At 62.0% G+C, this 55,964-nt stretch carries 56 protein-coding genes and 1 pseudogene (2 of these 57 running past the window's edge); 27 read left to right on the top strand and 30 right to left on the bottom strand.

Annotation, left to right across the window (positions count from 1 at the left end; translation table 11 throughout):
* From DEJ54_RS20950 to DEJ54_RS20975, 6 genes are all read left to right on the top strand, one after another.
* Positions 1-42 carry the 3' portion of a UTRA domain-containing protein gene (locus DEJ54_RS20950; RefSeq protein WP_113156701.1) on the top strand. Its footprint begins 750 nt before the window's first position, so 42 of the gene's 792 nt are visible here — the last part of the coding sequence; the start codon falls outside the window, past its left edge; the stop codon is at positions 40-42.
* A 289-nt stretch (positions 43-331) separates the two neighbouring features.
* Positions 332-1,456 carry an extracellular solute-binding protein gene (locus tag DEJ54_RS20955; RefSeq protein WP_113156702.1) on the top strand — a complete coding sequence of 375 codons (1,125 nt, stop codon included), beginning with the start codon at positions 332-334 and terminating at the stop codon, positions 1,454-1,456.
* Between the two features lie 76 nt (positions 1,457-1,532).
* Positions 1,533-2,594 (top strand): ABC transporter ATP-binding protein, encoded by a 1,062-nt coding sequence (locus DEJ54_RS20960; RefSeq protein ID WP_245447856.1) that lies wholly within the window; start codon positions 1,533-1,535, stop codon positions 2,592-2,594.
* Complete coding sequence (locus tag DEJ54_RS20965) at positions 2,587-3,468, top strand: ABC transporter permease (RefSeq protein WP_113156704.1); 882 nt, start codon at positions 2,587-2,589, stop codon at positions 3,466-3,468. Before DEJ54_RS20960 ends, DEJ54_RS20965 begins: the two co-directional genes overlap by 8 nt.
* Positions 3,469-3,509: 41 nt before the next feature.
* On the top strand, positions 3,510-4,313 hold the full coding sequence (locus DEJ54_RS20970) for an ABC transporter permease (RefSeq protein WP_245447857.1): 804 nt from the start codon (positions 3,510-3,512) through the stop codon (positions 4,311-4,313).
* A 61-nt stretch (positions 4,314-4,374) separates the two neighbouring features.
* Positions 4,375-5,316, top strand: a complete 942-nt coding sequence (locus DEJ54_RS20975) for a sugar phosphate isomerase/epimerase (protein ID WP_162742419.1) — start codon at positions 4,375-4,377, stop codon at positions 5,314-5,316.
* A gap of 358 nt (positions 5,317-5,674) precedes the next feature.
* Here the strand turns inward: DEJ54_RS20975 and DEJ54_RS20985 are convergent, their stop codons facing one another.
* Both DEJ54_RS20985 and DEJ54_RS23785 read right to left on the bottom strand, forming a co-directional pair.
* A complete protein-coding gene (locus DEJ54_RS20985) occupies positions 5,675-5,920 on the bottom strand; it encodes a hypothetical protein (protein ID WP_162742420.1) in 246 nt (81 codons plus the stop codon).
* A gap of 96 nt (positions 5,921-6,016) precedes the next feature.
* The gene (locus DEJ54_RS23785) at positions 6,017-6,229 is read right to left on the bottom strand and encodes a filamentous hemagglutinin N-terminal domain-containing protein (protein ID WP_113156709.1); all 213 of its coding nucleotides are present in this window, start codon (positions 6,227-6,229) and stop codon (positions 6,017-6,019) included.
* 370 nt (positions 6,230-6,599) lie between these two features.
* On the opposite strand from DEJ54_RS23785, the gene DEJ54_RS20995 reads away from it, so the two are divergent.
* On the top strand, positions 6,600-6,863 hold the full coding sequence (locus tag DEJ54_RS20995; protein ID WP_162742421.1) for a glycosyltransferase: 264 nt from the start codon (positions 6,600-6,602) through the stop codon (positions 6,861-6,863).
* A gap of 84 nt (positions 6,864-6,947) precedes the next feature.
* Here the strand turns inward: DEJ54_RS20995 and DEJ54_RS21000 are convergent, their stop codons facing one another.
* The 6 genes from DEJ54_RS21000 to DEJ54_RS21025 all read right to left on the bottom strand — a co-directional run bounded on the left by DEJ54_RS21000 (position 6,948) and on the right by DEJ54_RS21025 (position 13,018).
* On the bottom strand, positions 6,948-8,021 hold the full coding sequence (locus tag DEJ54_RS21000; protein WP_113156711.1) for an ABC transporter ATP-binding protein: 1,074 nt from the start codon (positions 8,019-8,021) through the stop codon (positions 6,948-6,950).
* Positions 8,018-8,953: a carbohydrate kinase family protein gene (locus DEJ54_RS21005; protein ID WP_113156712.1), complete on the bottom strand. Its 936-nt coding sequence runs from the start codon at positions 8,951-8,953 to the stop codon at positions 8,018-8,020. The genes DEJ54_RS21000 and DEJ54_RS21005 overlap by 4 nt, the downstream gene beginning before the upstream one ends.
* Positions 8,953-9,972 (bottom strand): SIS domain-containing protein, encoded by a 1,020-nt coding sequence (locus DEJ54_RS21010; protein ID WP_113156713.1) that lies wholly within the window; start codon positions 9,970-9,972, stop codon positions 8,953-8,955. The genes DEJ54_RS21005 and DEJ54_RS21010 overlap by 1 nt, the downstream gene beginning before the upstream one ends.
* Positions 9,969-10,814 (bottom strand): carbohydrate ABC transporter permease, encoded by an 846-nt coding sequence (locus DEJ54_RS21015; RefSeq protein WP_113156714.1) that lies wholly within the window; start codon positions 10,812-10,814, stop codon positions 9,969-9,971. Before DEJ54_RS21015 ends, DEJ54_RS21010 begins: the two co-directional genes overlap by 4 nt.
* Positions 10,814-11,698 carry a carbohydrate ABC transporter permease gene (locus tag DEJ54_RS21020; protein WP_113156715.1) on the bottom strand — a complete coding sequence of 295 codons (885 nt, stop codon included), beginning with the start codon at positions 11,696-11,698 and terminating at the stop codon, positions 10,814-10,816. The genes DEJ54_RS21015 and DEJ54_RS21020 overlap by 1 nt, the downstream gene beginning before the upstream one ends.
* A 78-nt stretch (positions 11,699-11,776) precedes the next feature.
* Positions 11,777-13,018, bottom strand: coding sequence for an extracellular solute-binding protein (locus DEJ54_RS21025; RefSeq protein ID WP_113156716.1), 1,242 nt, complete (start codon positions 13,016-13,018; stop codon positions 11,777-11,779).
* A gap of 170 nt (positions 13,019-13,188) precedes the next feature.
* Between DEJ54_RS21025 and DEJ54_RS21030 the strand changes: the two genes are divergently transcribed.
* Positions 13,189-14,403, top strand: a complete 1,215-nt coding sequence (locus DEJ54_RS21030) for an ROK family transcriptional regulator (protein ID WP_113156717.1) — start codon at positions 13,189-13,191, stop codon at positions 14,401-14,403.
* 39 nt (positions 14,404-14,442) lie between these two features.
* Here DEJ54_RS21030 and DEJ54_RS21035 read toward each other — a convergent pair whose 3' ends face one another.
* The 4 genes from DEJ54_RS21035 to DEJ54_RS21050 are packed head-to-tail and all read right to left on the bottom strand — an operon-like array spanning position 14,443 to position 17,970.
* Positions 14,443-15,951 (bottom strand): tripartite tricarboxylate transporter permease, encoded by a 1,509-nt coding sequence (locus tag DEJ54_RS21035; RefSeq protein ID WP_113156718.1) that lies wholly within the window; start codon positions 15,949-15,951, stop codon positions 14,443-14,445.
* 4 nt (positions 15,952-15,955) lie between these two features.
* Positions 15,956-16,468 (bottom strand): tripartite tricarboxylate transporter TctB family protein, encoded by a 513-nt coding sequence (locus DEJ54_RS21040; RefSeq protein ID WP_113156719.1) that lies wholly within the window; start codon positions 16,466-16,468, stop codon positions 15,956-15,958.
* Positions 16,469-16,474: 6 nt separating this feature from the next.
* Positions 16,475-17,428 (bottom strand): tripartite tricarboxylate transporter substrate binding protein, encoded by a 954-nt coding sequence (locus DEJ54_RS21045; RefSeq protein WP_113156720.1) that lies wholly within the window; start codon positions 17,426-17,428, stop codon positions 16,475-16,477.
* Between the two features lie 32 nt (positions 17,429-17,460).
* Positions 17,461-17,970: a MarR family winged helix-turn-helix transcriptional regulator gene (locus tag DEJ54_RS21050; RefSeq protein ID WP_162742422.1), complete on the bottom strand. Its 510-nt coding sequence runs from the start codon at positions 17,968-17,970 to the stop codon at positions 17,461-17,463.
* Between the two features lie 98 nt (positions 17,971-18,068).
* Here DEJ54_RS21050 and DEJ54_RS21055 point away from each other — a divergent pair, with 98 nt between their 5' ends.
* The gene (locus tag DEJ54_RS21055; RefSeq protein WP_113156722.1) at positions 18,069-19,715 is read left to right on the top strand and encodes an alkaline phosphatase family protein; all 1,647 of its coding nucleotides are present in this window, start codon (positions 18,069-18,071) and stop codon (positions 19,713-19,715) included.
* Here DEJ54_RS21055 and DEJ54_RS21060 read toward each other — a convergent pair.
* The 3 genes from DEJ54_RS21060 to DEJ54_RS21070 form a co-directional block, all read right to left on the bottom strand.
* A complete protein-coding gene (locus tag DEJ54_RS21060) occupies positions 19,712-21,052 on the bottom strand; it encodes a sensor histidine kinase KdpD (RefSeq protein ID WP_113156723.1) in 1,341 nt (446 codons plus the stop codon). The genes DEJ54_RS21055 and DEJ54_RS21060 overlap by 4 nt on opposite strands.
* A complete protein-coding gene (locus DEJ54_RS21065) occupies positions 21,049-21,636 on the bottom strand; it encodes a molybdopterin-dependent oxidoreductase (protein ID WP_245447859.1) in 588 nt (195 codons plus the stop codon). The genes DEJ54_RS21060 and DEJ54_RS21065 overlap by 4 nt, the downstream gene beginning before the upstream one ends.
* A gap of 211 nt (positions 21,637-21,847) precedes the next feature.
* A complete protein-coding gene (locus DEJ54_RS21070) occupies positions 21,848-22,831 on the bottom strand; it encodes a hypothetical protein (RefSeq protein WP_113156724.1) in 984 nt (327 codons plus the stop codon).
* 222 nt (positions 22,832-23,053) lie between these two features.
* On the opposite strand from DEJ54_RS21070, the gene DEJ54_RS21075 reads away from it, so the two are divergent.
* Entirely contained in the window at positions 23,054-24,139 is a 1,086-nt protein-coding gene (locus tag DEJ54_RS21075; protein WP_162742423.1) for a response regulator, read from the top strand.
* Between the two features lie 242 nt (positions 24,140-24,381).
* On the opposite strand, the gene uxuA is transcribed toward DEJ54_RS21075, so the two are convergent.
* The 11 genes from uxuA to DEJ54_RS21130 form a co-directional block, all read right to left on the bottom strand.
* On the bottom strand, positions 24,382-25,542 hold the full coding sequence (uxuA, locus tag DEJ54_RS21080) for a mannonate dehydratase (protein WP_113156726.1): 1,161 nt from the start codon (positions 25,540-25,542) through the stop codon (positions 24,382-24,384).
* Positions 25,539-26,420 carry a hypothetical protein gene (locus tag DEJ54_RS21085; protein ID WP_371685995.1) on the bottom strand — a complete coding sequence of 294 codons (882 nt, stop codon included), beginning with the start codon at positions 26,418-26,420 and terminating at the stop codon, positions 25,539-25,541. The genes uxuA and DEJ54_RS21085 overlap by 4 nt, the downstream gene beginning before the upstream one ends.
* 3 nt (positions 26,421-26,423) lie before the next feature.
* A complete protein-coding gene (locus DEJ54_RS21090) occupies positions 26,424-27,485 on the bottom strand; it encodes an ABC transporter ATP-binding protein (RefSeq protein WP_113156727.1) in 1,062 nt (353 codons plus the stop codon).
* A 2-nt stretch (positions 27,486-27,487) separates the two neighbouring features.
* On the bottom strand, positions 27,488-28,729 hold the full coding sequence (locus tag DEJ54_RS21095; RefSeq protein WP_113156728.1) for a hypothetical protein: 1,242 nt from the start codon (positions 28,727-28,729) through the stop codon (positions 27,488-27,490).
* Complete coding sequence (locus tag DEJ54_RS21100; RefSeq protein WP_204360926.1) at positions 28,726-29,607, bottom strand: carbohydrate ABC transporter permease; 882 nt, start codon at positions 29,605-29,607, stop codon at positions 28,726-28,728. The genes DEJ54_RS21095 and DEJ54_RS21100 overlap by 4 nt, the downstream gene beginning before the upstream one ends.
* The gene (locus DEJ54_RS21105) at positions 29,604-30,491 is read right to left on the bottom strand and encodes a carbohydrate ABC transporter permease (RefSeq protein WP_113156729.1); all 888 of its coding nucleotides are present in this window, start codon (positions 30,489-30,491) and stop codon (positions 29,604-29,606) included. Before DEJ54_RS21105 ends, DEJ54_RS21100 begins: the two co-directional genes overlap by 4 nt.
* 78 nt (positions 30,492-30,569) lie before the next feature.
* Positions 30,570-31,892, bottom strand: a complete 1,323-nt coding sequence (locus tag DEJ54_RS21110) for an extracellular solute-binding protein (RefSeq protein ID WP_113156730.1) — start codon at positions 31,890-31,892, stop codon at positions 30,570-30,572.
* A 144-nt stretch (positions 31,893-32,036) separates the two neighbouring features.
* On the bottom strand, positions 32,037-33,299 hold the full coding sequence (locus DEJ54_RS21115; RefSeq protein WP_113156731.1) for a neutral/alkaline non-lysosomal ceramidase N-terminal domain-containing protein: 1,263 nt from the start codon (positions 33,297-33,299) through the stop codon (positions 32,037-32,039).
* 2 nt (positions 33,300-33,301) lie between these two features.
* Positions 33,302-34,447, bottom strand: a complete 1,146-nt coding sequence (locus DEJ54_RS21120; RefSeq protein WP_113156732.1) for an N-acetylglucosamine-6-phosphate deacetylase — start codon at positions 34,445-34,447, stop codon at positions 33,302-33,304.
* Positions 34,444-35,214, bottom strand: a complete 771-nt coding sequence (locus tag DEJ54_RS21125) for a sugar isomerase domain-containing protein (protein ID WP_113156733.1) — start codon at positions 35,212-35,214, stop codon at positions 34,444-34,446. Before DEJ54_RS21125 ends, DEJ54_RS21120 begins: the two co-directional genes overlap by 4 nt.
* Positions 35,207-35,905: a 6-phosphogluconolactonase gene (locus DEJ54_RS21130; RefSeq protein ID WP_204360929.1), complete on the bottom strand. Its 699-nt coding sequence runs from the start codon at positions 35,903-35,905 to the stop codon at positions 35,207-35,209. Before DEJ54_RS21130 ends, DEJ54_RS21125 begins: the two co-directional genes overlap by 8 nt.
* A 258-nt stretch (positions 35,906-36,163) precedes the next feature.
* Here DEJ54_RS21130 and DEJ54_RS21135 point away from each other — a divergent pair, with 258 nt between their 5' ends.
* From DEJ54_RS21135 to DEJ54_RS21210, 17 genes and pseudogenes are all read left to right on the top strand, one after another.
* Complete coding sequence (locus DEJ54_RS21135; protein ID WP_113156735.1) at positions 36,164-37,159, top strand: LacI family DNA-binding transcriptional regulator; 996 nt, start codon at positions 36,164-36,166, stop codon at positions 37,157-37,159.
* A gap of 154 nt (positions 37,160-37,313) precedes the next feature.
* The gene (locus DEJ54_RS21140; RefSeq protein WP_113156736.1) at positions 37,314-38,063 is read left to right on the top strand and encodes a GntR family transcriptional regulator; all 750 of its coding nucleotides are present in this window, start codon (positions 37,314-37,316) and stop codon (positions 38,061-38,063) included.
* 72 nt (positions 38,064-38,135) lie between these two features.
* Complete coding sequence (locus DEJ54_RS21145; RefSeq protein WP_113156737.1) at positions 38,136-38,822, top strand: N-acetylmannosamine-6-phosphate 2-epimerase; 687 nt, start codon at positions 38,136-38,138, stop codon at positions 38,820-38,822.
* Between the two features lie 40 nt (positions 38,823-38,862).
* Positions 38,863-39,219, top strand: a pseudogene (locus tag DEJ54_RS23635) (ROK family protein); the annotation flags it as partial.
* A complete protein-coding gene (locus DEJ54_RS21150) occupies positions 39,156-39,701 on the top strand; it encodes an ROK family protein (RefSeq protein WP_256370550.1) in 546 nt (181 codons plus the stop codon). The pseudogene DEJ54_RS23635 and the gene DEJ54_RS21150, both read left to right, overlap by 64 nt.
* A 14-nt stretch (positions 39,702-39,715) precedes the next feature.
* A complete protein-coding gene (locus DEJ54_RS21155) occupies positions 39,716-41,047 on the top strand; it encodes an extracellular solute-binding protein (protein ID WP_113156738.1) in 1,332 nt (443 codons plus the stop codon).
* A 167-nt stretch (positions 41,048-41,214) separates the two neighbouring features.
* On the top strand, positions 41,215-42,081 hold the full coding sequence (locus DEJ54_RS21160) for a carbohydrate ABC transporter permease (RefSeq protein WP_113157129.1): 867 nt from the start codon (positions 41,215-41,217) through the stop codon (positions 42,079-42,081).
* Positions 42,082-42,903 (top strand): carbohydrate ABC transporter permease, encoded by an 822-nt coding sequence (locus tag DEJ54_RS21165; protein ID WP_113156739.1) that lies wholly within the window; start codon positions 42,082-42,084, stop codon positions 42,901-42,903. It begins immediately after the preceding gene.
* 295 nt (positions 42,904-43,198) lie between these two features.
* The gene (locus DEJ54_RS21170) at positions 43,199-44,221 is read left to right on the top strand and encodes a tripartite tricarboxylate transporter substrate binding protein (RefSeq protein ID WP_113156740.1); all 1,023 of its coding nucleotides are present in this window, start codon (positions 43,199-43,201) and stop codon (positions 44,219-44,221) included.
* Positions 44,222-44,346: 125 nt separating this feature from the next.
* Positions 44,347-45,864, top strand: coding sequence for a tripartite tricarboxylate transporter permease (locus DEJ54_RS21175; protein WP_113157130.1), 1,518 nt, complete (start codon positions 44,347-44,349; stop codon positions 45,862-45,864).
* Entirely contained in the window at positions 45,861-46,898 is a 1,038-nt protein-coding gene (locus DEJ54_RS21180) for a Gfo/Idh/MocA family protein (RefSeq protein ID WP_113156741.1), read from the top strand. Before DEJ54_RS21175 ends, DEJ54_RS21180 begins: the two co-directional genes overlap by 4 nt.
* On the top strand, positions 46,895-47,407 hold the full coding sequence (locus DEJ54_RS21185; protein ID WP_113156742.1) for a tripartite tricarboxylate transporter TctB family protein: 513 nt from the start codon (positions 46,895-46,897) through the stop codon (positions 47,405-47,407). The genes DEJ54_RS21180 and DEJ54_RS21185 overlap by 4 nt, the downstream gene beginning before the upstream one ends.
* A 4-nt stretch (positions 47,408-47,411) precedes the next feature.
* Positions 47,412-48,251, top strand: a complete 840-nt coding sequence (locus DEJ54_RS21190; RefSeq protein ID WP_113156743.1) for a sugar phosphate isomerase/epimerase — start codon at positions 47,412-47,414, stop codon at positions 48,249-48,251.
* Positions 48,248-49,726, top strand: a complete 1,479-nt coding sequence (locus DEJ54_RS21195; RefSeq protein ID WP_113156744.1) for a mandelate racemase — start codon at positions 48,248-48,250, stop codon at positions 49,724-49,726. The genes DEJ54_RS21190 and DEJ54_RS21195 overlap by 4 nt, the downstream gene beginning before the upstream one ends.
* A gap of 4 nt (positions 49,727-49,730) precedes the next feature.
* Positions 49,731-50,759: an NAD(P)-dependent oxidoreductase gene (locus tag DEJ54_RS21200; RefSeq protein WP_113157131.1), complete on the top strand. Its 1,029-nt coding sequence runs from the start codon at positions 49,731-49,733 to the stop codon at positions 50,757-50,759.
* Positions 50,746-51,468, top strand: coding sequence for a TetR/AcrR family transcriptional regulator (locus DEJ54_RS21205; RefSeq protein ID WP_113156745.1), 723 nt, complete (start codon positions 50,746-50,748; stop codon positions 51,466-51,468). The genes DEJ54_RS21200 and DEJ54_RS21205 overlap by 14 nt, the downstream gene beginning before the upstream one ends.
* A gap of 16 nt (positions 51,469-51,484) precedes the next feature.
* Positions 51,485-52,537, top strand: coding sequence for a dihydrodipicolinate synthase family protein (locus DEJ54_RS21210; protein ID WP_113156746.1), 1,053 nt, complete (start codon positions 51,485-51,487; stop codon positions 52,535-52,537).
* Positions 52,538-52,564: 27 nt separating this feature from the next.
* On the opposite strand, the gene DEJ54_RS21215 is transcribed toward DEJ54_RS21210, so the two are convergent.
* The 4 genes in view from DEJ54_RS21215 to DEJ54_RS21230 are tightly spaced (at most 1 nt apart) and all read right to left on the bottom strand, a layout consistent with a single transcriptional unit that may run on beyond the window.
* The gene (locus tag DEJ54_RS21215) at positions 52,565-53,518 is read right to left on the bottom strand and encodes an ABC transporter ATP-binding protein (RefSeq protein ID WP_113156747.1); all 954 of its coding nucleotides are present in this window, start codon (positions 53,516-53,518) and stop codon (positions 52,565-52,567) included.
* A complete protein-coding gene (locus DEJ54_RS21220; RefSeq protein WP_113156748.1) occupies positions 53,515-54,498 on the bottom strand; it encodes an ABC transporter ATP-binding protein in 984 nt (327 codons plus the stop codon). The genes DEJ54_RS21215 and DEJ54_RS21220 overlap by 4 nt, the downstream gene beginning before the upstream one ends.
* A 1-nt stretch (position 54,499) precedes the next feature.
* Complete coding sequence (ddpC, locus tag DEJ54_RS21225) at positions 54,500-55,375, bottom strand: D,D-dipeptide ABC transporter permease (RefSeq protein WP_113156749.1); 876 nt, start codon at positions 55,373-55,375, stop codon at positions 54,500-54,502.
* Positions 55,375-55,964, bottom strand: partial view of an ABC transporter permease gene (locus DEJ54_RS21230; protein ID WP_113156750.1) — the 3' portion only. 427 nt of this gene lie beyond the right edge of the window; only the last 590 of its 1,017 coding nucleotides appear in the window; its start codon lies beyond the right edge, outside the window — the gene reads right to left on this strand; it ends in the stop codon at positions 55,375-55,377. The genes ddpC and DEJ54_RS21230 overlap by 1 nt, the downstream gene beginning before the upstream one ends.

The following is a 55,964-nucleotide window of genomic DNA, read 5'->3' on the forward strand; positions in this document are numbered from 1 at the left end:
GACACCGCTCCGCTCACTCTGGCTGGATCACCGGCGTCGTAAGCTGTTTACCTTCAACGTGATCGACACCTTTCGCCGCTTGAGCCAGACACCCGGGAAGTTCCGGTTCGGTGCGATCAAAAGACAGGGGTGGGCCGCTCCTGTCCCGCTTCCCTGTAGAACCTGAAGGAAATAAGCGGATCCTGCCCAGTTTGACTGTCAGCGACACGATCATTGACAGCAAAATTCATCGAACCGTCATCAAAGAATCACGCATCCGTCGTCGAAATCGGAGATGGGGAGCCGGCTATACAAACCTGCTGGTACACGGATAACAACGGAGTTCCCCCAAATGCTTTCTCGCCCCTTGAGCCGCAGAGCGATCCTGCGCGGCGCTTCTTCGGCCGCGCTCGCTGCCCCCTTCATCGCCCGTGGCTCCTGGGCCCGCGCAAGCTCGGGAGAGCTGCGTCTCGCCGCCTGGGCTGGATATATTTCTCCGGAAATGCTGGACGCATTCGAAAAGGCGACGGGCATCAAGACGACCTACACCCCCTACGGCACCAATGAGGAAATCCTCAGCATGATGCGCGTCAACCAGGGCTCCGGTTTTGACGCGATCTGGCCCGCGCTCGATCGGGTGCCGAACTACGTCGAGGATGGCCTGATCCAGCCTATCGATGAAAGTCGAGTGGAGTGGGACCGCTGCATCGACAGCGCCATCAAGAGTTCCGAAACCCTTGGCGCGGTTGTTGATGGCAAGCGGTATCAGGTCCCCACCGACTGGGGCACCGAAGCGCTGACGTTCGACACCGAAAAGCTGCCGCTGGAATATGGCTCTGCATCCTATGCCGACCTTTGGCAGCCGGAGTTGGCCGGCAAAGTTACCGTGCGGGGGCATTCCGCCCTGGTCGGTCTCGCACTGTGGCTGGAGCGGGAAGGAAAGCTGCCGCGTCCCTTCCTCGACAGCTTCAAGGACGCCGACGCGATGCGGGCGAACTACGACGTGATCCTCGCCGAGGCCATCGCACGCAAGGCTACGATCGCCCAGTTCTGGAGCAACCAGAACGAAGCCCAGGGTGCATTCCGCACGAATGGCTGCATTCTGGGCCAGACGTGGGACTCGACCGCCGCAGGCCTCAAGGACGAGGGGCTGCCAATCTCCTATCTCGCACCGCGCGAAGGCGCTCTGTCGTGGATGGAGGGCATCTCGCTCCCGCTCGGCTCTGAGAATGTCGAACAGGCCTACGCCTTTATCAACTGGATGCTGACCCCTGAAGCCGGTGCAATGTACGCCAGCCATGCCCGGGTCAACACCACGGCCAAGGGTGCCGATGCCTTCCTGCCGCAGGAAATGAAGACCTTCTTCCAGAATGCCTACCCCGAAGATGCAATCGACAATCTCTGGTGGTGGCCGGTTCAGGAGAACTGGTTCGTTGAAATCCGGGGCGAGTACCAGGACAAGTTCCTCAGTGCCTGACATGCCAATCGTTGAAAAGTTGGACACTTCGGGCACCCTGCCCGGGGTGTCCACTCCAGCAGCAAGCGCCGTCAGCATGCAGAATGTCGAAATGCGGTTCGGCGGCACCCATGCCGTCAAACCGCTGTCGCTCGATGTCCAGCAGGGTGAGTTCTTCTCGATCTTGGGCCCGTCCGGTTGCGGCAAGACGACATTGCTGCGGCTGATCTCCGGCATTCTCAAGCCGACGGCCGGACGAATATTCATCAATGGCAACGACATGGCTGGTGTCCCGCAAAACATGCGCGAGACAGCGATGATATTCCAGTCGCTTGCGCTTTTCCCGTTCATGACGGTCTGGGAAAACATCGCTTTCGGCCTGGAAGCACGGGGTATCGGAAAGAAGGAACGCCGACGCAGGGCACAGGAGCTTCTCGACCTGATTGCCTTGCCGGATCATGGTGAACGCCTGCCAGGTGAACTGTCCGGTGGTCAGCGTCAACGGGTCGCCATCGCGCGGGCCCTTGCCATTCAGCCCAAAGTGCTTCTGCTCGATGAACCTCTGTCGGCCCTTGATCTGAAGCTGCGCCAGCATATGCGGGCAGAACTACGCTCTCTGCAGAAGAGCACGGGCGTTACCTTCTTCTACATCACCCACGATCAGTCCGAGGCGCTGGCCATGTCGGACCGCGTCGCCGTCATGAACGCCGGAACGCTACAGCAGGTCGGTACCCCGCACGAACTTTACAGCCGACCGAAAACACAGTTCGTCGCCCAGTTTGTAGGAGAGGCGAATGTGCTCTCGGGTCGCGTTTCGCAAATAGAAAGAGGGACTGCTGTTCTCGAATGCCCCGAAGGGTCGTTTGCAGGATGCAGTACGCCCGGTCTGCGCAAGGGCGATCAGGCCCGGCTTTACGTGCGTCCAGAGGCAATCCACATCGGCGGCGGCGTCCGCGATAACGGTCTAACGCTGACCATCGAGCGGTATGACTTCGAGGGCGCATTTGCAACGGCCCATGCCGTGTTGGCCAGCAACCTTTCACGGCGCCCTGTCTCTCTGACAATTTCCCAGCAAAGCCTGTCAGCCGCGCCTGCGCCCGGGAGTTCCTTCCGTGCCGGTTTTTCTGCGCATGATGCGATCATTCTGCCCAATGAGTGAGATCTTCCAGCGCTTCGGCATAACATTGGGTGGCATCTTTCTGGCCCTCGTCCTGCTCTGGCTGGCTGGGCTGGTGCTTGTTCCCGGTATCTACATGGTCAACGCTTCCCTGACCCCGCGTCTGCCACCGGCCCTGCGAGGCGGACCGGAAGATGTGTACGTTCTGGACAACTTCGCCTACCTCCTGAACCATCCGAACCATGGCTGGATCTTCTTCAAGACGATCTGGTCCAGTGCGCTGGTGACCTTCACAACGCTTCTGCTTTGCTACCCCATCGCCTACTGGCTCGCGCATGTGGCCCGGCAATGGCAGATGCGGTTGATGCTGGTGCTGATGCTGGTCCCATATCTGATGAACGAGGTTCTCCGCGGGCTGGCCTGGTACATCATCCTCGCCTTTTCCGGTCCGCTGAATGCTGCCCTGATGTGGCTAGGATTGCTTGATGAGCCGCAGCGCTGGTATGGCGATGGCGGCGTCGTGGCCGGTATGGCCTACGCCTACATCCTGTTCATGCTCTTTCCGATCTACAACGCCATTTGCACACTGGACCGGGATCAGATCAACGCCGCGCGCAATCTGGGCTCGTCCACCTGGCGCATCCACTGGCGGATCGTTCTGCCTCACGCCAAGGTCGGCATCGCAACCGGCTGTGTCTTCGTTTTCATGATGGCCGCCGGCAGCTATGTGGCTCCCGCACTGCTGGGCGCTCCGGGCAGCCGCTGGTTCACCCAGCTCGTCTACGAGTGGTTCTTTGAAATCGGCAACTGGAACCGCGGAGCTGCCTATGGCGTGGCGCTGATGGCAATGTGTCTGACAGTGGTTCTCGGGCTTCTGGCTTTGTTCCGCGTGAACCTGACGAGCGCAATCAAATGACAAATGACGTGACAGTCTCGCCCATACATGCGCAGACGGGAGTGCTCAGGCGTATTCTCACACGGCTTGGCCAAGTAGCATCGCGCCTCTATCTCCTCGCCTTTGCCGGGTTCCTGCTTGGCCCGCTCCTGATTCTCGGGGGTGCCGCCTTCAACGACAGTAACTTTCCGACAGTGAGCCCCTGGCAGGGAGCCACCCTGAAATGGCTTCAGGCGCTCTTTCATGACGGAGAAATCGGCGATGCCCTGATCAGTTCCGGAATCATTGCTGGCGGCGTCATACTGGTTTCGCTGCCGATTGGCATCGCCTCCGCACTGGTTCTCAACAGTCTGCACGGGCGTGCGCGCGGTTTCATCTACGGCCTGATGGTGTCGCCGATGCTCATTCCGGGAATCGTGATCGGGATCTCCACACTCCTGTTCTGGCGACAGATTGGTGTGAACGGGGGATACTTCCTGACCATTCTGGCGCAGGCAAGCTTCATCAGCTCCTTCGTCATGCTGATGATCGCTGCCCAGTTACAGCGGTTCGACCGAACTATGGAAGATGCGGCCCTCGGTCTGGGTGCGTCGCGCCTGATGGTGTTGCGCCGTATCCTGCTTCCGTATTTGCGCCCTGCCATACTGGCTGCCTGTTGCCTCGCCTTCCTGCAGTCCTTCGAGAATTACAACACCACGCTGTTCGTCCGGGGAACGGAAACACCGCTTACGGTTTTCATCGCGACGAAAGTCCGCACGGGGCTGACACCCGTGATCAACGCCCTTGGACTGGTCATGATGCTGGCGGCTCTTCTCGGCGCGGTCCTGTGGGAGCTCAAGCGCATAAAGACCTTCGCGCGCGCATAAGGGGCGGGAGACGCCACGTCCGCTACGCGATACCTCACATCCTGAAAGCAGGGGCTCTAAATTGGAAAAACATCAATTCAATGTCGGCATGTCGAGCCGCACGCGTGACGGCGACCTTTCTGATCTGGGTAAGGAGCTGGACGAGCTTCAGGAACTGGGCGTGGACTTCGTCGAACTATCTGCGTTTGATTTCGACCTGATTGTCGGCGGCAGGATCCGCCGATCGCAAATGAAGACCTTGCTTGATATCTGCGGCGGCCGTGATCTCCCTTATTCAGTGCATGGACCGCTTGCGTTGAACTTCATGGACACGCCCGATCGTCTGCCGTTGCATTTTCAGTTGCTTGAAGCCTCACTCGACATCGCCGCCGAGCTGGGGGCTAAGCACTATGTTCTTCATGCCGGGATGACCATGGAGAGCACTCCAACGCTCTGGCAGAACGCCTATGACCGGCAAAGAGAGTGGCTCTTCCGCGCCGGAGATCTGGCTCGGGAGCGTGATCTGCATATCTGTGTTGAAACGCTGTATGAACATGACGAGTGGAAGCACACGCCGCGCCCCAGCCAGCTCGCCGCCGAACTGGAGGCAATTGCACACCCGAATATCTGCGCCACGCTTGATTTCGGACACAGCTATCTCAAGCTCGACGCAGAAAATCGCAGATCCGATCTCGTCAGCGAGTGCGCGACCCTCGCGCCTCAGACGCGTCATCTGCATCTCCACGACTGTTTCGGGCGACAGGAGGGCATGTGGACCTATACCTTTAGCGAACAACTCGCGCTTGGGCTGGGGGACCTGCATCTGCCTATCGGTTGGGGAGACATCCCTTGGGCAGAACTGATGACACAGTGCGTATACCCAAAGGACGCAATGTTCGTGATTGAACTCAACCCCCGCTACTTCCATGCGGCGAGGGAATGCCTGGCAAGGGCCAGGTCTCTGGCAACCCTCGCGAGTTCGCGAATACAAGAGATAGCGGATACTCCCGATCAAGCGGCCTGATGCGATCCGGACAGAGCTTGCCACGTTCCTGACAGGTCAGGAATGTCTTCCGGGTTTCCCGGTTTTGGAAACGCCATGGCAACATGTGCAGGCGGCCGTTGATGCCGCTTTTGACAAGACAATCGGGTCCTGCTGCTTTTGTTCCAAAGGACAGCAGGCATCGAGCCAAGGGCCGGATATCAGGCGGCGACCGTCTCGAACGGTTCCTTGGGCGGAAGGGCCGGGTTGTAGGCGAAGCGGCCTTGGCTCTTGCGGATACGGATCGTGCACCGCTCGGGACGGGACATCTGCAGCAGAACGCCGGACCTGCAAATGGCCGCTGCGTGGAATGGTAAGGCGATCAGGAGGTTCAGAGAGTTCAGCACCTGCGCGTTGACGCTATAATCACTCTGCCGCCAGCGGTGAGGAATATCCGGCCGCCGAACGTTGATACGCCGGTTGCCTTGACGACATTGTCAGTGTTGCCGGCCAATGCGTAGACATTGCCGCCATTGGCGCGAATCTCGGCATTGGCGGCTGCAATGGTGCCGGAGTTGACAGCTTCTGTGTCAGGGCCGCCGAGCGCCACCGACAAAAGCCCGTCCGCACCCGCGACGTCCTTCAACAGGACCTCGTAGCCGGCAGCAAGCCCGGCGGTGCCATTCGGCGCTTCCAGTCTGCCGCTGTTTTCGACCCGTCGGGCGATCAGGGCGATATCAAACTACTGCGAACGGATCGTGCCGGCATTCACCACTTCCGCCTCGCTTGTGCCGGATAAGGTCAGGCTGCCGTCGTTGAGGAAATCCGCATCCGTGACGTCATGCGTGGAGGCGACGAACGAGCCGCCCGTTGCGACCATGCCGCCGTTGCCCACGACGACGCCTGGCGGATTGATAAGGAAAACACTGCCGTTCGCGGTGACGTTACCGTCGATCCGGCGGAGAAATCACTCCAGTTAATGATGCCGGATTCAGTCGTCTGGCTTATATCCATACGCGAACCGCTTGCCGATATTGTCCCATTGTCGGCAGTGAAATCTCCACCTGAAGGTAGAGCATCACCGGCAATAGCAACGGTGGGAACAAGCGCCGTGGTCAACAATTGGTATGCCGTCAGCGCACAGGTGTAGTGAGCGCCCCTGCTTGAGTCCCCAGTTTTCGTCCGAGCGTCCGGGCCCCAGATACCAGTCATGCCGAATTCGCTCTCAATACACACTGGTTGTATTTCGGAAACCACCTACCAATTCTGATCATTTCTTACGGATTAGAACGACGAATGATCGGACCAATACCGAGTGTTCTCCCATGATCGCTCTGGAGAGCTGGGCCTCGGGTGTGCCTTGTATCGTGGGGCCGGCTGGTGATGTGTATTCCGGCGTGTCTTCGCGCCTGGCTGAATTTCTGGTCGAGCCGCGCGTAGATGATCCCTCTGCAATCAGTGATCGAATTGATCTGGTTTTGGCGCACCGCGATGAAATCTCCGAGCTTCTGGGCAGAAGCCGTGAGGCCTATCAACGGATGTTCAGGGAGAAGCGCGAACAGCTTCTCAGGGCATTATATGAGCAGTGATCGGGAACGTTTGAAGAGAGGTGTGTTCCCGCATCCTGCCGCCGTGGTGGAAATGGCTGTTTCCTGAGCCATAAAACGACACGATCACCCGACCCTGCGCCCGTCCGCATCGAAGATGTGCAGCGCATCCGGCGCGACCTTCAGAGGTAGGAGCGCGCCCGTCGGCGTTTCGAGAGCGGGGGGCAGGGTTGCGACCACCTTGTGTTCGCCAAGCAAGCCGGAGACAACCACTTCCGGGCCTGTCATCTCTGCAATTTCGGTGCGTGGCGCGAGGGTGGCCTCCTCGGCATTTTCCGCCATATGAAGCGCTTCAGGGCGAATGCCGATGATAATGGGCTGGTTTTCTTCCAGAAGGCCGGAAGATGTTGCGGGAAGATCGAAGGCGGTGTCCGTGCCTTCCACAATTGCCCTGTTCCCGGCAACACGGGCAGGAAGCATGTTCATGGGCGGTGAGCCGACGAACTCGGCGACATATCTGGTCGCGGGCGTGTTGTAGATTTCCGCCGGAGTTCCGAACTGCTCGACACGGCCGTTGCGCATCAGGGCAACCTTGGTTGCGAGCGTCATGGCTTCGATCTGGTCATGGGTGACATAGACCACCGTGGTCTTGAGCATGGCGTGCAGCCGCTTCAATTCGGCGCGCATTTCCATGCGCAACTTGGCGTCCAGATTGGAAAGCGGTTCATCGAACAGGAAGACTTTCGGCTTGCGGACAAGCGCGCGCCCGATCGCGACACGCTGGCGCTGACCACCGGAAAGCTGACCGGGTTTCCGGTCCAGCAGGTTTTCGATCTTGAGCAGGCGCGCGGCCTCCTGAACGGCGGCGGCGCGCTCTTCTTTCGCCACACCGCGCATTTCCAGACCGAACCCGATATTGCGCGCGACGGTCAGGTTTGGATAAAGCGCATAGGACTGGAACACCATCGCGATGTCGCGGTTCTTTGGCGCAACGCCCAGAACCGAGCGGTCCTCGATGCGTATGTCGCCGGCAGTCGGATCGGCAAGTCCCGCAATCATGTTGAGCAGGGTGGATTTGCCGCAGCCCGAAGCGCCGAGAAGCACAAGGAAATCACCGCTCTCCAGGCTGATGTCAATGCCCTTCAGGGTCTCCACACTGCCGTAATTCTTGCGGATGTCGACGATTTCGAGTTCGCTCATGGCGAAGTCTCCCTCAAGGCTGTTTCAAGCTGAAAATCATAATGGCGGGGGGCGGTGGAGATCGCCTGCGAAGCGATTGCCACACCAGTTGCGAGGCAGTGCTCCAGCGGCGCGTGCTGTGCGCAGGCGGCCAGAAAACCTGCATTGAAGACATCACCCGCACCGATGGTGTCGATCACCTCAACGCTGGGGGCTGGAACCCTCACGATCCCGTCTTCGGCGCTGAGGCCGAGCGCGCCCAGTGGCCCGAGCTTCACGATCAGCGTCGCGTCGGGCTTCATCATGGCTTTCACGTTGCGCGCGGCATCGTGTTGCCCAGATTTGCCCGAGAGGCTGGCGACCTCGTTTTCGCTGGACAGGATATAGTCGCAGGCACCCAGCCACTGGCGGGCTCTCGCACGGTTTTCCGCAGTCCAGCCGCCCACCGGCCAGCCCGTGTCGAGCGCGACCTGAATGCCGTTTTTCTGCGCGATCTCGAAGAAATGTGCGTAGTCGTCGGTGAGGCAGTTGGTAAGAAAAGAGCCACAAAGGAGAGCGATCCCGCCCTTGAGCGCCTTCATGTCGAGGCTTGCCAGCACGTCCTGTATGGACATGTGGGGCAGGTGCCCGTGTGTGGTGAAGAAGGTGCGCTCATTGTTGGGATGCGTGATGCCGACTGAAAGTGTCGTGCTGCCCTCGCATGTGGGCCAGTCTTTGCCCAACTGGCCGAATGACTTGCGAAGCCAGTCACCATAGTCGTCGGAACCGACGGTTGCGGATATCTGGTGCGGGATCTTGAGCGCCTGCCAGGCGAGACTCGTGTTGCCTGCCGACCCGCCGACCCGAAATTCATCATGGTCGACGAGGATTTCGGTGCCGGCCTGAGGCCATGCGGGCGCGGGGCCAAGGATGAGGTCGACATTCACATTGCCGATGACTGCAAGCGGCAACATTACTCGCTCCTTGTGATCTTCGAAGAGCGAACGGGTGTTCCAGCGTCGCTGACCCGGGCGACTGCGAATTCGAGCATGAATGTCTGGGCGAGCGGCAGCAGCGCGAAGATCGCTGCGAGCCCGGAATGGGCTCCGGCCGACAGCACTGTGACGCCGGAATGCCGGAGAGGGGCTGAAGACGCATCGAACAGGATGACAGGCGAGCCTGCCTCGGCAGCAGAGCGCGCCATGCGATCAACAAGCGAAGCAGTGGCGTCTTCGGTCTTGAAGAGTACGACGCCAACATCGGGGCCAAGCATTTCCATGGGACCATGGCGCAATTGCCCGCCTTCGAGAGCGAAGCAGGGCAGGCGGGAGAGTTCCGTCAGCCCCAGCGCGAGCGCTTCGGCTGCGCCCTGCAGCGTGCGACCGGAAACAACGATGGACTGCACCTGATCGAAGGCATTCACGAGCGCTGAAACGGGCGCGGCTTGCGGTGATTGCAGGACGTTCTGGGCTGCCGAGACAACAACGCCCATCGCATCGAGAACGGCCATGTGCATGGCCAGCGTGACCGTCAGGCTGCGGGTGGCCGCGAAGGCGGTTTCCACGCCTCCGGCTCCGACCATGGAAGGCGCATGTGCGGCAAGCGTGGAGTTCTCTGCAAGGGTGAGGCCGAACACATCGCTGTCGCAGGCAGGGCTTTCTTCGAGCCAGCGGAGTATTTCCGCACTCTCACCCGATTGCGAGGCAAGCAGGATGGTGCGCCCGGCGATTGGCAGCGGCTGGCCGAGCTGTTCCGATAGCGGAAGCGACAGCGCCTCGATGCCCGCCTCCCGGTAAAGCGGTTCGACCATTCTGGCCACGGCGTGCGATGCGCCCATGCCAAGCATCAACAGCTTTCCGGTCTTCTTGAGCGAAGCGGCGATGTGTATTGCCATGCTGTGGTTTGCCGTGAATGTGGCGCGGGCGTCCGGGTGTTGTCGCGCCATTTCGGCATCGATGGCGAGAGCGCCCTGTGGGCGTGGCTGCCTGTTCATCCCTTCACGCCCCCGCTGGTGAGGCCGGAAATGAGCGCCCGCTGAAGAAGCGCACCGATAAGGACCGGCGGCAGGGCCGCGAGTACGCCGGCGGTGGCGATCAACCCGTAATCGGAGACACGTCCGCCCGCCAGATCCGCGATGGCGACCGTCAGGGTCTTGGCGCGCAGATCGGATGTGAAGAGCAGTGCATAGAAGAACTCGTCCCATGCCAGAAGGAATGCGAACAGCGCGGAAGTGGCGATGACGGGCGTCGCGAGCGGCAGAGTGATGATGCGCAGCGTCTGAAACAGGTTTGCGCCATCCATCATGGCGGCCGCCTCAAGCTCGCGCGGGATGCCATCGAAGCCGGATTTGAGAAGCCAGGTCGTGAATGGTGCAAGGATCGAGAGATAGACGAGCGCCAGACCGAACACCGAATTGAGAAGCTGCAGTTTCGCAAGCCCCATGAAGAGGGGGACAGACAGCGCGACGGGCGGCAGCATGTAGGTGAGGATGACCATGGAAAGCGACCAGCCGACGGCTGGCGTACGCGACACGGCCCATGCGGCGGGAACGGAAACCGCCAGCGCCACAAGGGTGGCCATGGTGGCGACTTTCAGACTGTTGAACAGGGAGGCGACGAAGGCCGCGCCGGCGCTGTTTTCAACGGTGGAAAGAAGAAACTGATAGCGCGACCAGTCGAAGGTTTCCGGCCACCACTGCAATGGCTTTGCAGTGAGCTGCGTGGCAGGCGATACGCTCATGATCATGAGCCAGAACAAGGGCGCGAGGATGACGGCGGCGAGCAGAAGCGCGGTCGCATAGATGAAGAGCGTGAAGGGCAGGCTGCGGTGTTCCATTATGACGAACTCCCTGCCGCTTTGCGGATCAACATGGTGTAGACGCCTGCCAGAACGGTGACGAGGAGCGCGATGATCAGCGCCAGTGAGGCGCCTGAGCCCGCGCGCTGGAACGAGAAGGCTTCCTGATAGACGAGAATGGACAGGGTGCGCGTGCTGTTTGCCGGTCCACCGCGCGTCATGACCCAGATGATGTCAAACACCTTGAAGGCCTCGATGGTGCGCAGCACGAGCGCGACCATGAGCGGTCCGACCAGATAGGGCAGCGTCACATGGCGAAACCGGGAGAAGGGACCTGCGCCATCAACCAGCGAGGCGGAGGTGATCTCGCGCGGCACCATCTGAAGTGCGGCAAGGGCGATCAGTGCAACGAGCGGGAAATTCTTCCAGGCATCGGCGATGATGAGCGCGGTCAGAGCGGAGGCCGGTTGCCCGAGCCAGGACTGGTAGTCGGTGGTAAGCCCGAGCTGGGTAACCAGCGCGTTCAATGCGCCATATTGCGGATTGTAGATCAGACGCCACAGCGTGGCGTTCACCACCGTCGGCAGCGCCCAGGGCAGGATGAGCAGCGCGCGCAGCAGTGTGCGGCCATAGAAGGCCTGGTTCAGCAGGAGCGCGGTCAGCACGCCGAGCACCATTTCAAGCGTCACTGAAACGACGGCGAAAATGGTGGTCGTGGAGAGCGTGTCGAGAAACCGGCTGCTTGAGAGCATCCGGGCGTAATTGTCCAACCCCACCCAGTCACCGCCAGTGCCCACGAGCCGGGCATCGGTGAAGGACAGGCGCAGCGTATCGAGAAGCGGCCAACCGACAATAGCGGTCATGACTACCAGCAGCGGCAGCATCATAAGCCACGCGCGCATGGTCAGGCGGGTGCCAGACACGGTGCACCTCCAGCGTTCGAGATATTCAGATACATGAAAGGGGGGCGGGGCGCTTGGCCCCGCCCGGCCCGGAGTGGCTTACAGGCCGCTGTTCTCAACAGCGGACTGCAGGGCGTCTTCCGCAGAAGACTGACCGAGCAGCGTTTCCTGAATGGCCTGCTGAAGCGCAGCGGAGAGTTCCTGATAGCGCGGCGTCGTGGGACGCGGATACATCGCGGCGAGACCCTTGCCGGCAGCAGCGATAAGCTCTTCCTGTCCGCTGGTCACGGCTTCGTCTTCATAGGACGAGGCCCAGATCGGCAGGCTCCCCTTCGCATATTTGTCCTGAACGTCCTGCGAGGTCATGTAGACGATGTATTTCCATGCTTCGTCGACATTCTCGCTGGTGGCCGGAATGCCGAGGCCCATGGAGCCGTTCACGGCGGAAACCTCGCTTTTGCCCTCAATGCCCGGCGCGGCGACAACGCCGACCTTGCCGGCAACCTTGCTGTCCTCGGAGCTGTTGGCGAGGTTGTACATATAGGTCCAGTTCAGGGCGAATGCGGCTTCGCCGTTCTGGAACACGTTGCGCACGTCCTCTTCCAGGAATTCCTTCGAGTTGGGGTTGGTGAGGCCGCTCTCATAGCTGTTTGCCATGTATTCGAGCGCGCTCAGGCCGCCCCCGCTCTGGAAGGCAGGCTTGCCTTCTGCATCGAGAAACGCGCCGTCATAGGCGCTGACCAGCGTGGTGTAGTCGCAGATCGCGGCTTCGGCCTGCGCCCAGCTCCATGCGATCGGGTGCTCAACGATGCCTTTCTCTTTCAGGATTTTAGCCTGCTCGGCCAGCTCGTCCCAGGTGGTTGGCGGGTTTGCGATGCCGGCCTTCTCGAGCATTTCCTTGTTGTAGAAGAGGTACTTCGTGTCCAGAATCCACGGCATGCCGTAGTACTTGTCCTGATACTGAACCGTGGTCCAGGCGCCGGGAAGAACCTCGTCCTTCATCGCGCCGGTGATGCGGTCGCTGACATCGACAAGGACGCCATTGGTTGCGTATTCGGCCGGCCAGATCACGTCGAACAGAACGATATCGTAGCCGCCGCCGGAACCCTGAGCGAGCACGGTCTTGTCATGCAGGCCCTCATAGGGGACGAATTCCAGGTTCACCTTGATGTCGGGATTGGCTTCGGTGAAGCGCTCCGTCATCTCGCGCACATCGCTCTCGCTGTAAGCGGCCTGCGCCATGAACAGGGCATTGAGCGTGGTCTCGGCATGGGCCTGCGGCACGAAGCATGCGCCGACCAGAGCGGTCGCGAGCAGAGTTCTGCGGGTAATCTTCAGCATTTGTGTCTCCTCCATTTGCAGTTCCAATCCCCGGGGTTTGGGCCCGGGGCCTCCTTGTCTGTCGCTTTGTGCGACGCCGGCTTCGAACGTCCGGTGTTGCTGATCGATTAAATCAGTTGCCTTGACTTAATTATTTGTCGTTATTGTCTGAGCTGTCAATGGGAAATCTGATGGACGTGATTCGAAGTATCCGGGCGACGCCCGGAACCAACCAGGATGGGGCAAGCGCGCATAACCGGCGCGTGATCATTGATGCGTTGCGCATCAACGGTCCGATCTCGCGCGCCGATCTGGCGAGGGCGACGTCGCTGACGAAACAGGCGGTGTCCAACATTGTCGAGCAGCTCGCCAATGAAGGTTTCATCGAGGCTTTGCCCGCCGTGAAGCGTGGACGGGGGCAGCCTTTCACGCCCTATCAGCTTGTTCCCGAAGGCGCATTTGCAGTCGGTCTGCAGATCGATCGCTATGTGGTCAGAGCCGTGATGGTGGATTTTCTCGGCCAGCCAAGATTCAGGGCGCAGGCGGCGATTTCCAGCGAAGCGCCCGAGGATGGCGTCGAGATCATCTCCAAGTTGATCGATGGCCTGCGCGAGAAACTTGCCGCTTCCGCACCGGACTGGGACCAGCGTATCGTCGGGCTGGGTGTCGCGATGCCGGGGCCGTTCGGCGTGTCAGCCAATGCTCACAACAAGTGGATGATGTCGGCCTGGCAGTCCTATCCCTTGCGCGAAAAACTCGCTGAAAAAACAGGACTGGCACCGGAGATCCAGAACGATGCGGCGGCGTCCGCTATTGCCGAGCGCATGGTCGGAGCGGCCAACGCTGTGGACAATGCCGTCTGCCTGTTTCTTGGCTTCGGTATCGGTACGGGCCTTATCCTGAACGGTGACATCTTCCGTGGGGCGAATGGCAATGCGGGTGAGATCGGCATGGCGCTCGCCCCTTGCGTGGATGGTGAGACCACGCTGGAGCACAGCGCCTCGCTGGCCTCTCTCTACAGCGCATTGCAGATCGATCCCGCACTGCCCGATATTTACGCGCGTGTGGATGCTCTGGTGCAGGCGAGAGATCCCGCACTGGAAAAATGGGTCATCTGCGCTGCCGAAGACCTGCGGCGCAGCATCCAGCTTCTGGAAAACCTCTTCGACCCCGAGACGATCATCTTTTGCGGCGGCGCGCCCCAGTCGCTCGTCTCTAGGCTTATCGTTGAAATGCAGCCGCTTCTGCCGTCTATTGTCGCGGACCGGGTGCGCAGTGTTCCAAGGCTCCAGCTTGGCAGGACCGATCCGTGGTCGGTTGCTCAGGGGGCGGCCGTCGAGCCGATCAGCCGAACCTTCGATCCGCGCTATTCGGCCCTTTGGAAGGGGCAGCCCAAAGTCGACTGATAGCAATCCATTCGTCAGGCAGCAGGGCCTCAGTGGTGTTCACGAGGAGGCCCGGCCTTCATCTTCGGCGCCGTCGCGTCGCAACTTTCTGATGATCATCGGAAGGACGATGATCGCCACGCCGAGCGCGATGATGGTCAGCGAAACCGGACGGCCGAAGACGAATAGCGGGTTGCCTTCTCCCAGGCTCAGCGTCTGGCGGAGCCGGTCCTCGATGATCGGCCCCATGACGATGCCCATGATGAGCGCGACGACCGGCCAGCCAAGACGCAGCAGGACATAGCCCACCACGCCGGCTGCAAGCGCCACACCGCAATCGAACAGACGGCTGTTCACTGCGTAGATGCCGATCAGCGAGACCGCGATCACGCAGACCGCGAGGATCGCGGGCGGCACTTTGACGATCATGGCGAAGGGGCGCAGCAGGAGTGCGAGCATCGCAAATGCGACGACGTTGATCAGCAGCATCGACCAGTAGAGCGTCGAGATCAGCTCCGGCTCCTTGATGAGGAGCAGGGGCCCTGGATAGATGCCGTTGAGCGTGAAAATTCCGAGCAGCACGGCGCTCAGCGCCTCACCGGGAATGCCGAGTGTGAGAAGCGGGATCAGCGCGCCTGCGGGCACGGCATTGTTGCCGGCTTCCGAGGCCACGCACCCTTCCGGATTTCCCTTGCCGAAACTTTCGGGGTCGCTGGAACGGCGCTTGGCCACATCGTAGGAGATGAAGGAGGCAAGCACCGAACCCGGCCCCGGCAGGAGGCCGATGAAGGTTCCCAGAACGCCGGAGCGGATAAGGGTTCGCCAGTATCGCAGCGTTCCGATGATGCGCGAAAAATCGAGTGTGTTGCGCCCGAGATCCAGCCGGTCCGTCTTGAGAATGCCCTGCTCGAGAAGCAGCAGAGACTGGCCGATGCCGAAGATGCCAAGCACCAGCGCGACAAGATCGAAGCCGTTCTGCATCGGCCAGAAGCCGAAGGTGAAGCGCGCGCTCAGTGTCGGACCGTCAATGCCGATGGTGGACAGGAAAAGCCCGACGCCAAGGAGAAGAAGGCCGCGTGACAGTTGATCGCGGAAGGACACGACGACGAGGGTGACGCCGAAAAGCGCTGCGACCAGGTATTCCGGCGGCCCGAAGCTTGCGGCCACATGCGAAAGGAGCGGCGCGAGCATGATGAGGATGACGATGCTGACGAGACCGCCGCCGAGGGAACCCACGAGTGCTGCGGAAAGCGCGGTCTGCGCCTCACCGCGCGCGGTGAGCGGAAACCCGTCAAAGGCGGTGACGATGGAGGAGGGGACGCCCGGTGTTCGCAACAGGATTGCGGGAACCGCGCCACCGAAATAACCGCCGCAGAACACGCCGAGCAGAAGCGAGAGCGCCACGGACGGTTCCAGCGAAAAGGTGAAGGGAAGGAGCACCACCATGCCCACCATCGGGCCGAGCCCCGGCAGAACGCCCACGATGATGCCGACCGTGGTGCCGATGACCAGCGCAACGATGTTTGCGAACGAGAAGGCCTGGCTGAAGCCCTGTGCAAGAAATTCCATGAGTTCAGGCCCCGATCATTTCAAACAGCCAGGGTGCTGGAAACCAGATGTCGAGAAAGGTTTTGAAAGCGAGGTGCACGGTCAGGGTCATGATGGCGGCGATGGCGACGGATTGCCAGGGACGCCGATAGACCATCAGGAGCCCGATGAGCACAGCCAGAAAGGTTGCGGCGGAAAGGCCAATTGCAGAAATGCCCAGCGGATAGAGGCACATCAGAACGAACAGCGCCGCGGCGCGTCCGGGGAAGCCATTCCCATCCACATGGAAGGGCAGGCCGACACGGTGGCACAGCAGGCGCAGGATCGCGGGAACGGCCGAGAGAGCCGTTCCCGCCAGAACGATCATCGGGAAGATCAGCGGACCCTTGTAGAAAGGATCCGGACCGGACCGGTCGACCAGCCAGGGCGACAGGATGAAAAGCACGGCGGCTGCCATGCCGATCCCGGCAGCCAGTGTTTCATGCCCTGACGGCGCTTCTGCCGCGCTGGCGCTGTCTTCGTCCGTCCGGTTCGTCATGGGTGACTATTCCATGATCCCGAGATTTTTCATGGTCGTGCCGAATTCGGCCAGCTCGCGATCCATGCGCGCGCGCGCCTCATCAGGCCCGCTGGAATGCGGCACGACGCCGACATTCTCGATCACCTCGGCCACTTTCTCGTTCTTCATCGCGGAGAAGAAGGCCGCGGAGAGCTTGCTGACGATTTCCTTGTCGGTCTGCTTGGGAACGAAAGCGCCGAACCAGATCGAATAGGCGTCACCATAGCCCTGCTCGGACACGTTGGGCACATCGGGATAGGCCGGCAGGCGGTCGGGAACCATGGCTGCCAGGATCTTCATCTTGCCGGCGTCGATGTAATCGGTCAGGCCCGGCGTTGAGAAGGTGATGACATCGGCATCGCCCTGCACGACCAGAAGCGGGTTCAATTCGGAATAGGCGGTCTCCTTCCACTCGAAGCCGCCGGTTTCTGCCACTTTCATGGCAATCAGGGTCGGTACTGCTCCAAGGCCCCAATGCGCCAGACGCAGCTCGTTCTTCTTGCCGTATTCGGCGAGCTCATCGAGATTGGAATAGGGGGCGTCGGCGCGCGCAGCCAGCGTGAAGGGGCTCGACCACACCAGGCCGAGCGGCTGGAGGTCATCGTTTTTGTATGGCGTCTTGCCGCGCAGCACCTGTGTGATTATCGGGCCAATGGAAACCAGTCCCATCGTGTAGCCATCGGGACGGGCGTTCGCCAGATCGGCAGCGCCAAGCACCGCGCCGCCGCCGGGCTTGTTGACCACCTTGACCGGCACGCCAAGTTCATCCGACATCACCGGCGCAATTGCGTTGGCGACCAGCGTGGACGGATCGTTCGGCGCGGGCCACGGAATGATGATCTGGATCGGCTTCGACGGCCAGTCGGCCATGGCCGCCCCCATCGAGACGCCGAGAACGGCGGTTGCAGCGAGCGCTGCGCGTAACAACTTACCAAACATGTTTTCCTCCCATTTCGTTTTTCAGGCCCGTTTCAGGTTTCAGCCTCCTCGGCCGGGCGGGCAGCCCGGTGGCTCATCATTGGCTGCAGCTTGTCGAGAAGCGAAAACAGGGTTTCCAGTTCGCCCGGCGTCAGCGCCGCCACGACAAGCTGGTTGCGCTCAAAGGCGCGCGCGAGAATGCGCCGGTGCACATCCGCGCCTTCGCCGGTCGTGCGCAGGCGGATCGTCCTCTGGTCGTCCGGATCGGGTTCCGCCTCCACGAGCCCCTTTTTCGCCAGCACATTCACGACGCGGCTCAACTGCCCCTTGTCGATGAGCAGGGAGCGGGCGACCTCGAAGAAGCGCACCGGCTCGGATGCCGCGATGATGCCGAGCACCCGCCACTCCACGATGCGAAAGCCGAACTCCGTCGCAAGCCATTGCTGCGCGATGCGGTCGCCCGCCGCGCCAAGCATGGCGACGCGGAAGGTGAGCAGATCACGAATGTCGCCGATCCGTGGATGGAGCGCGACGGTCTCGCCTGGTCCTATCGATGCTGGCATGCTGCCTGCCATTGCTTTCCGCTCGACATCGTTGCGTTTGTCAACGATATCGTGTTTAGTTTTGTTGTCTTTGTCAACGGTCTATCGAGCGGAGTCCCATGTCGGGTAAGCCCAGGAACATCCTTTTCATCATGTATGATCAGCTGCGGTTCGATTATCTGAGCTGCGCGGGGCATCCCTGTCTGGAGACACCGAATTTCGACCGGGTTGCATCCATGGGCGTGCGGTTCACGCGGGCCTATGTGCAGTCGCCCGTGTGCGGCGCTTCGCGCATGAGTTTCTACACCGGCCGCTATGTGCATTCCCATGGCGCGAGCTGGAACGGCTTTCCCCTGAAGGTGGGCGAGATCACGCTCGGCGACCATCTGAGGCGGCTCGGCATGGATGCGGCTCTTGTCGGCAAGACGCATATGCGGGTGGACGCCGACGGCATGGAGCGGCTTGGCCTGACGCGGGACTCGATCATCGGCGCACGGGTGGCCGAATGCGGCTTCGACATCTTCGTCCGTGATGACGGCCTGTGGGGTGAGGGGCCGGCCGGCCACTATGATACGGGTCCGCAGCCCTATAACGACTACCTCAAGGAGAAGGGCTATCCGGGCTCAAACCCCTGGCATGACTTCGCCAATTCCGCCGTCGATGACGATGGCGACATGGCGTCCGGCTGGTTCATGGAAAACGCTGACAGGCCAGCAAACATCGCGGAAGAGGATTCCGAGACGCCCTGGCTGACGCGCCGGGCGGAAGAGTTCATCGCGTCGCGCGGCGACAGGCCGTGGCTTTGCCACCTCTCCTACATCAAGCCGCACTGGCCCTACATCGTGCCCGCGCCTTATCACGACCTCTATTCCGCGCGTGACGTTATCGCGCCGGTTCGTTCCGAAGGTGAACGGCAGAACCCGCACCCGCTTTATCGCGCCTTCATGGACAACGCGATCGGGAAGGCCTTCCGCCGCGACGAGGTGCGCGAGAAGGTGATCCCGGCCTATATGGGTCTCATCAAGCAATGCGATGACCAGCTTGGGCAATTGCTGGACTTTCTGGAACGGTCCGGCCGTCTGGAAGACACGATGATCGTGATTACCTCAGACCATGGCGATTACCTTGGCGATCACTGGCTGGGCGAGAAGGATCTCTTCCACGAGCAGTCGGTGAAGGTGCCCATGATCATTTTCGATCCTTCTGCGAAAGCTGACGCCACGCGCGGGCAGGTTTGCGACGCGCTGGTCGAGTCGATCGATCTGGCGGCAACTTTTGTTGAATTCGCCGGCGGCGAGGTGCCTGATCATGTGCTGGAAGGCCGTTCTCTGATGCCGTTCCTCCACGGTGAAGAACCATCCGAATGGCGGGATTTCGTGATCTCGGAGTATGATTATTCCCAGACCTCGATGGCCGAGGAACTGGGGGTGCCGCCCAAACAGGCGCGGCTTTTCATGGTTGCGGACAAGCGCTGGAAGTTCACGCATGTCGAGGGTTTCCGCCCCATGCTGTTCGATCTCGTGAACGACCCCCAGGAGCTGCGCGATCTTGGCGATGATGCGGAGTATGAGGACATCCGGCGGATGATGGCGGAACGCCTTGCGGAATGGGCGCGCAGGCCCTCGCAGCGAACCACGAAATCCGACGCGCAGATCATCGCCGGGCGCAATGGTTCCGACGGCAAGGGCATCCTGATCGGCGCCTATGAAGAAGCCGATATAGGGCCCGAGTTCACCGAGCGATACAGGGGCAAGCCGGGGCGTTAGACCCGCGCGGCTGGCCACTCATCGGGAAGCCTCAGCGTGAAGGTGGAGCCGATCCCGGCGGTGCTGACGAAGTCTAGCCTGCCGCCGAGAAGCTCGGCGAGCTGGGCGGAGATGCTCAGTCCAACGCCGGTACCGGGAACCTCTTGGGCGGTGCTCGCCCGGAAGAAGTGGCCGAACAGCTTGTCCTGCTCCTCTGCCGGAATGCCGATGCCCTGGTCCTGAACCGAAAAACAGATCTGCCGGTTCTCCGCGCGGACGCCGATCAGCACGGTCTCGGTCTCTGGCGAGTATTTGACGGCGTTGGAGACAAGGTTGGTCAGAACCTGCTCCGCCAGAAACGGGTCCGACACGAAGGAGGGCGGAACTTCGTCGCCGATCACGATGTCGATGGCCCGATCCGGCGTTTCCGTTAGCTGGCGGGCTTTTACCCGTTCCAGAAGAGCGGCGATGTCGCAGTTTCGCGGCTTCATTGCGACCTGACCGGTATCCAGACGGATGACCTCAAGCGTTGCCTCGATCAGTCTGGTCAGATCGCGCACCTCCGAGCGTACCTGAAGCGCGCGGCGTTCGATCTCGGCCTGGTCCATGGCGTCGCCGCTGCGCAGAATGCGCTGCATGGAAGAATCGATCACGGCAAGCGGGGTCCGAAACTGATGCGACACCAGCCCGACGAAACTGCGGTATAGCTCTGCGCTTTCGCGCTCGCGCGAGAGCGACATGCGAATGCGCTGTCTCTCCGCCATGGTCCGGAGCATCATGACCGACAGGAAGATGCCGAGCGCGATGATCCCCAGGATCGACACGATGACCTGAATGATGGCCGCCTGCTGCCTGTCGAGGCGCGCGCCGGTTGCATCCCAGTGTTTGACCATGGAGCGATTGGCGGCGCGACCGAGATCCCGACTGAGGGTTTCAAGCAGTTCGTGTATCGAGAGCGCCACCGTGGCGTCGCCGAGGGAGAGCGTGTGTAACTCGGTCTCCAGTGCCCGGATGGCGCTGTCCTGCCGGGCAAGGCTCTCTCCCATGCCCAGTTCTTCCATATAGCGTGCCTGCGGACCTTCGGTGAGAAGGGCGAGACGGCTCAGGAGCACGTCATAGCGCCGCGCGATATCCACCTCGCTATCCGGAATGGAGCTTTTCTGCGAGACCGCCACATCAAGCAGCAACGCGGCCGATTGCGCCTGCGATATGGACCACAGCATGTTGTCGCCCTGGCTGCGCCGTATCTCCGCCTCGGTGTCGAGCAGGCGGATGAGGGCGAAGACCAGCAGCACCGCGAAGGCGAGGATCGTGACGCCAACCGTGACATAGGCGAAGAGGTCGCTTCCGCGCTTCATTCCACGTTCAGCCGAACGAGTTGCCAGACCCAGCGATAGTCATAGCGGATGTCCTGCAATGCGTCGTGATCGTCGCGCGGATAAACGATCCACAGAGGACCCTTGTCGCTTGGCTGGAGCCTTTGGCCGTCCATATGCGTCGCGACGAGAACATCGAAGCGCGAGAAATCTTCCATGGGAATGTCGATGATGTAGTCGTTGATGGCGCTTGCCGTCACCGTTTCTCCGTGCGCCCCGAGATAATCGAGCAGATCGCGCATCAGGAAACCGTCGAAGCGGCGAACCCCGTCGGTCACAACCGTTGTTGTCTCGACGGATTTCTGCGGCAGCGCCGCCAGCATGGCCTCGTCAAAGAGCGCTGTATCATCGGCATTCGTACGTTCGATACTGCCGGTCACCGTCAGCACCACATCTCCGGTCGGGGAGGACAGATTGTCTTCTCCGGCAAGGGCTGGCGGCAGGAACGCGACAAGCCCGGCGCCGAGAAGCGCGATGCGCGCAAGTCTTCTGATCTGCCCTGTCCGCGATGCATCCGACCGCGTTTCGCAAGCGCCAGCCATGCCGGCGAAAGTGTTTTGCGACATTGGTGTTCCCCCGTTTCACCGCCCCGCACCATCAAACTCTCAAGGACGCGCGCGTTCAAGGGCCGATGGCTGCAAGAGCGAAGTCTGATCCGCTGAGAGACCGGTTAGCAGGCGTGGGTGATGAAGGGGTGAAGGTTTGGCGCGGGCCGAAATGATGCTCCGGGGCGTCCAGCGTGTTGTGGACGCCCCGGAATGGCGCTGCCGCGGGAGGTCAGCCGTTCGCGGTCGCCGGATCGGGGTTGGCGCGCGGCGGCTGATAGGACGCGGCCTTCTCCTTGAGGCTGGAGAATTTCTTCGAAAGCTGTTCAAGCTTTGCTTCCCAGGCAGGGTCCGGAACCTGCCCCTTGATGGTGCGGAAATAGACTTCCATCATGCAGGTTATGGCAAATGGCTCCAGCAGCGCCGCCTTGACCGACCATGCGAAAAGCAGGGCGAAGACAACGCCACCGGCCGACCATGCGCCGGGAATGAGATAGACGGCGAGGCCCGCAGGCGCGAGCATGATGAGGAAGACGACGAAGGACAGCCCGTAGACGATGAGCGCCAGCCAGGCCGCGTTCTTGAGCATCGGCTTGTAGTTCTGGGCGTAGAGCACCAGCCCGGTCCGCGCGGATTCCCAGGCATTGTCGGAATTGGTGCGGATCGCGAATGCCAGGATGACTTCATCGATGAAACCCACCGCAATGCGCAGGAAGGCGTGAATGATCGAAACGAACTGCTGTGCGCCCGGGATCGGCAGAATGCTCACCATGCCGCGCACCAGCCCGGTGATTGCGCGCAGCACGCCCTTGACCAGCTGATCGATGCCGAAAAGCACGCTCGCCTGTACAAAGCGCCGCGAAATTTCCTCACGGGCATAGGAAACCTGCGAGCGTCCTTCGGGCAGTTCTTCCCCGTCGAGCAATTTCACAAGCACGGCGATATGGCCGGCCTTGACGACATAGAGAACATATTCCCGCAGCAGATACATCACCGCCGCGACCACGCCGAAGCCGATGACGCCGCCCCACATGGTCGTCGTCGCCTGAAAGTCGGGATCACCGAACCCGCCGATGCCCCAGCCGACGCCGGCGCCGACACCGGTGACGAGAACATAGGCCACGGCAGCGCCGAAATAGACCGCCATCCGCAGCACAATGAACGGCATTGTCCGGGCCATCAGCCCCAATGCGCGCCCTATGGAAAAATCCCACATTCCCTTGTCTCTCCGACGGTTGAATCAGTTTTGCAAAAACTATTGACGATAGGGAAGATGCGCCCCCTTCGTTTGAACGGGGATATGCCGGAGGCTTTCGAACACAACCGGTTGGACAGGCGGCATGGATGCACGGGCGCGTCATTCTTGACGGGGTGTCGTCGGAGGCTCACGCATGTCATTCTATGGGTTGGCGACAGGGAAGGGGGAACACGGGCGGCAATGGCAGGCAACGGATCGAAACCAATTATTCTGTGCGTCGAGGATGAGCGCCATCTGCGGCAGGACATCATCGATGAACTCGGGATCGCCGGCTATGAGGCGCTGGCGGCCAGAGACGGGCGCGAAGCGCTCGCCATGCTGGAGACAAGCCGCCCGGATCTCATTCTCTGCGACATCACCATGCCGCGACTGGACGGCTATGGACTGCTGGAAGCGGTGCGCAGCAGCCATCCCGGTCTGGCGGATGTGCCTTTCGTGTTTCTGACGGCGCTTGACGAGCGTGACGCCGTCATCAATGGCAAGCGTGCGGGCGCTGATGATTATCTGGTCAAGCCGATCGACTTCGACCTGATGCTTGCCACCATCGAGGCGCGGCTGCGACAGGTGGAGCGACTGGGACAGGGCGCGGGACGCGAATTGGACGCAATGCGTCAGGCGCTGACCGACGCACGCGCCGGCACGGCTGCCGGCATGCGGCGCGTTGTCGATCTTCTCTCCTTCGGTGTCGTTCTGGTGTCGGGCTCTGGTGTTGCATTTGCCAATCGCGCGGCGCAGGCCATTCACCGGGCCGGCGACGGTCTGGTCATCGACAGGGCGCTTCGGCCTGCCTCCTCCAATCTCGCGGCTGAGATGAAGTCGTTTCTGGCCGAGGCCTGCGAGGCTGCCCGGCTTGGCCGGGATCACCTTTCGAGCCTGTCGGTGCCGCGCCTCTCCGGTCAGCGCGACTTTCTGCTCACGGCCTGCGCGCTGCCCGATACAAGCGAGGCCATGAATGGAGATGCGCAGGCGGTGGTGTTCATCTCCGACCCCGAGCGCCGGCCTGCGGTTCCTGACGAACTGCTTGCCAAGCTGTTTGACCTGACACCGACAGAGGCGCAGGTCGCGCGCGCTCTGGCGCATGGTCGGCGAACCGATGAGATCGCTCAGGATCTTGCCGTGTCACCCACCACGGTCGCGTTTCATCTGCGCAATCTTTTTGGAAAGACGGGCACCCATCGGCAGGCGGATCTGATCGTGCTGCTTTTGACCGGGCTTGCATCCATCTCGGGGCCGGAATTGGAAGCAGCTTCACAGCCGCAGACTTGAAGCGCCCTGTGTGCTGGGCTTTGGGAACATCGCGGCGACCTTTCCGCGATGCTCCAGATTGTAGGCAAGTTATCGATTGTTGATTGACCCGGCAGCCCCCCGCCCCCGGGCGAAGTGAACCCCAACAGTTTCATCGAGACCACCGGAGAGCTTATCCATCTGGTCGAAGAGCGCGCCCTTCGTTTGAATAGGGCGGCTAACTTTTTTCGAAGCGCCGCCCTGTATGGCGTCATCCGGCATTTTCAGCTTCGGCCGTATTCGAGTGTCCGCATCACGCCGCGCAGTTCGGCCAGCCCTTTCAGCCTGCCGATGCCGGAATAGCCGGGATTCACACGCTTGCCGAGGTCGTCCAGAATGGCGTGCCCATGGTCGGGACGCATGGGGATCTGCCCGCCGCGCCGCCTTTCTTCATCAAGTAGGGCGGCGACCACGGCGATCATGTCGGTATCGCCGTCCAGATGCTCTGCTTCATGGAACGAGCCGCACGGCTCCCTCTTCACATTGCGCAGATGCGCGAAGTGAATATGTGGCCCAAGCGCCTTCGCCATGGCCGGAAGGTCGTTTGCCGGGTTCGCGCCGAGCGAGCCGGTGCAGAAGGTCAGGCCGTTTGCCCTGGACGGAACGGCATCGAGCAGCGCCTTGAGGTCGTCATGCGTTGAAACGATGCGCGGCAGGCCGAACAGCGGGAACGGGGGATCATCGGGGTGGATCGCCATGACCACGCCTTCCTCCTCCGCGACCGGCATGATCTCCCGGTGGAATGCCGCCATATTTTCGCGCAGGCCATCGGCCGAGATGTCGCGATAGGTATCCAGCATGCGCCGGAAGCTCTCGCGGTCATAGACGAATTCACGGGCCGGCACCCATTCGATGAGATTGCGCTCCAGCCGCGCCAGATCGCTTTCGCTCATCGTTTTCAGGCGCTCGCGCGCGGCCTCCACGCGCTCGGCCGGGTGATCCGCCTCTGCGCCCGGACGCGCGAGGATGAAGAGATCGTAGACGCAGAACTCGATTGCATCGAAGCGCAGCGCCGTTCCGCCATGTGGCATCGGATAGTCGAGATCCGTGCGCGTCCAGTCGGTGATGGCCATGAAATTGTAGCAGATGGTGCGCACGCCGGCGCGGGCGACATTGCGGATCGAGGTCTTGTAATTGTCGATCAAGGTCCGGAAATCACCGCTGCGCGTTTTGACATGCTCATGCACGATAACGCTTTCCACGACCGACCATTCGAGGCTGGCCTGTTCGATTTCGTGCCGGCGTTTGTCGATCTCGTCCTGCGGCCAGGCGCGGCCGTCATTGAGATGATGCAGGGCGGTGACGATGCCTGTCGCACCCGCCTGCCGCACATGGGCGAGCGTCACCGGATCGTCCGGGCCAAACCAGCGCCAGGTCTCTTTCATTGGGTGATGTCTCCTCGAGCGTAATGGGCAAGGGCCGCCGAAACGCCATCATCCGAGATGCGCTGACAGGCTTCGATGACGGCGGGCAGATATCGGTCGATCCCGTCGAAACGGGCCGCTTCAAGAACAGCGGCGACGGTGTCGGCAGTGTTGTCTGTGTTCGCGATGGCCGCTTTCAACGTCTCATCCAGCGGATCGGTGAAGGCGCGCGGCTCGCCTCTGTTGGCGAGTGCTGCAATCCAGAGTGCAACACCGGCTGCAAGATGCGGCGCATCTCCGCCGGCATCCAGCCGCTCCAGCAGTGGACTGATGAAGCGCTGCGGTAGTTTCTGGGAGCCGTCATTGGCAATCTGCGCCGTGCGATGGTGCAGCGCCGGATTGGCGAAACGATCTGCAAGCCGCGCGGTGTATTCGTCGGGCATCAGGCCGGCATGGGCGGAGAGCGTCCGGGCAGTTTCCCGCCACAGACCCTTCACGAAACCATGGATAACCGGATCGGCAAAGGCATCCGCCACCGTCTCTTGCCCGAGCAGTTGCCCGGCATAGGCGAGGGCTGAATGCGCGCCGTTCAAAAGCCGGAGCTTCATCTCTTCGAAAGGGGCGACATCGGTGACCATCTCGACGCCATGGCGCTCCCAGGCGGGCCTGCCCATCGGGAAATTGTCTTCAACCACCCATTGCATGAAGGGCTCGGTCACGACGGGCCATGCATCTTCCGCGCCCAGCGCCTGTGCGACACGCTCGCGGTCGGCATCCGTGGTCGCCGGAACGATGCGGTCCACCATGCTGGACGGGAAGGCGACATTCTGCTCGATGTACCGGCCCAGTTCCGGGTCGCGGAGGGTCGCAAATTCGATAACGAGGCGGTGCGCCGTCAAGGTTTAGCCGAGCCTCTGGCTTGTCTCTGCATCGAACAGATGCGCCTTGTCTGCCTGCACGCCAAGGCGTACGGTGTCGCCGGCACGTATGTTCACGCGGTCGCGGAGCAGGGCCGAAACGATCTGGTCTCCGACGCGAACCTGGACCAGCGTTTCAGAGCCCGTCGGCTCGACATTGGTTGCAACGGCCTCGAACCCTTGGCCATCGTCCGCCAGGTGAAGATGCTCCGGCCGGATGCCGTAGACCACCTTGCCGACTGCCGGCGGCGCGCCTTCGAACGGCAGTTCCGCCCCGGCTTCGACGCGAACGCTCTTGCCGCCATCGGCAATGATGCCCTGTAGAAGGTTCATCGAGGGAGAGCCGATGAAGCTTGCCACGAATGTGTTGTTCGGGCGGTCGTAAAGGTCCAGTGGCGCGCCGACCTGCTCCACGATGCCGTCGCGCATGACTACGATCCGGTCAGCCATGGTCATGGCCTCAATCTGGTCATGCGTCACATAGACCGTGGTGGTTTTCAGCCGCGCGTGAATGTCCTTGAGCTCCGCGCGCATCTGCACGCGCAGCTTGGCGTCCAGATTGGAAAGCGGTTCGTCGAACAGGAAGACCTGCGGATTGCGCACGATGGCGCGCCCCATGGCGACGCGCTGGCGCTGACCGCCGGAGAGCTGGCGCGGATAGCGGTCGAGATAATCGGCGAGGCCGAGAATGCCGGCGGCTTCGCGCACGCGCTGGTCGATCTCGTCTTTCGGACGTTTGGCGAGCCTGAGCGAAAAGCCCATGTTCTCGGCAATCGTCATGTGCGGATAAAGCGCGTAGTTCTGGAACACCATCGCGATGTCGCGGTGCTTGGGCTCCACATCGTTGATGACGCGTCCGCCGATGCTGATCGTGCCGCCGGAAATGTCCTCAAGACCAGCGATCATGCGTAGAAGAGTGGACTTGCCGCAGCCGGAAGGTCCGACCAGAACCACGAACGCGCCATCCGGCACGTCGACGGATACGCCTTTGATGGTTTCGAGCTGTCCGTAGAATTTGCGGACATCCTGGATGTCGACTGAAGCCATTGTTACCTCGAGGCGTAAGCGGGGTGTGACGTTGAAAGAGCCTCTGCAACGCGGATTGCGGCAAGAAGGCTCAGACCGGTGTGATATCCGGGGTCCAGATCTGGCGTGGCGGGCACATAGTCGGTGGGGCCATCCGCCGTCCGGGTCTGGTAGGCAATGGCCGGCGCACCGCGCCAGTAATATTCGAAGAAAGCGCTGTCCGCCTGCTGCCAGATGGCGAGGCTGTCGGCGCTGCCGGTCAGCTGATGGCAGAGCGCGGCGGTGCGGATGGTTTCCGGCAGCGACCACCATGGCCGGTAAGGGGTGAGCTTTTCGCCGGAAGAAACCGAGACGGTCAGATGCAGCCCGCTTTCGGCAAAGCCTGCCCGAAACGAAGCGATCAGGATGCGCTCCAGCGTGGCGACCAGCGCCGGGTTGTTGCGAACGGGCGCGTGCTCCAGCGCAAAGCCCGCAAACTCGATCCCGTGTCCGACATTGCAGTCATCGCCGCCGGGCACATTGCGCAGCAATCCGGTTGTCTCGTCTAGATGGTACTTGATGACATGATCGATGAAACGCTGCGCATAGGCGGTGTGGTCCGAGAGGCCGCAGCGTTCCAGCATGCCGGCAGCGCCGAGCAGAATCATGCGCGGCCCGAAATCATCCAGTTCGCAGGCCAGCGCTTCGCCGCCCAGAGGCTCTTCCTCACCCATCTGGAAGCGGCCATCCTCGATTGCCGCAATCACATCGGCGAGATAGCGCAGATGTTGTGGCAGCTCTTCGGGGGCATAGCGCGAAGCTGCAGCCACCAGCCCCTTGGCGGTGAATGCGTCGGAATAGGTGAACACGTCTCCTGCCGGTTCCTGAGCAGTCACCGCACCATCGTCTGCCGCGCGGACAGGCCGAAGCCCGGCATCGTAGCGGAAATAGGCATGGCCATCGCGCCCCCGCAGCTCTTTCAGGAGCCCAAAGAGTGCGCGCCCGGCCTCATCGAGACGCTGAGAAAGCGCTGCGTCACGGGTCTCGAAAAACGCGGCCTGGCTCACAAGCGCTTCAAGACCACGCCCCTGAATCCAGCCATAGGTGTAGTCCGGCCCGCGCAGCCCGTCGGCCTCGCCATAATCGGCAAGGGTCAGGCTGTTCATCTTGGTGTTCAGGAAGCCCGCCCTGAGCGCGGGGCGGTCCAGCATCCACTCAAGCGTTCCGGCATTTGCCGATGCGTAGCGGGTGGCTGCTTCCTGAAAGAAGGCGTTCTCGGCGGTCATTCCTTCATCCCCGTGCTGGCGACGCCCTGCACGAAGTTGCGGCGCAGGATCACGAACAGGGTGATGGAGGGCACGAGCACGGCCGCAGACGCTGCGCTCAACCGGCCAAGATCGACCGTAAAGCCGGTCTGGAAGAGGGCGAGGCCAACCTCGATCGTGTAGCTGTCGCGTGTCGTCGTCACGATCATCGGCCAGGCGAAGGAGGTCCATGCCTGGAAGAAGGCGAGAACGGCGAGCGCCCCGAGCGCGCCGCGCAGCAGCGGCAGCACGATCTTCCAGAAGATCCAGAACTCGCCGGCCCCATCAATGCGCGCTGCCTCAAGCAATTCGTCTGGAATGGAGTGCATCACGTTCTGGCGAACCAGGAAGATGCCGAAGCTCATGACCAGATAGCCAAGCAGCAGACCCCAGAGGGAATTGAGGACGCCCAGCGCCTGCGCCTGGAAATAGAGCGGGATCATGTACACCTCGAAAGGCACGATAGCCGTGGCGAGGATCAACATGAAGATGATGTTGAGTGAGCGGAACGGAAACTTGGCCAGCACATAACCGGCGATGGCCGAGGTGATCACAATCGCCACCATGGAAAGGGTGGAGAAGGCGACGCTGTTGAAGATCCAGAGCGGCAGCGGTGTGTCCGCCAGCACCGAGCGGAAATTCTCCAGCGTCGGATCGGACGGGATCAGGCGCGGCGGCCAGGCCAGCATTTCCTGTGGTGTCTTGAAGGCGTTCGAAACGAGGAACACCAGCGGCAGGATCATCAGGATGGAGAAGCCGAACAGGAACACATCGATGGAAAAGTCGATGAGCTTGCCCTTGGTTCTCATGCGCCCGCCGGCTTTCGGGTGCGCGTTGGAGGCGGCGATGGTCTGTGTCATTTCCGCCCCTTTTCCCTGAGCAGGCCGAACTGGATGAGTGTCAGAACGAGAACGATGGAGAGAAGCACCACAGCCTCCGACGCCGCATAGCCGACGCGGTAATTGCGGAAGCTGTTTTCGAGCATGTCGAGCACCAGAACCCGAACCTGCCTGCCGGGCGCGCCCTGCGAGTCCGAGGCAAGAACGAAAGCCTGCGCATAGACATTGAAGGCCGAGATCAGCGTAACGACGGAAACATAGAGCGTGATGGGCTTCAGCATCGGCACCGAGACGAACCAGAAGCGCTGTACGCCGGATGCGCCATCAAGCTTGGCCGCTTCAAAGAGAGAGACCGGGAGGTTTTTGAAGCCGACCAGATAGATCAGCACGGCATAGCCGAGCGCCTGCCAGGAACACAGGATGATGATACAGATCACCGAAAGAACGGGATCGAAAAGCCAGGCCTGCGCCGGAATTCCAAAAAATTCGAGCAGAGCGTTGAGTGGGCCGAGCTTGGCGTCAAAAATCCATTTCCAGGCCATTGCCGCCGGCACCAGCGACACCACATGCGGAATGAAGACCGATGTTTCGTAGAAACCGGAGAAGCGCGAATGCGTGCGGTGGTGGATGAGCCCGGCGATCACCATGGCGGTGGGGACCGTGAGAATGACCACGCCGAAAGCAATAATCGACGTGTTGGTCAGGGCGTTCAGGAAGAGCTGGTCGTGAAAGAGCTCGCGGAAGTTGGCCAGGCCGACGAACGGTTTGTTCTTCGACAGGATGTTCCACTGATGCAGGCTCAGCCGCAATGTCTCGACGATTGGGTACATGCGCACCCAGGCAAAAATCGCCAGAGTCGGTAGGATTGCCAGAATGGCAAAGCGCCATCGCTTTTGTTGCAGCATTGTGTTCCCGTCCGCCTGAAGTCACTGACCGGAAACGGCGCGGACGCCGTCTCCGGGATGAGGGTATCGATGAAGCGCCTACTCGGCGAGAAGGCCTTCGCGCTTCAGGATGTTGTTGGTCTCTTCGGCTGCCCTGGCGAGCATCGCGTCGATTGCGGCGTCGTCTTCGGCCAGGGAGGCATCGCCATAGGCGTTGGTCAGCTGGGCGGCGAGGCGCGTCAGCACCTCTTCGATCGGACCAATGGCCGGCAGGGTGAAGAACTTGTAGTCAGCCGGGTAATCGACGAACGCGCCATAGGCGGGAACCTTCTCCGTGACGACGCCGTAATCGACGCCCGAACGGTTGGGCAGCCAGCCGACATTGTCCAGAAGCCAGACAAGGTTTTCCGGATCGTTGGCGGCCTGCACATAGGCCCATGCGGCCTCTGCGTCTTCACCCTCGACGGAGTTCACATAGAGATTGGCCGGCAGGGCGATGGAGCCGACCGGCAGCGGCGCGGTTGCGTAGTTCAGGTCGGGCGACTTGGCAGCAATGTCGGCGATGACCCAGGACTCGCGGATGAACATGGCCGTCTGACCGCGCTCGAAAGCCTCGGCGTCCGCCGGCATTTCAGGCGTCACGGTCTTCAGGACATGCACGTTCTCGAGATACTGCTTGACCGCCTTGCGGCCAGCCTCGTTGGCGTAGTTGGCCTGCCATTTGCCGTCGCTCACCTCTTCAATGACCGAGCCGCCATACTGGAACAGATTGATCCAGAATTTTTCCGCAATGCCCTGTCCGCCGCCCGTAAGGCGCAGGCTCCAGCCCGAAACGGTCGCCTTGCCGTCTTCGTCGCGCTGGGTCAGCTTCTCGGCGTAATCCGTATAGGCTTCCATGGTCTGAGGCGGCTCTTTGAGGCCGGCTTCCTCGAACATGTCGATATTGTAGAAGAGGGCGCCCTGACCGCGGAAAAGCGGAACGCCGTAGACGGTTCCGTTCTTGGAAGCGGCATCGACGAAGAACTCGCCGAAATTGTCCTTGTTGGTGACGAAGCCCGCCACGGCTTCCGGCGCTGCCGGCAGAAGATCGTTTTCGATGTAGCGGCTGGCCGTGGAACCGGCGAGCTCGATCACGGTCACGCCGGCGGAGCCGGAGGTGAGGCCAAGCGCAATGCGCTTCTCGTGTTCGCGCAGCGCAATGGCTTCAACGTTGACCTCGAGATCGGGGTATTTTTCTTTCAGCGATTCCGCCACATGCTCATAGAACGGCGCCATCTCGGGGTAGCCGCTCCAGACATTGATGGTCTGGGCGAATGCGGAGCCGGAAACAGCGGTGATCGCCGCCGTCAGCGACAGGGCCGCGATGCGCGCGGTGAAGCTGGAGCTGCCGGATTTCTGGGTGCTGGACCTGTACGCTCTCATCTTTTGTTCTCCCTTTCGACGTGAGCAGACTGCAATTTTGTTCCCGATGAAAAATTGCCATGCAACCGGTTGCGCGTCAAGCCGGCTTGCTTTTGCATCAATATGGCCGGCCCGCATTTTGCGAGGGTCCGGCCGCATCTCCTTCTAATCCCTGCCAGGCCTGGATTTCTTGAGAAGTTCAACAGCCGCACCAGCGAGCGCTTCTGCGCAACCGGGTGCGAAACTTGCCGGCTGTCCGTAGTAGCGATGGGCTTCGTCCACCTCATATCCGCCGGAAGAAAACTCTTCTCTCGGCGGGATATAGCCGGGATTGTCTTCCGCGAACCCGGCGATGAAAGCCGGGCGCTCGCCGCAGGCGGCGCGCAGGCTGAGCGCAGTCGCCGCAAAGATCTCTCCGGGCAGGCCGATCACGGGCAGACCGCCCCAGTCGAACACGCAAACCCGACCCGACAGGGTGTCTGCCGGCTCACGCGCAATGGTCTCGGCCCAGTGGGTCCAGGCCTCGAGAAGTGCGGCCTGCGCGGGTTCTGCACTCGCGCACTCAGTGCGCCACCGTGTTGCCAGTTCCGCCGGCGTCTCCGTCTCGCGACGCTCAAATGGCAGGACAATCTGCGCTTCCAGCGCCGTCACATCCCCGCCAAGCGCCTGTTCTGGCGCTTCCAGCGCTGCCTTTGCAATCGCCGTGCCAATCCGCTCGGCGGCGGCAAAGCTGCGGTCCGGGTTTGTGGCAAGGCTGATCGAGGCATGCGCGCTGTGCCCCGTGTTTGCGTCGCCCACGCACCCGGTAACAAACAGGGCGGTGGCTCCGGGATAAGCGGTTTCCAGTGCGCGGCGCACAAAGTGCGGATAGTCGGCGGTCCACAGTCTGTTGTCTGCGCCCAGCACCACGGGGTGGCAGGCATAACCCGTCATCAAGGCAATCATGTCGCCATTCTCGCCGCGCACACGCAGAAGCGGCAGGGCGCGATCCACCGGACCGTCCGGGTGGCGGCGATTGCGGGCAATGTCGGGGTCGGATCCGAGCCCGACCGAGAGCATTGCAGGCCTTTGCGCGGCAACAGCCTGATCGATGGCTTCGACACAGGCGTCTTCCAGCCTTTGCAGATAGGCCTCGTCGGTCTCAATCGTCAGGCGTCCGGCCATGGAAACGGGGCCGCCATGATTGTGCAGGGCGCTGATGATGACATTCGTGTCAGGAAGGGTGCAGCGGCGGCGAATGCGCGCGCTCATGGCGCCGTGCAGGCCGATCACATCGGCAACCACCATCGCCGTATCGTTGATGGCCAGCGCACGCACCGTCAGCGGGTCATGTGCGCCGGTGGCTGGCAGGGTGCGGGCGGCAAAGCCGGAAAGCGGCAGGCCTGCGGGTGGTGTGATGTCTACCGTGGCGACGCCTGCGCGGATCATGCTCAGAGCACCTCTTCACCGTGAACGAGCGTGTTTTTCAGGTCAAAGGAGCCGGTTTTCCCGTCAATGGAAAAGCGGATCAGATCGGCCGACGCATTCAGCTTCATCACGCCCCGACCATCGACAAACGCGCCGGGATTGGCCGTGGCGAGCCTCAGCGCCTGCGCCAGCGAAAGCCCGGTTATGCGCATGGCAATCGGGACGTTCTCGATCAAGGGCAGGCCGGCCCCGGCCAGATAAGGTGTCCCGGCAATGCCCACGCGTCCGTCGGCGCGCACTTCGACATCGCCGCCAATCGGCTGGCGGTAGATGCCGGGCTCCATGCCGGCCAGCGCCACGCTGTCGGAAACCAAAAGGGCGCGTTCCAGCCCCTTGGCGCGCAGCATGGTCTTAAACGTGTCGTCCGGCAGGTGATGGCCATCGGCGATAAGCGCCGCGGTCAGCCGGTCATCGGCGAGCTGCGCCCAGATCAGGTTCGGATGGCGGGGCATGAGCGCGGCTGCGCCATTACCAAGATGTGTCGAGAGCCGTGCGCCGGCCTCGGCTGCCGCATGCACCTGCTCGGGCGTGGCAGAGGAATGCCCAATGGCGACATGAATGCCCTGCGCCGTGATGGCGCGAATATAGGCCGGGGCCTCTTCATATTCGGGTGCAAGGGTCACGAGGCGGACAAGACCGCCGCTCGCCTTTTGCCACGCATCGAATTCTTCGAGGGAGGGCGGCCTCACATGCTCTGCGGGATGCGCGCCGCGCGGCCCGTCCTCCGGTGCGATGCTCGGGCCTTCCATGTGGACGCCGGGGATCATGCGCGCGCAAAGAACGTCTTCGCGCCGCGCCGTGGCGATGGCGCCAAGTCCATCAAGCAGCCGCTCGCGCGATCCGGTCACAAGGGTTGGAAGATAGGTGGTCACGCCGAGCCCGGCCATGATGCGGGTAAGCTCGGAAACACGCTTCGGCGTCAGCGCGCCGTCGTTCAGGTCGAGGCCCGCATAACCATTGACCTGAAGGTCGACCAGGCCGGGCGTGAGATAGGCTTCGTCCTGCGAGCCCGTCTCGGCGATGGCTGCGATCCGCCCGTCGCGCATCGTGATGGCGATGCTGCCTCCGGTAACGGGGTCGCGCCCGGCTATGGTCTTCTCCGTGCTCACAGCGCGCGAACCCGGTCGCGGAAGCGGGCCAGAAAGCGGGCGTTTGCTTCATCGCCACCCGGTGCGTTACCGCTGCGCCAGACCGGCGGTTCGACGCCACGGTCGAGCAGTTTGGCAACGGTGCGGATCACCAGGCAGTTCAGTGCGAACGCATTGGCAAAAGTGGAGATGGCGGAGATGTTCTCGGTCATGCCGGGCAGGCTGACCACCGCATCGCCGATCGGAACTTTCGTGTCGATGGCGATGTCGACCACATCATGCAGGTTCTTCTTCTCCGGGTGGCGCGCCGGGTGATCCGGGCTCGTGCTTTCGGCGTGTTCACGCGAGCTGACGCCGATAAGAAACGCCCCGCGAGACTTCGCCTCCAGTGCGGCGTCGATCAGGGCTGCGTTGATGCCATAGGCGTTTGCGAGGATCAGTACGTCACCCTCGCCAAGGCGGGCATCGGCAATGACAACGCGGCCATAGCCCGGCGTGCGTTCGATTGCCATGGAGCGCAATGCGCCGTTGGATAGCAGCGTGCCTTCATCGAGAATCGCGCTCATATGCATCAGGCCGCCGGCCCGGAAAAACACCTCCTGGCTGGCGAGATTGGAGTGCCCGCCGGGGCCGAAGATGTGGATAAGCCGGTCTGCCTCGATCTGGGAGGCGAGGCGCTCGGCGGCCTTGTTCAGAGTGTCACGCTCTTCGACAAGGATGCGCTGCATGAGCGCGTGGCTCGTTGCGAGATAGTCTGCGCAGATCGCGTCGGCGTTGATCTCAGGCATCGGGGTCGGCCTCTTTGTCCAGATAGAGTGTGCAGTTCTTATGTTCGCGCAGAATGCTTGCCGGGCAAGCGGTTGTCCGCTCTCCGTGCAGCGTTCCTCGAACGGCGTCGCGCTTGTGAGCGCCCGGAACGATGCAGAACATGCGGTCGGCGCGCAACAGCCGTGGAATGGTGAGCGTCAGCGCGGTGCGCGGCACCGCATCAAGGCTCTCAAAGCCGCCATCATCATATTGCTGCTGGCGGCAGACCGCGTCGAGCTCCACGAGTTTGACGTCCAGCGGATCCTCAAAATCGGCGATGGGCGGATCATTGAACGCGATATGGCCGTTGACGCCGATGCCGAGGCACACAAAGTCGATGGGCGCTTCATTGAGCAGCGCGGTGTAGCGTTGCGCTTCGGCGTCCGGGTCTGCACCGGGGGCGATCCGGTTTGCGGCAGCCAGCGGAAGCGCATCGAAAATATGCCGGTTCAGCCAGTGCGCGAAGCGCTGGGGCGCATCCGGCGCAAGGCCGATGAACTCATCCATGTGAAAGGCGGTCACGCGCGACCAGTCGATGTCGGGCATGGAGCGAAGCTGCTCGATCATCGAGGACTGGCTCGGCGCGGACGCGAAAATGACGCGCACAATCTTCTGGCTGGCCAGCCGTTCGCGTAGCGCTTTGGCGATGTCGGCGGCAGCCGCAGCCCCCATCGCGTCGCGGTCTGCAAAGGTTTTTACGGTGAGCCTGTCGATCTTTCGGTCAACGAGCGGAGTTGGCTCGAGCGCGGCTTGGCTATGCTGCAAATCATGTCTCCGAAGATTGCGCCCGCTGATCGCAGGGGCCTTGCGGCAGAGTAGAACAAGAATGCGGGCACTATGCTGTGCAACCGGTTGCATGTCAACCGGTTGCCTGACGTCTCTCGGCGGTGCATCTTGTCGCCAGAAAAGCACAAGGTTCGAGGGCAGGCGGTGGCAGCGGAACGCAAAGGCGGCGTCACAATCAGTCAGGTGGCGAAGGAGGCCGGGGTGGCGCGCTCAAGCGTGTCCCGCGCCTACACGCGGCCCGATATGCTGAGTCCGGAGACGGTCGAGCGGATCAAGGCGGCTGCCGGCAAGCTCGGTTACGTGCCAAATCACACGGCCCGTGCGCTCAGCACCGGGCGCTATGGCAATCTGGCGCTGATCGTGCCGGATGTCGCAAATCCGTTTTTCCCGCCCATGATCCGCGCGGCCCAGGTCGAGGCGGATCGCTCCGATTTTTGCGTGTTTCTCGGAAATTCCGATGAAGATCCGGAAAAAGAGGACCAGCTTCTCGGTCGTTTTTCCGGGCAGGTCGAGGGCATCATCCTGGCATCGCCCCGGCTTTCGGACGAACGCATCGCGGCCCATGCGCTTTTGCGACCTCTTGTTCTGATCAACCGCGATGTGAAGGGCATCCCGAAAGTGCTGATCGACAGTGGCACCGGCATTGCCGAGGCGACGCAGCATCTGGCCGATTTCGGGCACCGCAACATCGTCTATGTCAGCGGTCCATCCACATCCTGGTCCAACAAGCAGCGCCGCGCAGCCGTGCGTCGGGCCTCAAAGAAACTTGGCCTTGAACTGAGCTTCGTCTCGGCCAGTGTCCCGAGTTTCGAAGCCGGTTTGCAGGCAGTCGATGCCATCCTCGCAAAGGGCGCGACGGCGGCGATTGCCTTCGACGATGTGACGGCGCAGGGCATTCTGGCGGGCCTTGGCGAGCGCGGCGTCAGCGTGCCCGGCGAATTCTCGGTGGTCGGCTGTGACGATGCGCTGGGGCCATTGACGGTGCCGAGCCTCACAACCGTTTCCAGCCGCTCCATAGAAGCTGGAAAACTGGCAGTTTCGCTGTTGCTGGAAGTGCTGGAATCACAGGCGGTGCGCGATGCCTCCTATGTGCTGGAAACGCATCTGATCATTCGCTCGACGACCGGCAAGGTCCCGTAACGCACCTGTTTTTCAAAGATACGTTCTAGACGATCCTGAACACCGCGGCGCTGCTCTCGGGCTTGAATAAGCAGCATATAAAATAATACCAGTTCAAAACCTGTAGAAATTTTGTCATCATGTGCAGCGGACGCAATGACCGAGGCAAAACGGAATGAATGAAGCGGCACTTCTCGATTTCATACGGGGGCATATCGCCAGCGGAAACGGAGCCGAGCCGCTCTATCGCCAGGTCGAAATGGCGCTGGCGGAAGCCATTCATTCGTCGCGGCTGAAACGCGGCGCCGTGATCCCGAGCGAGCGCACCCTTTGCGCCGCCCTCTCCATGTCCCGCGTCACCATTCGCCGCGCCATTGAGGATCTGGAGGCGGATGGCCTGCTGCATCGCAGGCATGGCGCAAAAACGGTGGTTTCGTCGCGGCTGGAGAAATCTCTCTCCACCATGACGAGCTTTTCAGAGGATATGCGTTCGCGTGGTCTGGAGCCCGGATGCATATGGATTTCCAAGGAAACAGGGCGTCCCTCGCCGACGGAAATGATGGCGCTTGGCATTTCGGTTGCCGATGAGGTCGCGCGTCTGAGGCGCATCCGCACCGCTGACAACACGCCGATCGCGATCGAGACGGCGGCGCTGCCTCTGCGCTTCCTGCCGAGACCCGCCGAGGTGGGCGATTCCCTCTATAAGGCTCTGGAGGCCAGAGGGGCCATGCCGGTGCGTGCGGTGCAGCGGATGCAATCGACCCCGATCACACCGGAGGAGTCGCGGCTTCTCGAGGCCCCGCCGCAGACCAGCCTTCTGGTGATGGAGCGTCGCTGCTTTCTGGAAGACGGGCAGATCGTCGAGTTCACGGAAACCAAATATCGTGGCGATGTCTACGATTTCGTCATAGAGCTGCACCGCTAATACCAGTTTGAAACTGGTTGTTATCTGGTATTTTGTCTGCCTATGATATCCTCCACAGATGGAGGAGAAAGCGTGTCGAACCGCATCCTAGCGCTCGAAAACGGGCTGATCGTCTCCTGCCAGCCGGTCACCGGTGGGCCGATGGACACAGCGCCCATCGTCGTTGCCTTTGCGCTGGCGGCGCTTGCCGGCGGCGCGCAGGGGCTGCGCATCGAGTCTGCCGATTATGTGAAAGCCGTGCGGGCCGCCACCGACGCGCCGATCATCGGCCTGATCAAGCGCGATCTGGACACGTCGCCCGTGCGCATCACGCCGTGGATCGGGGATGTGGATGCGCTTGCAGAAGCTGGCGCAGACGTCATCGCCTATGACGCCACGCAGCGCGAGCGTCCCGTGCCGACGGCAGATCTGGTCCGGCGCATTCACGCGGCGGGCAAGCTCGCCATGGCCGATTGCTCGATTGTCTCCGACGCCCGGCAGGCGCTTGACGAAGGGGCCGACATGGTTGGTTCCACACTCTCCGGGTACACGCAAGGGCCGGAACCCACGGAGCCCGACCTTGAACTGATCAGCGCCATGCGTGCGCTCACGCCTCATGTGGTGGCGGAAGGCTGCATTCGTCTGCCGCGTCATGCGGGCGAAGCGCTGCAAGCCGGGGCGCGGCTGGTGGTCGTCGGATCCGCGATCACGCGGCCCGAGCATGTCACCTCCTGGTTCCGGGCCGATATGGACGCCGGGGCGGGAGCGCGTGATGCGTGAGGCTCAGACGGTTCTGGCGCTCGACATTGGCGGCACGAAGATGCTTGCCGCGCTCGTGCGTGGAGAGACCGTTGTCGACAGCCTGAAAGTGCCGACCCCGCGCGATATGGGCGGACCAGCCCAATGGCTCGAAGCGCTCTTTGCGCAGATCAAGCACTGGAAGGGCGCTTATGGATGTGCCGGCGTTGCCGTAACGGGCATCGTGGATGTCGGGCTCTGGTCCCCGCTCAACCGCAGGACGCTGGATTTTCCCGACCGCTTTCCGCTGCTCAAAACCGTTGGTGCGCTTTCCGGCGTGTCCGCCATCGCCGCCAATGATGCGCAGGCTGCTGCATGGGGCGAGTATCGCTTCGGCGAAGCCGAGGGCAATCTCGTCTTCCTGACCGTTTCCACGGGCATTGGTGGCGGCATCGTCATGGATGGGCGGCTGAGAACCGGACTTGCCGGGCATTTCGGCCTCCTGCGGGGCAGGACTTCGAAGGCGCCGGCGGGGATGACAGCGCGCTGGAGGATCACGTTTCGGGCAATTTCATCGCCGCTTCCGCGGTGGCGCAGCGGCCGGGCGCAACGTCGCATGACGTTTTTGACGCGGCGGCCATGGGCGCGGGCTGGGCGAACGATATCATCGACCGTTCGGCCCGGCGCGTGGCCATTCTGTGCGGCAACATTCAGCTCACCTTCGACCCGGACCGCATTGTCATCGGCGGCGGCATCGGGCTTGCCCCGGGGTATCGCGCGCGCATTGAAGCGCAGCTGGATCACGTTCCGGAACGGCTGAAGCCACGGCTCGTGGCGGCCCGGCTTGGGGAGAGGGCCGGCGTTGTGGGCATCGCTGATCTTGCACTTCAAAACACGACACAAAACCAAGTCAAACAATGAATGGGAGAATGGATATGAGACCTGTTGCACGATTTGCAGCCATGTTGGCAGGAAGCGTTTTTGCTGCGGGCCTGTGGGCCGGCGTGGCAAGCGCGGAGGTCACCGTGCTCGGCTGGCCGGGCGGCCCTGAAGAAACGGCGCTGCGCGCCGCAGCCGAAGCCTATAACGCGAAGGACGATGTCAGCGATGAGAACAGGGTCGAACTCCTGTTCTTCAACCGCGACGGCTTCTGGGACAAGCTGCAGGCAGATCTCGCTGCAGGGTCCGATGCGTTCGATCTGAACCTGCTCGCCACCTATTCGATCGGCCGCTATGCGCCGTTCATGGAGCCGGTGGAACTGTCCGACGGGGCGCAGGCGCTTTATGGCGACGCCGTTCTTTCGACCATGCAGTTCGATGGCAAGCAGTATGGCGTGCCGACCGATCTTTCTCTGCATTTCATGTATTACCGCAAGGACCTGATCGATGCGCTGATGAGCGATGACGGCGCCAGGGCGCGTTACGCGGAAATCAGCAAGGAGCATCTCGGCCAGGCGCTTGAGCCCAAGAACCCCGATGACTGGACCTGGGACGATTATGCGGCCACCGCGCTTTATTTCACCAAGGCGGTGAACCCGGACAGCCCGACCCGCTACGGCACCGTTCTGCAGATGAAGAACCTGCTGTTCAACATCATGGTGTGGCAGTCGACCGCGCGTTCCCATGGTGGTGACTGGATGGATGCCGAAGGCAACATCACGGTCAATTCAGATGCATTCCGCAAGGGGCTTGAGCTCTACAAGATGCTCTACGACGCCGGCGCAACGCCGCGCGACTCGCTTTCCTACGAGTTTGCCGAAGCCAATGCCGCCTATGCGGCGGGGCAGGTGGCCGCCATGGTGCAGTGGAACGCGGCTGCCGCCGATCTCACCAATGTGGAAAAATCACCCGCAGTGGGTGACGCGACCGCCACCATCGCTCCACCCGCCGGGCCTGAAAGCCGGGCCACGCATATCCATGGTCTCGGTCTTGGCCTCAACAAGAGCGCCGGCAACAAGGACGGTGCGAAAGCCTTCCTGAAATGGCTCTCCACCGAAGAGGCAGCTCTCATCTACGCCCGTGCGGGCGGTGCGCCGGCTCTCTCGGCCGAGGCTGTCGCAGCAGTGGCGGAAGAGCGACCGGATCTGGTGCAGCTTGGCGAATATGCCGGCGCTTATGGCTACGTGATGAACGGTGGCGCATCGGCAAATGCGCTTGCCATTTACGAGCTGCAGGCAAAGGAGTTTACCGGCTACTGGTCGGGCCAGCAGGACCTCGATACCGCACTTGCCAATGTCGAGAAGGGCATGGCGGATCTCCTGAAGTAAAGCTGGCGTCGGCCCCTCATCCTCCCCTTCTCCCCGCACGCGGGAGGGAGGGGAGGTAGACGTTGCCACTTCTTTCTTCTCCCCGTGTGCGGGGAGAAGGCGCCGGCAGGCGGATGAGGGGCAGCGCCGACCACCAAACCGATCTGGATCACAGACCAAGAAGCACCATGGAAACGACCCATCGCACCGAATGGACGCTGCTTGCCACGCCGCTGATGGCGTTTCTGCTGGTCTGTCTCGGCTTTCCGGCCATCGTCAATCTGATCTACTCGGTTTCCGAAATCAGCTTCGAAACGCTGCGCAGTCCGCAGATCTCCGGTTTCGGCAATTTCGTTGCTGTTCTCACCGATGAGGCGTTCTGGCGCGCCAACTGGTTTTCCCTGCGCTTCGGCCTGCTGACCGCTGTTCTGGAATGTCTGATCGGGCTTGGGCTGGCTGTTTTTCTGGCCCCGCTTTTCAAGAACCGCAGCTGGCCGATTGCCATTCTCATGCTGCCGCTCATGGTGGCTCCGGCCTTGATGGGGTTGATGTATCGCCTCGTTCTGCACGAGTTCGCCGGCCCCGTGCCGCATTATCTCTGGGCCTGGTTTGGAAACAGCCCGGCCTTTCTCGGTCCCAATTCGGCTTTCTGGACGCTGATCGTGGTCGAGACGCTGCAGTGGACGCCATTCGCCTTCCTGCTGTTCCACATGGCCTATCAGGCAATCCCGGAGGAGCTTCGGGAAGCCGCTGCAATTGATGGTGCGACCGGGTTTGCCCGTTTCTGGCGCATCGAGCTTCCGCTGATGTTGCCCACACTGGCGGCGGCGCTTCTGATCCGTTTCATCGATGGCTTCCGGGTTTTCGACAATGTCTACGTGCTGACCGGCAGTGGGGCCGGCGGCTCCACCACTTCGCTGTCGATCTACATTTACGAAGCCTTCTTTAAGCAGGCTGCCATCGGCAAGGCGGTCGCGGCTTCGGTCGTCCTTTTTGTGGCGTCGTTCATGGTGCTTTACGGCCTCAACCGCTTTGCCCGGCGCAGGAGACGATAAATGCTCAATGCGATCCGCTGGGCCGTGTTCGCCCTTGCCGCCTTTGCAATGAACTTTCCGCTCATCGTCACGCTTGTGACCTCGTTCAAGAGCGCGCGTGAGATCTCGACCAATCCGGGTCTCTGGATCAATGCGCCGACGCTCGAGAACTACGTGACGGTGCTCACGGTTTCGGACCGGCTGAATATTTTCCTCTATCTTGCCAACAGCTTCGCCATTGCCGCGATGGGCACGCTTCTGGCCGTTCTTCTGGCGCTGCCGGCGGCCTATGCAATCGTGCGCGGCCGTTTCGGCGAGAAAACGCTGCTGCCGCTGATCGTCAACCTGCGGGCGGTGCCGCTGGTGATCTTCGCGATCCCCATCTACATGATGTTCCAGTTTATGGGGCTGCTCGACACGCGGTTCGGCCTCGGCCTTGTGATGACCATCGTCAACATCCCGCTGGTGCTGATTATTCTCGTGAACGCCATATCGGATGTGCCTTTCGAACTCGATGAAGCGGCCATGATCGACGGCGTGAGCCGGCCGGGCATTCTGGTGAAGATCATTGCGCCCGTCATCCGTCCGGCAATCGTGACCAGCATGATCTTCGGCTTCATCACCGCGTGGAACGAGTTCCTGTTCGGCCTGATGCTGACGACCTCGAAGGCTGTGCCCGTAACGGTCGGCGCATCGTTCTTCTTCGCGGCTTCCGGCGGCGGCGTGCAATGGGGCGTGGCCGCAGCCGTTATGATGGTCGGCGCATTGCCGCCCATGCTTCTCGGACTGGTCATGTACCGCAAGATCAGCGGAACGATGATGGCAGGCGCCGTTAAGGGATAGAGAACGGGGCCGGTTATCCGGCCGTTCCAATGCGCCATCAATAGCCGGGACACGCCGTCTTGCCTGTCTTGCCGCTCTCTCGCCGAGGCGCGGGGGGCTGCTTCATCACGCATTTTTTCCAGAGCGGGGCAGGGGGCTGTCTTCGGCCCCAGCCGCGGGCCATTGCGGGCGGGTTTGCATTCGTTTGCCGGCACATGTGGCGCGCGCGTCTCGGCAGCCTGCGACAAAAGCGCTTGACAGAAAGCCAAAAGACATCGCTAATTATCTAACCGTTTGGTTAGTTAGGGGAACAAAAATGAAGAGCAAGAAACTTGCCGCACGCTTGATTTCTGCGGCTTTCGGAGCGTCAGCGCTGCTTGCCGCTCCGGCTTTCGCCGAGGATTGGAAGCCCACTGAACCGGTGACGATCATCGTCCCGTGGTCCGCTGGCGGCTCCACCGATACTGTCACCCGCGTCGTCGCGGGAGAGCTGAGCAAGGCTTTCGGCCAGAACTTCGTCATTCTCAATCAGCCCGGCGCATCGGGCTCCGTTGGCACGCGCGCTGTCTGGGAAGCGCCGCATGACGGCATGACCATGGCCGCCGGCGCGGCTGCCGATCTCGGGGCCTATCCCGTTTTCGGAACGCTCGACGCGAACCTCGATCAGTGGCGTCTTTACCTCCACGTGGCCAATCCGGGTCTGGTGTCGGTGCGCGCCGACAGCGAGTGGGAGGATTTCGGCGATCTTCTGGAAGCAATGAAGTCGGGAAGCGAGCCGATCACGGTTTCTTCCGGCGGGCTTTCCTCCGCCACGGCGATCTCCATGCAGGCGCTTGAGAAGGCCGCACCCGGCATCAAGTTCCGCCAGATCGTCTATGAAGGCGGCAACCCCGCCGTAATCTCCACGGTTTCGGGCGAGACGCAGTTTACCGCGCAGACGGCAACCGAGCAGGTGGACATGATCCGCGCCGGGCGTCTGCGTCCTCTCGCTGTCATTGCCGACCAACCGCTTGAGCTTCAGGGCTATGGCACGGTTCCGCCGGTCACCGACTGGCTGCCGGAGGTTGCCAGCGCGCCGAACTTCTTCGGCATCTACATTCCTGCCGATGCGCCCAAGGAAGTGCTCGACGCCATGGACAAGGTCTGGGCGGAAAAGATCGCCAATTCCGACGTCATGAAGAAGCACGCCGCCGAGCGCGGTGCGCTGTTCAAGGCGACCCATGGCGAGGAAGCCGCGAAGACCGCGCTGCCCTTCCTCTCGATCAATGCCTGGCAGCAGTTCGACAGCGGCGCTGCGCCGAACGATCCGAGCAAATTCGGCATTCCGCGCCCCGAATAGGGCTGGAATTGCGGCTCCCCCTCCTGTGAGGCGGGGGAGCCTTGACGTTTCGCCTATACGCAACCGGAAGGTATCCGCTGCCAGCTTCCTGGCCGCGCTGACCCCTCCTGTCGACAAGCATGGCCATGGACGGACTCACTCATTTCCTGAGCGCGATCGCCGAGATCGGTTTTTCCGCGCAGATCATCGTTGTTTTCTGGGCAACGCTCCTCGGCATCACCGTTGGCATGATCCCGGGCCTCACGGCCACGCTGGGCGTTGCCCTTGTGACCACGCTGACCTTCGCGATGGAGCAGAACACGGCGATCCTGGTTCTGATCTGCGTTTACATCGGCGCGATCTATGGCGGCGGACGCACGGCCATTCTGCTCAACATTCCCGGCACGCCGGCCAATGCGGCTTCCGCTCTGGAAGGTTTCCCGCTTGCCCGGAAAGGGCGCGCAGGCGAGGCGATGGCCGTTGCGACCACCGGCTCCTTTCTGGGGTCGGTCGTGGGAATGGTCGGACTGGCGCTGGTTGCCCCATGGCTTGCGGAATTCGCGCTTGATTTCACCTCCTTCGAGTTTTTCTGGCTTGCCGTCTTCGGCATTGTCCTTTGCGGCCAGCTCACCGCCATGGATGACGCGCTGAAAGGCTGGATCGCCGGTTTCTTCGGCCTGCTTGTCGCCATGGTCGGGCAGGAGAGCATTCATGCCTATGCCCGCTTCTCCTATGGCATTCGTGACCTTGAAGGCGGCTTCGGCCTTCTCCCGGTACTCGTCGGCGCGTTTGGCTGCACGGAAGTCTTCATCGTCATGCGGCAGGAAGCGACGCGCGCCGTCGCCGGCAAGGTGACGGGCGTCTTCCGCTCTGCGCTTTCCTCCTTCGGCCATGCGCGCACCTGGCTGCGGTCCGGCTTCATCGGCACGTTCATGGGCGTTGTTCCCGGTGTCGGCGAGGATATGGGCGCGTGGGTTTCCTACGCTGCCGCAAAGCGCGCTTCCAAGCGCAAGGAAGAATACGGGCAGGGCTCGACCGAGGGTCTGCTCGCCGCCGAGACCGGCAACAACGCCGCCGTGCCCGGCGCGCTGATCCCGGTTCTGACCCTTGCCATTCCCGGTTCCGCGCCGGCTGCTGTTCTGCTCGCCGCCATGATCATCCATGGCCTGCGCCCCGGACCGCTGATCATGATCACGCAGGCCGACTTCTTCTATTCGGTTGTCGCCATGGTCTTCTGGGCGAGCTGCGCCATGCTGATCCTCGGCCTGCTTCTCACGCGGCCGCTGCTGCTCATCCTGCGCGTGCGGCGTGAATGGCTGATGGGCATCATCTTCGTGCTGTGCACCGTCGGCGCATTCGCCATTGCCGGCCGCATCTTCGATGTCTGGGTCATGATCGGTTTCGGCCTGATCGGCTTCATGATGCGCGAGGCCGGTTTCCCGGTCGCGCCGATGATCCTCGGCGTCGTGCTTGGGCCGATCCTCGACAACAATCTGCGTCGCAGCCTCGCATTGACGCAGGGCGATCCGCTGCCGTTCGTCACGCGCCCGATAAGCGCGGTAATCGCTTCGCTGGTCTTTCTCATCATCATTTTCAGCCTGCCGCCCGTGCGTCGCCGCGTCGCCGCCTTCCGGGCGCGGTTCGCGCGGGGAGGTGCACAATGACGGTGCGAAACGTTCTCCTGTGCGGCTTTGGCGCGTTCGGCGCGCAGCATGCCGCCGCCTGGCGGCAGAGCATGACGGCCCCGCGCCTGTTCATCAGCGATCCCGATCCGTCTGCCCGCGAAAGGGCGCGCGCCCTCGGCCTCGGGTATGTTGCGGAGGATCCGTCCGTCTATCTGGATCAGGTCGATCTCGTCGACATCGTCACGCCGCCGCGTTTGCACCTGCCCGTGGCTCTGGCGGCTCTCGCGCGTGGCAAACACGTTTTCATCGAGAAGCCGGCAGTCACGTCGCTGGATGAGGCGCGGCAGCTGATGGCTGCGGTTGATGCCTCAGGCTGCGCCGTCCAGATCGGCTTCGTTTTGCGCTGTCATCCGCTCGTCGAAAAGGCGAAGACGCTCATCGCGTCGAGGGCCATCGGCCGCCTGCTTGCGGTCGAAGGCGATTTCTCGGGATGGAAGCGCATGCGCGACGATTCCACCATCATCGAAAATGACGGCGTGCATTTCCTTGATCTCATGCGCCATCTGGCAGGCGTTCCCGTGCGCTCGGTCGAGGCCCGTGGGGTAAGCCTGCTCGGCGCGGAAAAGGACGATGACATCCGCATCGACCTTGCTTTCGAGGAAGGCATATCCGGCAATCTGCGGCTTGGCGTCCTTGCCTGTGGCGAGGTGGAAGACGGGTTCATGCAGGGCGCGGTGACCACAAAGCGGCTGCGGCTGATCGGCGATGCCGGCAACATCGTCATCGATTTCAACCGCAATACGCTCACGCAGGCGCAGGTTTCCTACACACCGTCGGCCGGGGGCTGGAAGGTTTCACCGGGCGCAATGACCAGCGAACAGGTGATCGGGGTTACACCGTCATCTCTTCTGGCAAAGAGCTTCGATCTGTTCGCATCCGTCATCGAAAGCGGTGGGCCGACCCTGTGCGCCGCCGATGAGGGCGCTCTGGAAATGGCGGCCCTTCTTGAAGCCATCGACCGCGCGCTTGTGCGGGAACCGCTGCCGCAGATCGCACTGGAGAAGGGAGCATGAGCATGCGCACCATCAACAGGACCGATTTCATCTCCGGCATCGTGGTGGCGGTAATGGGCGCTGCCGGGCTGATCGCCTCACTGCGCATGCCGCGCTTTGAGGCGCGGGGCGCAGATCCTTTCACCGTGCCGGGTCTCACGCCGGGGCTTCTGAGCGCGGTTCTCTGCGTTCTCGGCGTCGTGCTTCTGCTGCGCGGCATGTCGGGCCGGGTGTTGGCTGAGGGTGCGCGGCCAAGCATCACGGAATGGACCCGCGCCAGTGCGGCCCGCACGATCTTCACCATCGTGATGGTGCTTCTTTATGGAACGCTGCTGTTCGGTCACATGCCGTTCATCCTGGCCACGGCGCTTTTCATCTTCGTCTTCACGGTGGGGGCGGAGCTGATCGACACCGAACGAAGCCTGCCCATCTGGAAGCTGGTGATCGGTGGTCTGGTGCTGGCCGGAGTTGCGGCGTTCGCCATCGACTTCGTTTTCACCGATCTCTTCCTCGTTCGGTTGCCGGGGTGACGTGATGAAACTTTCTCTGTGCAATGAAGTGCTGCGCGACCTCTCTTTCGAGGAACAGTGCCGGCTGGCCAGCGCGCTCCGTTATGACGGGCTTGAGGTGGCGCCCTTCACCCTGTCGGATGAACCTGCCTCCGTTCCCGCCGCCGAGCGTCGCCGTTTGCGGCAGATGGCTGCCGACCATGGCCTTGAAATCACCGGCCTGCACTGGCTTCTGACCGCCCCGGAAGGGCTCTCCCTTACGAGCGACGATGCCGCTGTGGCCGCCCGCACCCGCGATCACATGCTGGCGATGGTCGAGCTCTGCGCCGATCTGGGCGGCAGCGTTCTTGTTCACGGTTCGCCCGGACAGCGCCAGTTGCGCGACGCGGCTTCGCCCGAGCATGCGCGCGACATCGCCATGGCGCATCTCGCTGCAGCAGCGGATGCGGCGGCGCATGCCGGTGTTCTTTACTGCATCGAACCGCTTGCACCCTCAATGGACGATTTCGTCAACACGGTTGCCGACGCGGTGAAGCTTGTCGAAACCATTGGCTCGCCCGGCTTTGCGACCATGCTCGACACCTATGCTGCGGTGGGCGGCGAAGCCGAACCCGCAGAAGCGGTTCTGGACCGCTTTCTGCCCGGCGGCCATGTGCGCCACATCCATTTCAACGACCGCTCCAAGCGCGGGCCGGGCCTTGGCGCCGACCGGTTTGCACCAATCGTCGATTGCCTCGTCCGGCATGATTATGACGGCGTCATCGCCGTGGAACCGTTCGACTACCACCCCGATGGGCCGGGTGTTGCGGCCTTCGCCGCAGGCTATGTCCGGGGACTTTTGGAAATGCGGAAGGAGTGTTCATGAGCACGACCAAACTCAAGGTCATCGGTGGCCGCATCGGCATTGCCAATGCCTTTGCGCGCATGCCGTTCCGCTTCGGCGTGGTGACCATGGAAGCCGCTGCCAGCGCGACGCTGGAGCTTGAGGTTTTCGTCGATGGGAAGCCGGTTCTGGGCTATGCCTCCGACCTTCTCGCCTACAAATGGTTCGACAAGCGGCCGGAAAAGACGCCAGCCGACAATGTTGCAGACCTCCTCTGGGTGGTCGAGGAAGCGCTCGCCGTCGCCAGAAACCTGCCGGAGGGTTCCCTGTTCACGCTCTGGCGGCAGCTTGATGAAGAAGTCGACCGTCGCGCTGTCGCAGCCGGTTTCAACAGGCTTGGCGCTTCCTTTGGCGTCTCAATGGTGGAGCGCGCCATCATCGATGCGCTGGGCAGGTCAACCGGGCAGAGCTTCTTCGGCATGGTGCGCGGCAATGCGTTCGGCATTGATGGCGGCGCGGTCTTTCCCGAGCTTGCGGGCATGTCGCCGGCCTCGATCCTTGCCGAAAAGCCACTGGAGCGCATCGGACTGCGGCACACGGTCGGTCTGGTCGATCCGATTGAGGCTGGCGACATCGCGTCGGCTGACCGGCTTGATGACGGTCTGCCCGAAACGCTCGCAGACTATATCGAGCAGGACGATCTCAGCTATCTCAAGATCAAGATTTCCGGTGATCCCACATCGGACATGGCGCGGCTGGAGCGCATCGCAGGGCTGATGGATCGGACCGGCAGGGCATTCGCGCTGACGCTCGATGGCAATGAGCAATACAACCGGCTTGAGGAGTTCGCCGCGTTGATGGACGCCATTCGCGGCAATCCGGCGCTTGATCGCTTCTATGATGCGATCCTTTTCATCGAGCAGCCGCTGGAACGCTCGGTCGCGCTTTCCGCGCCGCTGGACCCCAGGGCTCTCAAGACAATCGGAAAGCCACTTTTGATCGACGAGGCCGATGGCTGGACGGGCGCCTATCATGAGGCGATTGCGCTTGGCTATCACGGTGTGAGCCACAAGAACTGCAAGGGCGTCATCCGCTCCCTGCTGAACGCGATGCTTGCCGAAACGCGCAATCGCGAAGCGGGGCCGGGCGTCTACTTCCAGTCGGCGGAAGATCTCACCTGTCTGCCGGTGGTGTCGCTTCAGGCCGATCTCGCGGTCGTGGCCGCGCTTGGCATCACGCATGTGGAGCGCAACGGCCACCACTATTTCCATGGCCTTGAGCATTTGCCCGCCCGTGAGGCGGAGGCCGCTCTGGCCGCCCATCCCGATCTTTATCGGCGCGAGGGTTCTTCCATCGTCACCGCCATCAATGGCGGCGCGCTCGACATTGCCTCATTGCAGGTCCCCGGCATGGGGTTCGCCTGCCTGCCCGACCTCGGTCAGCGCACACGCGCTGCCGACTGGACTTTCGATAGCCTCAACAAAAGCGATGCCGGACATGCCGGCACAGGAGACTGAGACCATGACCCGATCCCTGCCTGACACCGTTCTGGATGAAGCCCAGCTCGAAGACATGCTGTCGCAGCCGAGCGACCGCCTTGTTTCCGTCCTCGCCGAGCTGGATGGCGACATCACCATTCTTGGCGTTGGCGGCAAGATGGGGCCGACGCTTGCGCGCATGGCCAAGCGCGCCGCGCCCCACAAGCGCGTCATCGGCGTCGCCCGTTTCTCCGAGCCGGGGCTGAAAGAAAAGCTGGAAGGCTGGGGCATCGAGACCGTTTCATGCGATCTTCTCGACCGCGAAGCGGTGGAAAGCCTCGAAAAGACGGAGAATGTGCTTTTCATGGCTGGCCGCAAATTCGGTTCCAGCGGCAATCAGGGCCTGACCTGGGCCATGAATGTTCAGGTTCCTGCGATTGTCGCCGAGGCGTTCAAGGACTCGCGCATCGTCGCCTTCTCGACGGCCTGCGTTTATCCGTTCGTCAAGATCACCGAGCAGGGCGCGCGTGAAGATGTGGTGCTCGACCCGCCGGGCGAATACGCCAATTCCTGCGTGGGCCGCGAGCGCATGTTCGAGCATTTCGCCAGCGTGCATGGCACGCGCGTGGCGCTGATCCGTCTCTCCTACGCAATCGACATGCGTTATGGCGTTCTGCACGATGTCGCCAATGCGGTGCAGCAGGGCGAGCCCGTGCAGATCGACAGCGGCCATTGCAATGTGATCTGGCAGGGCGATGCAAACGACATTGCGTTGCAGTCGCTGGCATACGCGGATAATCCGCCCTTTGTGCTCAACCTTTCGGGTCCGGAACTGGTCAATGTGCGCAGCCTCGCGCAGAAGTTTGGCGAGTTCTTCGGCAAGGAGCCGGTTCTGGAAGGTTCCGAGCAGGAGCGGGCATGGATCGTTGACACGAGCCTGCAGCAGAAACTCTTCGGCTATCCCTCCGTCCCGCTGCCGCGGCTGATAGAGTGGACGGCAGATTGGATGAAAGAGGGCGGCCGCTCGCTTGGCAAGCCGACCCATTTCGAGGTGCGCGATGGAAAATACTGACCGGCCTACGGCCGGCGCCGGGGCAGCGAAGAAAAACGGGTCCGGAACGGGCCAGAAGGCGACGCGCGACGCAGCGGCGACGCGCGCCCGCATTCTCAACGCTGCCTCGAAGGAGTTTGCGAAGAAAGGACTGAAGGGAACGCGCATCGACGCGATCGCCAAGCGTGCGCGCTGTAACAAGGCCCTGATTTACCACTATTTCGGTAACAAGGAGGCCCTGTTCAGCACGGTTCTGGAGAGGAATTACGAAGCCATCCGCAGCGCCGAGCGTCAGCTCGACCTGGCCCACCGCGAGCCGGTGGCTGCCATGCGGGAGCTTATCGGTTTCTCTTTCGACTATGTGAGCGCGCACCCGGAGTTCATATCGCTCATCAACGATGAGAACATGCACGGTGGCGTGCATGTGGCTCATTCGGTCAAGGCGCGGGACCTCAACAGCCCGCTCGTGGCGATGATCGAGACGATCCTGGAGCGCGGGCAGGGCGAGGGCAAGTTCCGCTCCGGCGTCGATCCCGTGCAGCTCTACATCTCCATCGCAAGCATCTGCTACTTCTTCATTGCCAACCGGTCGACACTGTCGGCGATCTTCGGCCTGCCGAAGACGTCCGAAGTGCTCGCGCAGCGCCGCGAGCACGTGATCGAGGTCATTCTGGGTTATCTGCGCCCGGAGGCCGACGGACAGGACCTGCCTTCCATGCCGAAGGCCTGACAACGAAAGTTTCAACATGAAAATCAGCGATCTTCCCGCAACGCCGCTTGCCGCACTGCGCAAGGGAGGCGTGATCCCGGCGCATCCGCTGGCGCTTGATGCCGACCGCCGGCTCGATGAACGCCGTCAGCGCGCGTTGTCGCGTTACTACCTCGATGCGGGCTCCATCGGGCTTGCCGTGGCCGTTCACACCACGCAGTTCGAGATCCGCGATCATGGTCTTCTGGAGCCGGTTCTTTCGCTGGCGGCGGAAGAAGCGAACGCTCATGCGAGCACCCCCTTCATGGTGGCCGGCGCGGTCGGCAAGACCGAACAGGCCGTGCGCGAGGCCGTGCTTGCACGCTCCAAGGGCTATCACGCGGTGCTTCTCAGCCTGGCGGCGATGCGCGATGCGAGCGTGGACGAACTGATTGCTCATTGCCGCGCCGTTGCCGGTGTTATCCCGGTGGTGGGCTTCTACCTGCAGACCGCCGTTGGCGGGCAGCCTCTGCCCTATGCATTCTGGCGACGTTTCGCCGAGATCGAGAATGTGGTGGCGATCAAGATGGCGCCGTTCAACCGCTACCGCACGCTCGACGTGGTGCGCGCGGTGATCGACGCCCGCGCGGAAGACCGCATCACGCTCTACACCGGCAATGACGATCACATCGTCTCCGATCTGATGACGAAGTTCACCTTCATGCGCGACGGTGCGCCGGTCAGCGTGCGGATCAAGGGCGGGCTTCTGGGGCACTGGTCGGTCTGGACGCGCAAGGCCGTGGCGTTGCTCGAAGATATCCATGAGCGCCCCGACAGCAGGAGCGCCAGCGAGTGGCTGGAGTTCGACGCCCGCACCACCGACGCCAATGGCGTTCTGTTTGACGTGGCAAACGATTTTGCCGGCTGCATTGCCTGCCTGCACGAAGTCCTGCGTCGGCAGGGCCTGCTTGAAGGAACCTGGTGCCTCAATCCGGACGAGACCATGGGGCCCGGCCAGATGGAAGAGCTCGAGCGCATCTGCCGGGATTATCCCGAACTCAACGACGACGCCTTCGTTGCCGCCAATCTGGAGCGCTGGCTGACGGCCTGACTATCTGGCAAAACGGCAGGCGGCCGGTTATCCGGCCGCTGTCAGGGCAAGTTCTTCGGCGCGGCAGCAGCGCACGCCGTCGATGAGCTGTTGCGGCTGCCGGCAGGCCTCGGTGGCGAAGGAACAGCGATCGAAGAAGAAGCAGCCGCTGGGAAGCCGGCGGTTGCTCGGCAATTCGGTTTCCTCGATGAATTCGCCGAGCCCGTCTTCTTCGAGCTTGGGAACGCTGCCCAGAAGAAGCTGCGTATAGGGGTGGCGCGGGTGCGCCAGCAGACTTGCGGCGTCGCCGATCTCGACGATCTGGCCGAGATACATAACGGCCACGCGGCGGCACATATGGCTGATCACCGATATGTCGTGCGAGATGAAGATGTAGGTGAGACTGCGTTCACGCTGCAGCTCATCGAGCAGGTTGAGGATCTGCGCCTGAACCGAAATGTCGAGCGCCGAGGTTGGCTCGTCGAGCACGATCACATCGGGATCGGAAGAGAGCGCCCGGGCAATCGCAATACGCTGTCTCTGACCACCCGAAAACTCATGCGGGTACCGGTCCAGCGTTTCCTCGCGCAGCCCCACCTTGGCGGCAAGCTCCACGGCCAGCCGCCGCAGTTCCGCCGTCGATTTGCGCTGTCGCGCAAAGACCGGCTCGGTGATCACGCGCCAGACGCGCATGCGTGAATTCAGGGATGACTGCGGATCCTGAAACACGATCTGCAATGCGGACTCGTCGCTCGCGGCCGCGCCTGAAACAAGGCCTTCGCTCGGTGGAAGAAGCCCAAGCAGCACCTGCGCGAGCGTGCTCTTGCCGCAGCCCGATTCCCCGACAATGCCCAGCGTTTCGCCGCGCTGAACGTCGAGATCCACCCCGTTCAGCGCGTGCACATGCGATGTGGGTCTGCCCAGCAAGTCGGAGCCGGAGGGAAAGCGGACGCTGATGTCGGAAAGCTCCAGCACGGTGTCGCGTGTTTTGCTGCCGCTCATGCCGCATGCTCCTTCTCACACAGCCAGCAGGCCGATGCGCGGTTGTCCTCATCAAGCGAAAACAGCGGAGGAATGGCGCTGCAGGCCTCGAAAGCGCTGTCGCATCTTTCACGGAAGGCGCAGCCGGTCGGCATGTCGGTCAGGTTTGGAACAACGCCACGGATCGACCGCAGCGGTTGTCCCGGCGCCGCGCTCTCGGGCAGGGCGCGGATCAGAGCCTGCGTATAGGGGTGTTTCGGCGTGCGCAGCACCTCCCGTGTAGGCCCTGTTTCCACCACCGATCCGGCATACATCACATAAAGCCGGTCGCAGAATTGCGACACGACGGCCAGGTCATGCGAGATGAACAGAATGGCCGTGTTCAGCTCCCGGGCCTTCTGGCGCAGCAATTGCAGCACCTGTTTCTGAACCGTCACATCGAGTGCGGTGGTCGGTTCGTCGGCGATCAGGAGTTTGGGCGAACAGGCGAAGGCCAGGCCGATGAGAATGCGCTGTCGCATGCCGCCGGACAGCTCGAACGGATAGCGTTCGAGAATTTCCTCGGCATCGTTGATGCGCATGTCCGTCAGCAGCTTGATCGCGTGGAGCCTGGCCTCACGCTCGCTCAGCTTTGTGTGCAGCCGGATGACGCCGAGCATCTGTGCGCCGACCTTCTTGGTCGGGTTCAGGGCGGTCAGCGGTTCCTGAAAGATCATAGCAACATCGCGGCCACGCATCGATGCAAGCTTCTGCTCGCTGAGAGCGAGCATGTCCTGGCCGAGCAGGGTGATGCGGCCAGAACGAATCCTGAAGGATTCGCTCGGTAGCAGGCGCATCGCGGTCATGGCGGTGACGGATTTCGCGGAGCCCGATTCACCGACAATGCCGACGATCTCTCCCTCCTGCACATGGAGGGAGACGCGGTTCACCGCGCTGACCGTGCCCTTGTAGACAGGGAATTCGAGAGACAGATTGTCGATATCCAGAACGGTCTTGCGCATGTCAGCGTGCTTTCTGGCGCGGGTCGAGCATGTCGCGCACGCCGTCGCCGAAAAGATTGAAGCCGGTGGCGGTGAACAGGATCGCAAAGCCGGGGAAGCCCGAATACCACCACTGGTCGAGAATGTAGTTTCGCCCCGTCGCTACCATCGCGCCCCACTCGGCCGTGGGCTGCTGCGCACCAAGGCCAATGAAGCTGAGCGCCGAGGCGAGGAGGATCGTGCTGCCGAGGTCCAGCGTGCCCTGCACGATCACGGGAGAGAGCGTGTTCGGCAGGATATGCCATCGCAATATGTGCAGCCGCCCCGCGCGGAACGTGTGGGCCGCCTTCACATAGGCCATCTCGCGAACGATAAGCGCCTGTCCGCGCACGAGCCGCACATAGAAGGGTATCCGCACGATCGCGATGGCAAGCGCCGCGTTGACCAGGCTGGGGCCAAGCGCTGCGGCAAGCGCCAGGATCAGCGCCAGCGAGGGAACGGAAAGAACCACGTCCATCAGGCGCATGATCACCGTATCCGTGCGTCCGCCGATCAGGCCGGACAGCGCCCCCAGAACCGTTCCCGTGAGGCCGGCCAGAAACACGACGAAGAAACCGACGGCGATGGACTGTCGGCCGCCAAAGAGGATGCGGCTATAGATGTCGCGACCGACTTCGTCCGTGCCGAAGAAGTGCGCCATGGAGGGCGGTGCAAGCCTTGCGCGCAGGTCGATGGCGTTGGGGTCGTGCGTGGCGAAAACAGGCGCGAATATCACCACGATGAGAACCAGAACCACCATGATCAGGCCGACCATGGTGAGAGGGCTGCGCTTCAGCTGGTAGCCGAAATACCCGAAGTCGAATCTGGACCTTTTGGCCGTGCTTTGTGCTTCCGCCATCAGTTGACGCTCCTGATGCGAGGATCGATCACCATGTAGAGGAGGTCGACGGCCAGATTGACAAGGACATAGGCGAAGGACACCACGACGGTGAAGCCCATCACGGCCGGGAAATCCAGTGCCTGAATGGAATTGACCACATAGGCGCCCATGCCGGGCCAGGCGAAAACCGTCTCAGTGAGAACCGCCCCATAGAGAAGATCGCCGAGAGCCAGTCCCATGACCGTGACCGACGGAATGAGCGCATTGGGCAGCGCCTCCCGGAAGATGACGCTCCGGCGGCTGAGGCCATTGGCGCGCGCGGTGCGCACATAGTCCTGCTGCAATTCTTCCAGCATGGCCGAACGGATTTGCCGGGCGACCACGCCCAGATGCACGAAGCCGAGTGTAAGGGCTGGCAGGATGATGTGGCGGAGGGCGCTGGTGAAGGCCGTCATGTCGCCGGCAAGGAGAGAGTCGATCAGAAGAAAGCCGGTTATCGTGGGTGGGCGGGGTATGTCAGGATTTATCCGTCCGCCACCCGGCAGAATTCCCAGATCGCCATAGAACAGGACAATCAGAAGAAGCCCGAGCCAGAAGGCCGGCGTGG

Origin of the sequence: Nitratireductor sp. OM-1 (assembly GCF_003296175.1) — a bacterium.
GTDB classification, from domain to species: Bacteria; Pseudomonadota; Alphaproteobacteria; order Rhizobiales; family Rhizobiaceae; genus Nitratireductor; species Nitratireductor aquimarinus.

Excerpts from the sequence above, each read along its gene's own strand:
- DEJ54_RS20955 (WP_113156702.1), top strand. The coding sequence starts at position 332 with ATGCTTTCTCGCCCCTTGAGCCGCAGAGCGATCCTGCGCGGCGCTTCT.
- DEJ54_RS20960 (WP_245447856.1), top strand. The coding sequence starts at position 1,533 with ATGCAGAATGTCGAAATGCGGTTCGGCGGCACCCATGCCGTCAAACCG.
- DEJ54_RS20965 (WP_113156704.1), top strand. The coding sequence starts at position 2,587 with ATGAGTGAGATCTTCCAGCGCTTCGGCATAACATTGGGTGGCATCTTT.
- DEJ54_RS20995 (WP_162742421.1), top strand. The coding sequence starts at position 6,600 with ATGATCGCTCTGGAGAGCTGGGCCTCGGGTGTGCCTTGTATCGTGGGG.
- DEJ54_RS21000 (WP_113156711.1), bottom strand. The coding sequence starts at position 8,021 with ATGAGCGAACTCGAAATCGTCGACATCCGCAAGAATTACGGCAGTGTG.
- DEJ54_RS21005 (WP_113156712.1), bottom strand. The coding sequence starts at position 8,953 with ATGTTGCCGCTTGCAGTCATCGGCAATGTGAATGTCGACCTCATCCTT.
- DEJ54_RS21010 (WP_113156713.1), bottom strand. The coding sequence starts at position 9,972 with ATGAACAGGCAGCCACGCCCACAGGGCGCTCTCGCCATCGATGCCGAA.
- DEJ54_RS21015 (WP_113156714.1), bottom strand. The coding sequence starts at position 10,814 with ATGGAACACCGCAGCCTGCCCTTCACGCTCTTCATCTATGCGACCGCG.
- DEJ54_RS21025 (WP_113156716.1), bottom strand. The coding sequence starts at position 13,018 with ATGCTGAAGATTACCCGCAGAACTCTGCTCGCGACCGCTCTGGTCGGC.
- DEJ54_RS21030 (WP_113156717.1), top strand. The coding sequence starts at position 13,189 with ATGGACGTGATTCGAAGTATCCGGGCGACGCCCGGAACCAACCAGGAT.
- DEJ54_RS21035 (WP_113156718.1), bottom strand. The coding sequence starts at position 15,951 with ATGGAATTTCTTGCACAGGGCTTCAGCCAGGCCTTCTCGTTCGCAAAC.
- DEJ54_RS21040 (WP_113156719.1), bottom strand. The coding sequence starts at position 16,468 with ATGACGAACCGGACGGACGAAGACAGCGCCAGCGCGGCAGAAGCGCCG.
- DEJ54_RS21045 (WP_113156720.1), bottom strand. The coding sequence starts at position 17,428 with ATGTTTGGTAAGTTGTTACGCGCAGCGCTCGCTGCAACCGCCGTTCTC.
- DEJ54_RS21050 (WP_162742422.1), bottom strand. The coding sequence starts at position 17,970 with ATGCCAGCATCGATAGGACCAGGCGAGACCGTCGCGCTCCATCCACGG.
- DEJ54_RS21055 (WP_113156722.1), top strand. The coding sequence starts at position 18,069 with ATGTCGGGTAAGCCCAGGAACATCCTTTTCATCATGTATGATCAGCTG.
- DEJ54_RS21060 (WP_113156723.1), bottom strand. The coding sequence starts at position 21,052 with ATGAAGCGCGGAAGCGACCTCTTCGCCTATGTCACGGTTGGCGTCACG.
- DEJ54_RS21065 (WP_245447859.1), bottom strand. The coding sequence starts at position 21,636 with ATGTCGCAAAACACTTTCGCCGGCATGGCTGGCGCTTGCGAAACGCGG.
- DEJ54_RS21070 (WP_113156724.1), bottom strand. The coding sequence starts at position 22,831 with ATGTGGGATTTTTCCATAGGGCGCGCATTGGGGCTGATGGCCCGGACA.
- DEJ54_RS21075 (WP_162742423.1), top strand. The coding sequence starts at position 23,054 with ATGGCAGGCAACGGATCGAAACCAATTATTCTGTGCGTCGAGGATGAG.
- uxuA (WP_113156726.1), bottom strand. The coding sequence starts at position 25,542 with ATGAAAGAGACCTGGCGCTGGTTTGGCCCGGACGATCCGGTGACGCTC.
- DEJ54_RS21090 (WP_113156727.1), bottom strand. The coding sequence starts at position 27,485 with ATGGCTTCAGTCGACATCCAGGATGTCCGCAAATTCTACGGACAGCTC.
- DEJ54_RS21095 (WP_113156728.1), bottom strand. The coding sequence starts at position 28,729 with ATGACCGCCGAGAACGCCTTCTTTCAGGAAGCAGCCACCCGCTACGCA.
- DEJ54_RS21100 (WP_204360926.1), bottom strand. The coding sequence starts at position 29,607 with ATGACACAGACCATCGCCGCCTCCAACGCGCACCCGAAAGCCGGCGGG.
- DEJ54_RS21105 (WP_113156729.1), bottom strand. The coding sequence starts at position 30,491 with ATGCTGCAACAAAAGCGATGGCGCTTTGCCATTCTGGCAATCCTACCG.
- DEJ54_RS21110 (WP_113156730.1), bottom strand. The coding sequence starts at position 31,892 with ATGAGAGCGTACAGGTCCAGCACCCAGAAATCCGGCAGCTCCAGCTTC.
- DEJ54_RS21115 (WP_113156731.1), bottom strand. The coding sequence starts at position 33,299 with ATGATCCGCGCAGGCGTCGCCACGGTAGACATCACACCACCCGCAGGC.
- DEJ54_RS21125 (WP_113156733.1), bottom strand. The coding sequence starts at position 35,214 with ATGCCTGAGATCAACGCCGACGCGATCTGCGCAGACTATCTCGCAACG.
- DEJ54_RS21130 (WP_204360929.1), bottom strand. The coding sequence starts at position 35,905 with ATGGGGGCTGCGGCTGCCGCCGACATCGCCAAAGCGCTACGCGAACGG.
- DEJ54_RS21140 (WP_113156736.1), top strand. The coding sequence starts at position 37,314 with ATGAATGAAGCGGCACTTCTCGATTTCATACGGGGGCATATCGCCAGC.
- DEJ54_RS21150 (WP_256370550.1), top strand. The coding sequence starts at position 39,156 with ATGGGGCGAGTATCGCTTCGGCGAAGCCGAGGGCAATCTCGTCTTCCT.
- DEJ54_RS21155 (WP_113156738.1), top strand. The coding sequence starts at position 39,716 with ATGAGACCTGTTGCACGATTTGCAGCCATGTTGGCAGGAAGCGTTTTT.
- DEJ54_RS21160 (WP_113157129.1), top strand. The coding sequence starts at position 41,215 with ATGGAAACGACCCATCGCACCGAATGGACGCTGCTTGCCACGCCGCTG.
- DEJ54_RS21165 (WP_113156739.1), top strand. The coding sequence starts at position 42,082 with ATGCTCAATGCGATCCGCTGGGCCGTGTTCGCCCTTGCCGCCTTTGCA.
- DEJ54_RS21170 (WP_113156740.1), top strand. The coding sequence starts at position 43,199 with ATGAAGAGCAAGAAACTTGCCGCACGCTTGATTTCTGCGGCTTTCGGA.
- DEJ54_RS21175 (WP_113157130.1), top strand. The coding sequence starts at position 44,347 with ATGGACGGACTCACTCATTTCCTGAGCGCGATCGCCGAGATCGGTTTT.
- DEJ54_RS21180 (WP_113156741.1), top strand. The coding sequence starts at position 45,861 with ATGACGGTGCGAAACGTTCTCCTGTGCGGCTTTGGCGCGTTCGGCGCG.
- DEJ54_RS21185 (WP_113156742.1), top strand. The coding sequence starts at position 46,895 with ATGAGCATGCGCACCATCAACAGGACCGATTTCATCTCCGGCATCGTG.
- DEJ54_RS21190 (WP_113156743.1), top strand. The coding sequence starts at position 47,412 with ATGAAACTTTCTCTGTGCAATGAAGTGCTGCGCGACCTCTCTTTCGAG.
- DEJ54_RS21195 (WP_113156744.1), top strand. The coding sequence starts at position 48,248 with ATGAGCACGACCAAACTCAAGGTCATCGGTGGCCGCATCGGCATTGCC.
- DEJ54_RS21200 (WP_113157131.1), top strand. The coding sequence starts at position 49,731 with ATGACCCGATCCCTGCCTGACACCGTTCTGGATGAAGCCCAGCTCGAA.
- DEJ54_RS21205 (WP_113156745.1), top strand. The coding sequence starts at position 50,746 with ATGGAAAATACTGACCGGCCTACGGCCGGCGCCGGGGCAGCGAAGAAA.
- DEJ54_RS21210 (WP_113156746.1), top strand. The coding sequence starts at position 51,485 with ATGAAAATCAGCGATCTTCCCGCAACGCCGCTTGCCGCACTGCGCAAG.
- DEJ54_RS21215 (WP_113156747.1), bottom strand. The coding sequence starts at position 53,518 with ATGAGCGGCAGCAAAACACGCGACACCGTGCTGGAGCTTTCCGACATC.
- DEJ54_RS21220 (WP_113156748.1), bottom strand. The coding sequence starts at position 54,498 with ATGCGCAAGACCGTTCTGGATATCGACAATCTGTCTCTCGAATTCCCT.
- ddpC (WP_113156749.1), bottom strand. The coding sequence starts at position 55,375 with ATGGCGGAAGCACAAAGCACGGCCAAAAGGTCCAGATTCGACTTCGGG.